The sequence below is a fragment of the Streptomyces sp. NPDC008086 genome (assembly GCF_042957325.1).
In the GTDB taxonomy this organism is placed as follows: domain Bacteria; phylum Actinomycetota; class Actinomycetes; order Streptomycetales; family Streptomycetaceae; genus Streptomyces.
In genome coordinates, this window is sequence record NZ_JBIBIA010000021.1 from 1 (window position 1) to 55,961 (window position 55,961).

General features: G+C 71.7%; 48 protein-coding genes and 6 pseudogenes (1 of these 54 running past the window's edge). 27 read left to right on the forward strand and 27 right to left on the reverse strand.

Translation table 11 applies throughout. From position 1 onward, the window contains the following. The 4 genes from ACFZBP_RS41470 to ACFZBP_RS41485 all read left to right on the forward strand — a co-directional run. On the forward strand, nt 1-963 hold a 963-nt coding region (locus ACFZBP_RS41470), incomplete at its 5' end, for a lyase family protein (RefSeq protein WP_391421043.1). A gap of 56 nt (nt 964-1,019) precedes the next feature. Then, the gene (locus ACFZBP_RS41475; protein WP_391421044.1) at nt 1,020-1,961 is read left to right on the forward strand and encodes a glutaminase; all 942 of its coding nucleotides are present in this window, start codon (nt 1,020-1,022) and stop codon (nt 1,959-1,961) included. Nucleotides 1,962-2,211: 250 nt separating this feature from the next. Continuing rightward, complete coding sequence (gene mptB / locus ACFZBP_RS41480; protein ID WP_391421045.1) at nt 2,212-3,606, forward strand: polyprenol phosphomannose-dependent alpha 1,6 mannosyltransferase MptB; 1,395 nt, start codon at nt 2,212-2,214, stop codon at nt 3,604-3,606. After that, nucleotides 3,603-4,955, forward strand: a complete 1,353-nt coding sequence (locus ACFZBP_RS41485; protein ID WP_391421046.1) for a glycosyltransferase 87 family protein — start codon at nt 3,603-3,605, stop codon at nt 4,953-4,955. The genes mptB and ACFZBP_RS41485 overlap by 4 nt, the downstream gene beginning before the upstream one ends. An 80-nt stretch (nt 4,956-5,035) precedes the next feature. Here ACFZBP_RS41485 and ACFZBP_RS41490 read toward each other — a convergent pair. From ACFZBP_RS41490 to ACFZBP_RS41505, 4 genes and pseudogenes are all read right to left on the reverse strand, one after another. Then, a pseudogene (locus tag ACFZBP_RS41490) lies at nt 5,036-5,875 on the reverse strand (D-alanyl-D-alanine carboxypeptidase family protein); the annotation flags it as partial. Nucleotides 5,876-5,968: 93 nt separating this feature from the next. Further along, nucleotides 5,969-7,105 (reverse strand): transcription termination factor Rho, encoded by a 1,137-nt coding sequence (gene rho / locus ACFZBP_RS41495; RefSeq protein ID WP_391421047.1) that lies wholly within the window; start codon nt 7,103-7,105, stop codon nt 5,969-5,971. 245 nt (nt 7,106-7,350) lie between these two features. Further along, complete coding sequence (locus ACFZBP_RS41500; protein ID WP_391421048.1) at nt 7,351-8,178, reverse strand: methyltransferase; 828 nt, start codon at nt 8,176-8,178, stop codon at nt 7,351-7,353. Nucleotides 8,179-8,257: 79 nt separating this feature from the next. Further along, nucleotides 8,258-8,656 (reverse strand): nuclear transport factor 2 family protein, encoded by a 399-nt coding sequence (locus ACFZBP_RS41505; protein ID WP_391421049.1) that lies wholly within the window; start codon nt 8,654-8,656, stop codon nt 8,258-8,260. A gap of 70 nt (nt 8,657-8,726) precedes the next feature. Here ACFZBP_RS41505 and ACFZBP_RS41510 point away from each other — a divergent pair, with 70 nt between their 5' ends. The 3 genes from ACFZBP_RS41510 (at nt 8,727) to ACFZBP_RS41520 (ending at nt 10,875) form a co-directional block, all read left to right on the forward strand. Next, nucleotides 8,727-9,284, forward strand: a complete 558-nt coding sequence (locus ACFZBP_RS41510; protein WP_391421050.1) for a helix-turn-helix transcriptional regulator — start codon at nt 8,727-8,729, stop codon at nt 9,282-9,284. 5 nt (nt 9,285-9,289) lie between these two features. Beyond that, nucleotides 9,290-10,015, forward strand: coding sequence for a methyltransferase domain-containing protein (locus ACFZBP_RS41515; protein ID WP_391421051.1), 726 nt, complete (start codon nt 9,290-9,292; stop codon nt 10,013-10,015). Between the two features lie 71 nt (nt 10,016-10,086). Beyond that, the gene (locus ACFZBP_RS41520; RefSeq protein WP_391421052.1) at nt 10,087-10,875 is read left to right on the forward strand and encodes an acyl-CoA thioesterase domain-containing protein; all 789 of its coding nucleotides are present in this window, start codon (nt 10,087-10,089) and stop codon (nt 10,873-10,875) included. Here the strand turns inward: ACFZBP_RS41520 and ACFZBP_RS41525 are convergent. The 3 genes from ACFZBP_RS41525 to ACFZBP_RS41535 form a co-directional block, all read right to left on the reverse strand. After that, entirely contained in the window at nt 10,845-11,588 is a 744-nt protein-coding gene (locus tag ACFZBP_RS41525) for a GntR family transcriptional regulator (RefSeq protein ID WP_391421053.1), read from the reverse strand. The genes ACFZBP_RS41520 and ACFZBP_RS41525 overlap by 31 nt on opposite strands. Before the next feature lie 130 nt (nt 11,589-11,718). Then, nucleotides 11,719-12,885: a serine hydrolase gene (locus ACFZBP_RS41530; protein WP_391421054.1), complete on the reverse strand. Its 1,167-nt coding sequence runs from the start codon at nt 12,883-12,885 to the stop codon at nt 11,719-11,721. Between the two features lie 156 nt (nt 12,886-13,041). Continuing rightward, nucleotides 13,042-14,010: an acetylxylan esterase gene (locus tag ACFZBP_RS41535; RefSeq protein WP_383459493.1), complete on the reverse strand. Its 969-nt coding sequence runs from the start codon at nt 14,008-14,010 to the stop codon at nt 13,042-13,044. Between the two features lie 102 nt (nt 14,011-14,112). Here ACFZBP_RS41535 and ACFZBP_RS41540 point away from each other — a divergent pair, with 102 nt between their 5' ends. Then, nucleotides 14,113-14,730, forward strand: coding sequence for an amidohydrolase family protein (locus ACFZBP_RS41540; protein WP_391421055.1), 618 nt, complete (start codon nt 14,113-14,115; stop codon nt 14,728-14,730). Between the two features lie 35 nt (nt 14,731-14,765). Here the strand turns inward: ACFZBP_RS41540 and ACFZBP_RS41545 are convergent, their stop codons facing one another. The 3 genes from ACFZBP_RS41545 to ACFZBP_RS41555 form a co-directional block, all read right to left on the reverse strand. After that, nucleotides 14,766-15,350: a hypothetical protein gene (locus ACFZBP_RS41545; protein ID WP_391421056.1), complete on the reverse strand. Its 585-nt coding sequence runs from the start codon at nt 15,348-15,350 to the stop codon at nt 14,766-14,768. A gap of 125 nt (nt 15,351-15,475) precedes the next feature. Beyond that, entirely contained in the window at nt 15,476-16,228 is a 753-nt protein-coding gene (locus ACFZBP_RS41550; protein ID WP_391421080.1) for an FAD-binding oxidoreductase, read from the reverse strand. Nucleotide 16,229: 1 nt separating this feature from the next. Further along, the gene (locus tag ACFZBP_RS41555) at nt 16,230-16,835 is read right to left on the reverse strand and encodes a molybdopterin-dependent oxidoreductase (RefSeq protein WP_391421057.1); all 606 of its coding nucleotides are present in this window, start codon (nt 16,833-16,835) and stop codon (nt 16,230-16,232) included. 278 nt (nt 16,836-17,113) lie between these two features. Between ACFZBP_RS41555 and ACFZBP_RS41560 the strand changes: the two genes are divergently transcribed. Further along, nucleotides 17,114-17,938, forward strand: a complete 825-nt coding sequence (locus tag ACFZBP_RS41560; RefSeq protein WP_391421058.1) for a putative protein N(5)-glutamine methyltransferase — start codon at nt 17,114-17,116, stop codon at nt 17,936-17,938. Nucleotides 17,939-18,045: 107 nt separating this feature from the next. On the opposite strand, the gene ACFZBP_RS41565 is transcribed toward ACFZBP_RS41560, so the two are convergent. Then, entirely contained in the window at nt 18,046-20,124 is a 2,079-nt protein-coding gene (locus ACFZBP_RS41565) for a SpoIIE family protein phosphatase (protein WP_383459477.1), read from the reverse strand. A 269-nt stretch (nt 20,125-20,393) separates the two neighbouring features. Between ACFZBP_RS41565 and ACFZBP_RS41570 the strand changes: the two genes are divergently transcribed. The 4 genes from ACFZBP_RS41570 (at nt 20,394) to ACFZBP_RS41585 (ending at nt 24,657) form a co-directional block, all read left to right on the forward strand. Further along, entirely contained in the window at nt 20,394-21,266 is an 873-nt protein-coding gene (locus ACFZBP_RS41570) for a hypothetical protein (protein ID WP_383459474.1), read from the forward strand. 113 nt (nt 21,267-21,379) lie between these two features. Beyond that, nucleotides 21,380-21,760 carry a hypothetical protein gene (locus ACFZBP_RS41575; protein ID WP_383459468.1) on the forward strand — a complete coding sequence of 127 codons (381 nt, stop codon included), beginning with the start codon at nt 21,380-21,382 and terminating at the stop codon, nt 21,758-21,760. Nucleotides 21,761-22,058: 298 nt separating this feature from the next. Beyond that, nucleotides 22,059-24,074, forward strand: a complete 2,016-nt coding sequence (locus tag ACFZBP_RS41580) for an FAD-dependent oxidoreductase (protein WP_391421059.1) — start codon at nt 22,059-22,061, stop codon at nt 24,072-24,074. Between the two features lie 31 nt (nt 24,075-24,105). Then, the gene (locus ACFZBP_RS41585; protein ID WP_391421060.1) at nt 24,106-24,657 is read left to right on the forward strand and encodes a helix-turn-helix transcriptional regulator; all 552 of its coding nucleotides are present in this window, start codon (nt 24,106-24,108) and stop codon (nt 24,655-24,657) included. A gap of 39 nt (nt 24,658-24,696) precedes the next feature. Here ACFZBP_RS41585 and ACFZBP_RS41590 read toward each other — a convergent pair whose 3' ends face one another. Then, a complete protein-coding gene (locus ACFZBP_RS41590) occupies nt 24,697-25,233 on the reverse strand; it encodes a hypothetical protein (protein WP_391421061.1) in 537 nt (178 codons plus the stop codon). Between the two features lie 167 nt (nt 25,234-25,400). Further along, nucleotides 25,401-26,378, reverse strand: a complete 978-nt coding sequence (locus tag ACFZBP_RS41595; RefSeq protein WP_383459459.1) for a fibronectin type III domain-containing protein — start codon at nt 26,376-26,378, stop codon at nt 25,401-25,403. 406 nt (nt 26,379-26,784) lie between these two features. Here ACFZBP_RS41595 and ACFZBP_RS41600 point away from each other — a divergent pair, with 406 nt between their 5' ends. After that, nucleotides 26,785-27,555: a glycoside hydrolase family 75 protein gene (locus ACFZBP_RS41600; RefSeq protein WP_383459456.1), complete on the forward strand. Its 771-nt coding sequence runs from the start codon at nt 26,785-26,787 to the stop codon at nt 27,553-27,555. 16 nt (nt 27,556-27,571) lie between these two features. On the opposite strand, the gene ACFZBP_RS41605 is transcribed toward ACFZBP_RS41600, so the two are convergent. Continuing rightward, nucleotides 27,572-28,333: a glucose 1-dehydrogenase gene (locus ACFZBP_RS41605; protein ID WP_391421062.1), complete on the reverse strand. Its 762-nt coding sequence runs from the start codon at nt 28,331-28,333 to the stop codon at nt 27,572-27,574. A gap of 152 nt (nt 28,334-28,485) precedes the next feature. On the opposite strand from ACFZBP_RS41605, the gene ACFZBP_RS41610 reads away from it, so the two are divergent. Continuing rightward, a complete protein-coding gene (locus ACFZBP_RS41610) occupies nt 28,486-29,160 on the forward strand; it encodes a TetR family transcriptional regulator (protein WP_391421063.1) in 675 nt (224 codons plus the stop codon). Nucleotides 29,161-29,269: 109 nt separating this feature from the next. Here the strand turns inward: ACFZBP_RS41610 and ACFZBP_RS41615 are convergent, their stop codons facing one another. From ACFZBP_RS41615 to ACFZBP_RS41630, 4 genes and pseudogenes are all read right to left on the reverse strand, one after another. Beyond that, on the reverse strand, nt 29,270-29,692 hold the full coding sequence (locus ACFZBP_RS41615; protein ID WP_391421064.1) for a PTS-dependent dihydroxyacetone kinase phosphotransferase subunit DhaM: 423 nt from the start codon (nt 29,690-29,692) through the stop codon (nt 29,270-29,272). Beyond that, complete coding sequence (gene dhaL, locus ACFZBP_RS41620) at nt 29,685-30,284, reverse strand: dihydroxyacetone kinase subunit DhaL (protein ID WP_383459447.1); 600 nt, start codon at nt 30,282-30,284, stop codon at nt 29,685-29,687. Before dhaL ends, ACFZBP_RS41615 begins: the two co-directional genes overlap by 8 nt. A gap of 82 nt (nt 30,285-30,366) precedes the next feature. Next, nucleotides 30,367-31,359 (reverse strand): dihydroxyacetone kinase subunit DhaK, encoded by a 993-nt coding sequence (gene dhaK / locus ACFZBP_RS41625; protein ID WP_383459444.1) that lies wholly within the window; start codon nt 31,357-31,359, stop codon nt 30,367-30,369. A gap of 183 nt (nt 31,360-31,542) precedes the next feature. After that, nucleotides 31,543-32,229, reverse strand: a pseudogene (locus ACFZBP_RS41630) (N-acetylmuramoyl-L-alanine amidase); the annotation flags it as partial. Nucleotides 32,230-32,523: 294 nt separating this feature from the next. Between ACFZBP_RS41630 and ACFZBP_RS41635 the strand changes: the two are divergent. Continuing rightward, a pseudogene (locus ACFZBP_RS41635) lies at nt 32,524-33,969 on the forward strand (M36 family metallopeptidase); the annotation flags it as partial. Between the two features lie 63 nt (nt 33,970-34,032). Here the strand turns inward: ACFZBP_RS41635 and ACFZBP_RS41640 are convergent. Next, complete coding sequence (locus ACFZBP_RS41640; RefSeq protein WP_391421081.1) at nt 34,033-35,013, reverse strand: alpha/beta fold hydrolase; 981 nt, start codon at nt 35,011-35,013, stop codon at nt 34,033-34,035. Between the two features lie 393 nt (nt 35,014-35,406). Next, on the reverse strand, nt 35,407-35,574 hold the full coding sequence (locus ACFZBP_RS41645) for a DoxX family protein (protein ID WP_391421065.1): 168 nt from the start codon (nt 35,572-35,574) through the stop codon (nt 35,407-35,409). Nucleotides 35,575-35,718: 144 nt separating this feature from the next. On the opposite strand from ACFZBP_RS41645, the gene ACFZBP_RS41650 reads away from it, so the two are divergent. After that, nucleotides 35,719-36,735: a LacI family DNA-binding transcriptional regulator gene (locus tag ACFZBP_RS41650; RefSeq protein ID WP_383459427.1), complete on the forward strand. Its 1,017-nt coding sequence runs from the start codon at nt 35,719-35,721 to the stop codon at nt 36,733-36,735. 27 nt (nt 36,736-36,762) lie between these two features. On the opposite strand, the gene ACFZBP_RS41655 is transcribed toward ACFZBP_RS41650, so the two are convergent. Continuing rightward, nucleotides 36,763-38,313: a family 43 glycosylhydrolase gene (locus ACFZBP_RS41655; protein ID WP_391421066.1), complete on the reverse strand. Its 1,551-nt coding sequence runs from the start codon at nt 38,311-38,313 to the stop codon at nt 36,763-36,765. 269 nt (nt 38,314-38,582) lie between these two features. Between ACFZBP_RS41655 and ACFZBP_RS41660 the strand changes: the two genes are divergently transcribed. The 6 genes from ACFZBP_RS41660 to ACFZBP_RS41685 all read left to right on the forward strand — a co-directional run bounded on the left by ACFZBP_RS41660 (nt 38,583) and on the right by ACFZBP_RS41685 (nt 46,168). Next, nucleotides 38,583-40,031: a GH1 family beta-glucosidase gene (locus ACFZBP_RS41660; protein ID WP_391421067.1), complete on the forward strand. Its 1,449-nt coding sequence runs from the start codon at nt 38,583-38,585 to the stop codon at nt 40,029-40,031. A 227-nt stretch (nt 40,032-40,258) separates the two neighbouring features. Then, on the forward strand, nt 40,259-40,732 hold the full coding sequence (locus ACFZBP_RS41665) for a MarR family transcriptional regulator (RefSeq protein ID WP_391421068.1): 474 nt from the start codon (nt 40,259-40,261) through the stop codon (nt 40,730-40,732). Nucleotides 40,733-41,021: 289 nt separating this feature from the next. After that, nucleotides 41,022-41,453 carry a tetratricopeptide repeat protein gene (locus ACFZBP_RS41670; RefSeq protein ID WP_391421069.1) on the forward strand — a complete coding sequence of 144 codons (432 nt, stop codon included), beginning with the start codon at nt 41,022-41,024 and terminating at the stop codon, nt 41,451-41,453. Between the two features lie 535 nt (nt 41,454-41,988). Then, nucleotides 41,989-42,789, forward strand: a complete 801-nt coding sequence (locus ACFZBP_RS41675) for a beta-phosphoglucomutase family hydrolase (RefSeq protein ID WP_391421070.1) — start codon at nt 41,989-41,991, stop codon at nt 42,787-42,789. Further along, nucleotides 42,786-45,182 carry a glycoside hydrolase family 65 protein gene (locus tag ACFZBP_RS41680; RefSeq protein WP_383459410.1) on the forward strand — a complete coding sequence of 799 codons (2,397 nt, stop codon included), beginning with the start codon at nt 42,786-42,788 and terminating at the stop codon, nt 45,180-45,182. Before ACFZBP_RS41675 ends, ACFZBP_RS41680 begins: the two co-directional genes overlap by 4 nt. 104 nt (nt 45,183-45,286) lie before the next feature. Then, nucleotides 45,287-46,168: a universal stress protein gene (locus ACFZBP_RS41685; protein ID WP_391421071.1), complete on the forward strand. Its 882-nt coding sequence runs from the start codon at nt 45,287-45,289 to the stop codon at nt 46,166-46,168. A gap of 27 nt (nt 46,169-46,195) precedes the next feature. Here the strand turns inward: ACFZBP_RS41685 and ppk2 are convergent, their stop codons facing one another. Then, nucleotides 46,196-46,999 (reverse strand): polyphosphate kinase 2, encoded by an 804-nt coding sequence (gene ppk2, locus ACFZBP_RS41690; RefSeq protein WP_391421072.1) that lies wholly within the window; start codon nt 46,997-46,999, stop codon nt 46,196-46,198. Nucleotides 47,000-47,219: 220 nt separating this feature from the next. On the opposite strand from ppk2, the pseudogene ctaD reads away from it, so the two are divergent. Both ctaD and ACFZBP_RS41700 read left to right on the forward strand, forming a co-directional pair. After that, nucleotides 47,220-49,042: pseudogene (gene ctaD, locus ACFZBP_RS41695) on the forward strand (cytochrome c oxidase subunit I). After that, a pseudogene (locus tag ACFZBP_RS41700) lies at nt 48,952-49,140 on the forward strand (cytochrome c oxidase subunit 4); the annotation flags it as partial. The pseudogenes ctaD and ACFZBP_RS41700, both read left to right, overlap by 91 nt. A 192-nt stretch (nt 49,141-49,332) precedes the next feature. Here ACFZBP_RS41700 and ACFZBP_RS41705 read toward each other — a convergent pair. Together ACFZBP_RS41705 and ACFZBP_RS41710 are read right to left on the reverse strand one after the other, a co-directional pair. Beyond that, a complete protein-coding gene (locus ACFZBP_RS41705) occupies nt 49,333-49,683 on the reverse strand; it encodes a hypothetical protein (protein WP_383459396.1) in 351 nt (116 codons plus the stop codon). Nucleotides 49,684-49,769: 86 nt separating this feature from the next. Further along, entirely contained in the window at nt 49,770-50,126 is a 357-nt protein-coding gene (locus tag ACFZBP_RS41710; protein ID WP_391421073.1) for a DUF6479 family protein, read from the reverse strand. Nucleotides 50,127-50,152: 26 nt separating this feature from the next. Between ACFZBP_RS41710 and ACFZBP_RS41715 the strand changes: the two genes are divergently transcribed. Continuing rightward, complete coding sequence (locus ACFZBP_RS41715; RefSeq protein ID WP_383459387.1) at nt 50,153-50,581, forward strand: ferredoxin; 429 nt, start codon at nt 50,153-50,155, stop codon at nt 50,579-50,581. Between the two features lie 137 nt (nt 50,582-50,718). After that, nucleotides 50,719-51,897, forward strand: coding sequence for an acyl-CoA dehydrogenase family protein (locus tag ACFZBP_RS41720; protein WP_391421082.1), 1,179 nt, complete (start codon nt 50,719-50,721; stop codon nt 51,895-51,897). Between the two features lie 81 nt (nt 51,898-51,978). On the opposite strand, the pseudogene ACFZBP_RS41725 reads toward ACFZBP_RS41720, so the two are convergent. From ACFZBP_RS41725 to ACFZBP_RS41735, 3 genes and pseudogenes are all read right to left on the reverse strand, one after another. Then, nucleotides 51,979-53,258: pseudogene (locus ACFZBP_RS41725) on the reverse strand (MFS transporter). Between the two features lie 200 nt (nt 53,259-53,458). Beyond that, entirely contained in the window at nt 53,459-54,604 is a 1,146-nt protein-coding gene (gene solA, locus ACFZBP_RS41730) for an N-methyl-L-tryptophan oxidase (protein WP_391421074.1), read from the reverse strand. A 20-nt stretch (nt 54,605-54,624) separates the two neighbouring features. After that, nucleotides 54,625-55,961, reverse strand: the 3' portion of a protein-coding gene (locus tag ACFZBP_RS41735) for an NAD(P)/FAD-dependent oxidoreductase (RefSeq protein WP_383461072.1). 67 nt of this gene lie beyond the right edge of the window; the window shows 1,337 of its 1,404 coding nt (coding positions 68-1,404); the start codon falls outside the window, past its right edge; its stop codon occupies nt 54,625-54,627.

Below are 55,961 nucleotides of genomic sequence, written 5' to 3' on the forward strand. Positions count from 1 at the left end.
GCTGTGAAGGTCGCGACGGTGTTCGCGGTGCGGGGGCTGCTGAGGGCGATGTCCGTGCTGCAGGACTCCTTCGCCCGCAAGGCCGTCGAGTTCCGTGACGTGCTGAAGATGGGCCGTACACAGTTGCAGGACGCGGTGCCGATGACGCTGGGGCAGGAGTTCTCCGCGTACGCCGTCATGATGGACGAGGACCGGTCCCGTCTTGCCGAGGCAGTCGAGTTGATCCATGAGATCAATCTGGGTGCCACGGCCATCGGTACCGGTCTCAACGCTCCCGCCGGATACGCCGAGGCCGCTCGCCGCCATCTCGCCGAGATCACCGGGCTGCCGCTGGTCACCGCCGCGAACCTGGTCGAGGCGACGCAGGACTGCGGCGCGTTCGTCCAGATGTCCGGCGTGCTCAAGCGGATCGCCGTCAAGCTCAGCAAGAGCTGCAACGATCTGCGTCTGCTGTCGTCCGGGCCACGCGCGGGCCTGGGTGAGATCAATCTGCCGCCGGTGCAGGCCGGTTCGTCGATCATGCCCGGCAAGGTCAACCCGGTGATCCCCGAGGTCGTCAACCAGGTCGCCTTCGAGGTGATCGGCAACGACGTCGCCATCACCATGGCCGCCGAGGCCGGACAGCTCCAGCTCAACGCCTTCGAGCCGGTCATCCTGCACTCCCTGTCGGAGTCGATCACCCATCTGCGGGCGGCCTGTCTGACCCTGGCCGAGCGCTGCGTGGACGGCATCACCGCCAACACCGAGGCGCTGCGCCGCAGCGTGGAGAACTCGATCGGGCTGGTGACTGCTCTGAACCCGCACATCGGGTACACGGCGGCCACCGACATCGCCAAGGAGGCTCTCGTCAGCGGCCGGGGCGTGGCCGAACTCGTCCTGGAGAAGGGCCTGTTGCCCGCCGAGACCCTCGCCGACCTGCTCCGCCCGGAAGTCGTCGCCGGCAGCGGCCAGACCCTGGCCTGACCAGCCGGAACAACCCCTCACCGCGGGATGCGCGCCGGGAGCGGCGGGAAGGCACAATGGTGATCATGGCAGCGTCGACGTCGTCACTGACCTTCCAGCCGATCCTGGAGCGCATCGCGGAGGAGATCGAGCGGACCCCCGGCCGCGGCCGCCCCGCCGACTACATCCCGGCACTCGCGGCCTGCGACCCGCGCCGCTTCGGCATGGCCGTCGCGGAACTCGACGGCACGGTGTACGGCGTGGGGGACTGGCGCGAGCCGTTCTCCACGCAGTCCATCACCAAGGTCTTCACCCTCGCGCTCGACCTGGCCCGCGAGGGCGACGCCCTCTGGGAACACGTGGGCCGCGAGCCCTCCGGCAACCCCTTCAACTCCCTGGTCCAGCTGGAGTACGAGAACGGCATCCCCCGCAACCCGTTCATCAACGCGGGCGCCCTCGTCGTCACCGACCGCCTCCAGACCCGTACCGGAGACGCGGCGGGCGAACTCCTGTCCTTCCTGCGCGCCGAGAGCGGCAACCCGGCCCTCGACTTCGACAAGGACGTCGCCGCCTCCGAGTCCACACACGGCGACCGCAACGCCGCCCTCGCCCATTTCATGGCGTCCTACGGCAACATCGACAACCCCGTACCGGTCCTGCTCGACCAGTACTTCCGCCAGTGCTCGATCAAGGCCTCCTGCGCCGACCTCGCCCTCGCCACCACCTTCCTCGCCCGCCACGGCGTCCGCGCCGACGACACCCGCCTCCTCACCCGCAGCCAGGCCAAACAGGTCAACGCGGTCATGCTGACCTGCGGCACCTACGACGCCGCAGGCGAGTTCGCCTACCGGGTCGGCCTCCCCGGCAAGAGCGGCGTCGGCGGTGGCATCATCGCGGTCGTACCGGGCCGCTGCACCCTGTGCGTCTGGAGCCCCGGCCTGGACGAGCGCGGCAATTCGGTGGCAGGAGTAGCAGCGCTCGACCGCTTCACGACGCTGACAGGCCTGTCAGTGTTCTGACAGAACTTTCTGGCTGGGGCGCGGCGATTCCCTGAGGGGCGCGGGGCTGTGTCGATCTGCGCCTCCGCCGCGTGGGCGCGACCAGCCCCAGAGCCGCCCGCACCCTGCGAACCACGTCAACCAGGCAGACGAGTAGCGGCCCGCGACGCCCCGCACCTGATCACCGGCCGGACACACTTCCGCTTCCCTCCGGAGGGCCCCGCGTCAACTCAGAGCCACCCGACGTTGACACGCTGACCGAGTGTTGGCCATGGCTTTCCCCCTCGATCTCCGCCGCTGCCAGATCCTAGGTCTGTCCGGCACCGCCTTCCTCGCCCTGGGCGGTGAGACGGCCGGCGCCCTGCCGGTCCGGGAACTCCTGGCCCCGAGCTCGGTGCACGCCGCCCTCGGCCTGGTCGGCGTGTACTTCGGCGTCGTCCTGCTGATAGTGGCCTGGCTGCTCCTCGGCCGCCTCGTGCGCAGCGCCGACCCGCCAACGCCACGCGCCCTGCTGCTGGTGCTGGCCGTATGGGCAACCCCGCTGCTGATCGCGCCGCCGCTGTTCAGCCGGGACGTGTACAGCTACCTGGCGCAAGGGGCCATGGTCGACGCGCACATCGACGTCTACGCGTACGGTCCCGCCCATCTCGGCGGCCCGCTCGCGGACGAGGTCGCCCCGCTGTGGCGGCACACGGGCGCCCCGTACGGCCCGGTGTTCCTCGGCGTCGCCTCCGCCCTGTCCGCGCTGACCCGGGGTGAACTCCCCGCCGGACTGCTCGGCATGAGGCTCATAGCACTGCTCGGCGTCGCCCTGATGGCGGCCGCCCTGCCGCGCCTCGCCCGGCACAGCGGCGCCGACCCGGCCGCCGCGCTGTGGCTGGGCGCCCTGAACCCGCTCGTGCTGCTGCACCTGGTCGCGGGCGCGCACAACGACGCGATCATGCTCGGTCTGCTCGGCGCCGGTCTGGTAGCGGCGCTCGGCCGGTGGCCGGTCCTGGGTGCCGTACTCGTCACGCTCGCCGCGCTCGTCAAGGCGCCCGCCGCGCTGGGCCTCGCCGCGGTCGTCCTGCTCCAGATGCGCTCCGGCCGCCACCCGGCGAAGGCCGTCCTGGGCACGGCGACCGCGTCCGCCGCCACCACGGTGGCCGCGACGGCCGTGGCGGGCACGGGCTACGGCTGGATAGGCGCCCTGGACACCCCTGTATCCCCGCAGAACTGGGCCCTCACCAGCCTTCTCGGCCGGGCCACCGAGTCACTGCTGACCAGGATCGGCAGCGATCTGGCACCGCTGGCCGTCCCGGTGTGGCACGTCTTCGGCCTCGTGCTCACGGCCGTCCTGGTGCTCCTCATATGGTGGCGCTGGCGTCCGCGCCCGGTGTACGCGCTCGGTCTGAGCCTGGCGGCCGTGGCCGCGTTCGGACCGGCGATCCGCCCCTGGTACGCCCTGTGGGGCCTGTTCCTCATCGCCGCGGCGGCGCCCAGCACGTCGGTACGGCACCGGGTGGCCACAGTGACGGGCGTGCTGGCGCTGGCCGTGCTGCCCAGCGGCGGTTCGGCGGACGCCGGTCAGCTGGTGCTGGCGGTCTCCGGGGGCGTACTCGCCGTGGTCGTCCTGTGGCAGGCGCATCTCGCGGCGCAGGCCCCGGCGTTGGAGCGCACCGCATGAAGCTGCCCCGCACCGAGCCTGGGCGGCTGGCTCTGGTCCTGGTCCTCGCCGCCGCCGTGACCGTCTTCACCGCGACCGTGCCGCTGCTGCGCGACTGGTTCGACCTGCGCGTCTACCACGGCACCGTCGACAGCTGGATCCACCACGGCGGCCGTATCTACGACTACCGGGTGCCCGGCACCACGTACGGCTTCACCTACCCGCCGTTCGCGGCCGTCGTCATGCTGCCCATGGCGCTGGTCGGGCTGCAGGTCGCGATCGCGGTGGCGCTGCTGCTCAACCTGGCGGCCCTGGCGTTCGCGCTGCGGGTGCTGGCGGGACGGGCCTGGCGGCGGTACGGCTGGTACGGCGGCGCGTTGGCGGTGTGCGGGCTGGCCCTGTTCGAACCGCTGCGGGACACCTTCAGCTTCGGCCAGGTGAACATCCTGCTGCTGGCCCTCGTGCTGCTCGACTGCTGGTTGCTGGCGTCGGGCCGGGAGCGCTGGGCGGGCGTGGGCATCGGCCTGGCGGCGGCGATCAAGCTGACGCCGGCCGCGTTCATCGGCCTGCTGCTGGTGGCCCGGCGCCGGCGAGCGGCGGCCGTGGCCGCCGGCGTCGCAGCCGCCGCCACGGCACTGGCGGCCTGGGTGGTCCCCGACGCGTCCCGCTTCTACTGGACGCACGCGATGTGGGACACCACCCGCGTGGGGCGTCTCGACTACGTCTCCAACCAGTCGCTGCAGGGCGTCCTGGCCCGCCTCGACGTCTCCAGCCGCGCGGTGTGGGCGGTGGTGGTCCTGCTGGTCCTGGGCGTCTGGGTGGCGCGCACGCGCCGGGCGGTCGTGGCGGGGGACTGGACGGCCGCGTTCGCGCTGACCGGGCTGACCGCGTGCCTCGTCAGCCCGATCACCTGGGTCCACCACCTGGTCTGGCTGCTGCCGTCCTTCGCCGTCCTGGTCCGCGCCGGACGCCTGCGGATCGCCGCCGCGCTGTACGCCGTGTTGTGCACCAGCGTGGTGTGGCTGTGGTTCGACGACGCGTCCGGTGTCGACGGCTTCGTCGGCAGCAACGCCTACGTCTGGATCACGCTCGGCCTGCTGGTGTGGCTGCCGGTCGGTCAGTCCGGCGTCGACGGCTCGACCCTGCCGCGCGTCACCAGCGACACGGCACCCGCCCCCATCCCGGCGGCGCCCACGATCGCGAAGGCCTCCGGCCAGCCGGCCCTGCCCTCGGGTTCCACCGCGGCGGCCACCGGCAAGGTCACCGGACCGGGCCTCGGTCTGGCTCGCAAGGCGTCCAGCGACCCCACCGGCTCGACGCGTCCCGCCGCCCCGAACCCCCAGTCGAGCAGCTCGCCCGCCTCCTCGTAGACGGCGAACCCGCCCGCCCGGGGGTTCATCACCGTGACGACGAGTGTGCGCTCACCCCGGCGGGCGGCGGCGACCAGTGTGTTGCCCGCATTGCTGGTGTAGCCGTTCTTGACGCCGATCAGGCCCGGGTACCGGTCCACGCCGTCCGCGCCGGTCAACAGCCGGTTGGTGTTGCGGATCTCGTACGACCAGCCGCCGCCCCGGCCGGGAAACCTGGCCACCGCCGTGCCGCAGTACCGCGCGAACTCCGCGTTGCGCAGCCCCGCCCGGCCGAACACCGCCAGGTCGTACGCCGACGACACCTGACCGGGTGTGTCATAGCCGTCCGGCGACACCACACGCGTGTCGAGCGCGCCCAGGGCACGGGCCTTGGTCTGCATCCGGGTGGCGGTCTCGCGCCAGCCGCCGTTCAGCGCGGCCAGCACCCGCACGGCGTCGTTGCCGGAGCTCAGGAACACGCCGCGCCACAGATCGGCGATCCGGTACGTGTGCCCCTCGGCGACCCCGACCAGACTGCTGCCCGGCCCGATCCCGGCGAGCTCCTCCTCACGTACCGTGTGCCGGATGCCGCCGGGCAGGGTCGGCAGCACGGTGAGGGCGAACAGCGTCTTGAGGGTGCTGGCCGGTGGCAGCCTGCGGTGCGCGTTGTACGCGGCGAGCACCTCGCCGGAGTCGGCGTCGGCCACCAGCCACGACAGCGCGGAGGGGCGGGGAAGCCGGGGCGCGTCGGCATGGGGCCGCACATGAGGGCCGGACCGGTACAGCAGCGCGGGCTGTGGTGTGACGGCCCGGTGCCCGCCGGGCGGGTCGGCGTCCTGCCCGGTGCGGGCGACCGCGGTGGCCGGCGCGAGCGCCAGCAGGCCGGCCGCGCACAGCGCGCAGGTGGACACGAGAGCCCGGGTAGTAAATCCGATCTTCATACCGTCAACGTAGGAAGGGTCCCGCCGTACAGCGCGCTGCCCGGGCCGGTCGGGGTGCGCCTGCACCCGTACGGGCGATCCCTCCGGGACGTGTCATCCGCCGGGCAGAGTCGGCTGGATCCGGCGGAGGAACGTGGCGTTGTCCGGTGTCTCGCGCATCCGCTCCAGGAGTGTCTCCAGGTGGGACTGGCCGTCCCGGGTCTGCAGCGCCCGGCGCAGGCCCTGTACGGCGGTCAACTCGGCCGGAGGCAGGAGGAGTTCCTCGCGGCGGGTGCCGGAGGGGTTGATGTCGACGGCGGGGAAGACGCGGCGGGAGGCGAGGTCCCGGCTCAGCCGCAGCTCCATGTTGCCCGTGCTCTTCAGCTCCTCGAAGTAGAAGTCGTCGGCCCGGGAGCCGGTCTCCACCAGAGCGGTGGCGAGGATGGTGAGCGAACCGCCCTCCTCGGCCAGGCGCGCGGCGCCGAAGAACCGCTTCGGCCCCTGCAGCGCGGCCGCGTCGACGCCGCCGCTCAGGGTGCGGCCACCGGCCGCGGCCGCGTTGTTGTGCGCCCGGCAGAGCCGGGTCAGGGAGTCGAGCAGGATGACGACGTCCTCGCCCGCCTCCACGAGCCGCTTGGCCCGTTCGATGACGAGTTCGGCGAGCGCGATGTGCTGCCTGGGTGCCCGGTCGAAGGTCGAGGCGTACACCTCGCCGCGCACCGAGCGCCGCATGTCGGTGACTTCCTCGGGGCGCTCGTCGAGGAGCACCACCATCAGCCGGCACTCCGGGTGGTTGCCGGTGACGGCCGCCGCGATCTGCTGGAGCAGCACGGTCTTGCCGGTCTTGGGTGGGGCCACGATCAGCCCGCGCTGGCCCTTGCCGACGGGCGCGATCAGATCGGCGACCCGCCCGGTCAGGCCGGACGCCGGGTGTTCGAGCCGGATCCGCTCACGCGGGTGAAGCGGCGTCAGCTCGCCGAAGCCGCGGCGGTTCCTGTCGGGGGCACGGCCGTTGACGCGGGCGACTTCGGTGAGCGCGCGCCGGTCGCCGTGCACGCCGTCGACCAGGTCGCCCTTGCGCAGGCCGTGGCGGCGGATCAGGGCGGGGGAGACGTGCGGGTCGGCGGGGGAGGGCAGCAGGTGCTCGGCGCGCAGGTGGCCCTTCCCGCTCGCGTCGATGTCGAGGACACCGGTGACGGCCCGGGCCGGGGGCTGCTGCTGGACTGGAGGGAGTTCGAGTGTGGTGGTCATGAGAGTTCGGTCCTTTCACGGACGGAAGGCATGGGACATGCAGGGGGAAGGGGAGGGTGCCGCGGACTTCGGGAAGGCGGTCAGATCGCCTTCGGGCGGCGGGAGAACAGCACCTCGGATACGGCGGGACCACTGGTCACGAGGTGGTGAGGTGATGCCGGTACGACCGGCGAACTGAAGGTGAGACAGCACCGGCGCCCAGGACCGGGCGTACACATGTGCTGTCTAGACGGTACCACGGCGGTTCAGCGCGTGGCGAGCAGTCCGTACAGCAGGGGGATGCGGGGCTCGGGAAGCCGCCACCATCCGGACGCCGTACGCACCATCTGCGGCCAGCGCGGCCAGGGCAGCTCGTCGCTCTCCGCGAGGCGCCGGATGGTGAGTCCTGCTTCCACCAACGCGTTGACGACCTCGCTTGTTCCGTGCATCCACTCGTAGCTGTCGGTGGCGCCCTCGACGGCAGGACCGTCGGTGTAGGTGTGCGTCGCGTCCCGGTGCACGGGGCCGCCGCCGCCCAGGTAGTCGTGGCGCAGCAGCAGCTCGGGCCCCTCGCCCGGACCGGGTTTCGGGCCGAGGGAGTTGAGCAGCGGATGGAACTCGACGAGGTACAACCGGCCACCGGGACGCAGGAGTTGGGCCACGACGCCGGCCCAGCGGTCCAGGTCCGGCAGGTAGCACAGCGCGCCCTTGCCGGTGTACACCACGTCGAACTGCCGCCCGCCCAGGGCCGTCACGGCGTCGTACACATTGGCCTGTACGTAGGTGACGTCGAGCCCCGCCTTCTCGGCGATCGCGTTCGCGGCGGTCACGGACGCCGCGGAGAAGTCCAGGCCGACGGCCCGCGCCCCGCGCTGCGCGAAGGCGATCGTCTCGGTGCCGAGGTGGCACTGGAGATGGAGCACATCGCGACCGGCCAGCTCACCGAGGTCGTCCCACTCGAAGGAGGCGAACCAGCGCGCGGGATCGAGATCCTGGTCGAGGCCGTAGAACCGGCTCGCGAGATGGACGGGCGTGCGGGCGTCCCAGTTCGCCTGGTTGGCCGACATCATCCGCGCGTGCTCGTCGGTGCTCATGAGGACATCCAACCGCGAACGGGTCACGCGCGGCGGCGGGAATTCCGGACACGAGCACCTTCCGGATGTGCGGGGGCCGTCACACCAAGCGCGCCTCCGCCTCCTTCGCGATCTGCTCGAACTGCGCCCCCATCGCCTCGGCCAGCGCCTGCGCGCCGGACAGCGGGCGGACCATGACCATGAAGTCGTCGATCAGCCCGTCCTCGTTCACCCGGAGGAAGTCGCAGCCGGTGATCTCCCGGTCGCCCACGCGCGCGGTGAAGACCAGCGCGTGGTCGCGGCCGCCGGGGTCGTTGATCTCCCGCACATAGCGGAAGTCCTCGAAGACCCGCACCACCCCGCGCAGGATGGCCGCCGTGATGGCCTTGCCGGGGTACGGCTTGAACACGACCGGGCTGGTGAAGACGACGTCCTCGGCCAGCAGGGCCTCCACGGCCTCGAAGTCGCCTGCCTCGACCGCCTCGCGGAACGCGTGCATCGGATCACCTCATAGTAAACTAGTTGAGTAGGTGCCGTTGAGAATAATCACCTGCTGTTACGGTGTCCACATGTCCCTCAAGTACGCCGTCCTCGCCGCCCTCCTGGAGGGCGAGGCCTCGGGCTACGAGCTGTCCAAGGCCTTCGACGTGTCGTTCGCCAACTTCTGGCCCGCGACCCCGCAGCAGCTCTACCGGGAGCTGGAACGCCTCGCGCAGGACGGCCTCGTCGAGGCCCGGTTCGTGCGGCAGGAGCGTCGGCCGAACAAGCGGATGTTCACCCTCACCGAGGCAGGCCGCGAGGACCTGCGCACCTTCGCCGCCGAGCCGCCCCGGCGGCCCACGGCCGTCCGCGACGAACTCCTGATCAAGCTCCAGGCCATGGAGGACCCCGAGGCCACCCAGGCCCTGATCGAGGAGCGCATGACGTGGGCGCGCGGCAAACTCGACCGCTACGCCCGCGTCCGCGACCGCCTCCTCGACGGACGCACCGAGGACGAGTTCCTGCGCGAGTCCGACCGCGTCGGACCGTATCTGACGCTGATGCGCGGCATTTCCTTCGAGGAGGAGAACCTGCGCTGGTGCGAGCGCGTTCTGGCCGTTCTGAAGCAACGCGTCGCCGCGGAGTGACGCGGATGTTCAGCCCCGAAGGCCCCTCCCTGAGGGAACTCGCCGTCCAGGCCCTGTCGTCCGTCGAGCGCGGCTACGACCTGCTCGCCCCCAAGTTCGACCACACCCCGTTCCGCACGCCGGAGTCGGTCCTCACCGCCGTCGCGACCGCCCTCGACCGGATCGGCCCGTACGACGACGGCCTCGACCTGTGCTGCGGGACCGGAGCCGGCGTGGAGGTACTGGCCGAGGTGTGCCGGCGCGGCGTCACCGGGGTCGACTTCAGTGCCGGAATGCTCGATGTCGCCCGGCGTCAGGTGGTTGCCGGGGGCGCGCGTGTCGCCTGGGTGCGTGCGGACGCCCGCGCCCTGCCGTTCACCTCGGCCTTCGACCTCGTGGTGAGCTTCGGGGCGTTCGGTCACTTCCTGCCCCGTGAGCTGCCGGGCCTGTTCGCCCAGGTCCACGCCGTGCTGCGACCCGGCGGAACCTTCGCCTTCCCGGTCGTGGCCCCACCCCGCCCCACGTCCCCCGCGTACTGGATGCTGCTCGGCTTCGACGCGGTGATGCGGGTGCGCAATGCCGTGTGGCGGCCGCCCTTCGTCATGTACTACCGGGCCTTCCGGCTCGGCGAGGTGAGGACCGAGCTGGAACGGGCCGGCTTTTGGGTGGAGCTCGGGGTCCTGCCGGAGTTCGGACGGCGAGCGGACGGGAGCCCGCGGGTGCGGATGGTGGTGGCACGCCGTCCTGACTAGGAGGGTTGGAATTTCCGACTCGGGGCCGGTAGTGGGTTTGCTTTTCAAACCCACGAGGTTATGGTGAGCCCGTGACCGCGACTACGACCGACACCGAGATCCGCATCGACCCCAGGTGGTGGTCCTGGGAAGGAGCGCACGGCGGGCATGTCGCCGCCCTCGCGCTGACCGCCGTGCGCGACCACTTCACCGGCGGCGCCCACCCGGTCCGCTCGCTGACCACGCACTACCTCGCGCCGGTAGCCGACAGCCCCCTCCAGTTCTCCGGTGCGGCGCCCACCGTCGGCCGCCGCACCGCGAGCTGCGTCTTCACCGGCCACCAGAACGGCGTACCGGTCATCCACGGCTCGGCGCTGTTCGGCTCGCGGCGCCCGGGGCCGTCGTACGGCGGAAGTCCGCTGCCGCGCGTGCCGGGACCCCGGGACTGCCCTCGCCTGGACCTCCCGTCCGAACTGTCGCCCTTCGCGAGTCAGTTGGAGATCCGTCCCGCCACCGACGACCTCCCGCTCGCCGGAGGCGACAAGGCCGAGCTGACGGCCTGGATCCGCTTCCTGGACGGCCGCGTCCTCGACGCCCCCGCGGCCGTCACCCTCACCGACGTCCTGCCGCCCGCCCTGTACGCCCGCTGGCGCACCCCGCGCCCGGTGCCCACCGCGGAACTCACCGTCCATCTGACCGACGCCTTCGACGAGGGCGTCCATGAGGGCTGGTCCCTGGTCCGGATCCGTACCGAGCAGGCGGGCGGCGGCTGGGCGGTGGACGACAGCGCGGTCTGGTCGGGCGACGGCCGGTTGCTGGCGCTGGCCCGGCAGGCGAGGGTCGTGCGCGCTCAGCCCGCGGCCGGCAGCGTGAACTCGTAGACCAGGGCGTCCTGTTGGGCGTCCATGACGAGGTCCGTGATCTCCAGGGGGCGGGCGTACTGATCGTGCACGCGCCGGGTCACCCGCACCGAAGGCGCGCCCGGGAGCCGGGTGATGGCGTCGCGGTGGTGCAGTGTGAGGCCCGCCCGGCGCATCCAGTCGTAGGCGCGGCGCAGCTCGGCCGACCCGGTGCCGTCGGCGCGGTCGCGACAGCGGGCCAGCTCCGCCACCTCGGCGAGCGCCACCGCCGAGAACGACGTGACGGCCGTACGCCGGCCGTGGCCGTCGGCGCCCGCGGACTCGTAGCGGTGCACCAGGGTCGGCCGGTGCGGGGCGAGCCCCAGCGCCTCGGCGTGCTCCGGCGGCGGAGTCTCCCAGGCGACCGTCGCCCGGTCCACCGCGCCCGGGGCCGTGGAGCGGGCGCCGACCGGGAAGGTGAGCGTCGAGGGGGTCTCGACCGGCGGACCGGGCAGGGTGGCATGGCTGCCCCGCCGGTCGGTGGTGACCAGACCGCTGTGGCGCAGCACCTCCAGGGCCTGCCGTACGGTCTCCCGGCTGACCCCGAAGTGCAGCGCCAACCGCCGTTCCGCCGGCAGCCGTTCACCGGGCGGGATCGTGCCGTCGCGCAGCTCGCCGAGCAGTAGGGTGGCGATCCTCCAGTACAGCGGCTGCGCTGCGGTGATGGGGCGGTCGTGCGGGGTGGTGCGGGCCATGCCGCGCCTCCTGTTGGTGACGTGTCGTAGCCGTGCGGGCTCGTTGCGCCACCAGATCCAAGCATTGGTCTAAACCAGAAGGGAAGGGCGGTCTGTCACTTCGGCCGAAACGACCCGCGTGAACCGGCGCTCACAGAGCGCCGTACACGGCGTCGATCAGCGCCATCTTCCTCGGGTCGTCCGCGATATGAGGCCCCATCCGGTTCATCGCATAGCCGAGCGACACCCCGGCCTCCGGATCCGCCAGACCGCACGAGCCGCCGAACCCGTCGTGTCCGAAAGCCCGCGGGTTGGGTCCGTACGAACCGTTCTCCCCGCTCAGCCACAGGCCGAGCCCGACCTCGGTCTCGTTCTCGAACCCGGCCCCGAGCACCAGATCACGGCAGCTGCCCTGACCCTCGCGGACCCGCTCGGCGGCCTCGGGCGACAAGACGCGGTGGCCGTCGCAGGTCCCTCGCCCCGCGAAGATCCCGTACAGCGCGGCGATCGCCCGTGCGGTGCCGTGTCCGTTCGCGGCGGGGATCTCGGCGGCCCGCCACTCCGGCGAGTTGGCCTGCGCCGCCCCCACCGCCGGGTTGGCCAGCGCGGCGAGCGCGGCGGGCGCCAACTGACTGAAGATCGCCGCCTGTTCACTGCTCGACGCGGCCGGCGGCTGCACCAGCTCGGCCGCACGCCCGGCCTCCTTCTGCGGCAACCCGATCGCGAAGTCGATCCCGAGCGGCCCGGTCACCTCCCGCTCCAGGAAGGCCCCGGGCAGCAGCCCCGACACCCGCCGCACGACCTCCCCGACCAGGAACCCGTACGTGAGCGCGTGATACCCGGACCGCGTCCCCGGCGCCCACCACGGCTCCATCGCCGCGAGCCGCTGGGTCGTCAGCTCCCAGTCGCAGAGCTGCTGGAGCGAGTGCGGCTCGCGCAGACCGGACAGACCGGCGCGGTGCGACAGCAGATGCCGTACGAGGATCTGCTCCTTGCCCGCCGCGGCGAACTCCGGCCAGTACGCGGCCACCGGCGCGTCCAGGTCGAGCAGCCCCCGGTCGGCGAGGATGTGCGCGCACAGGGCCGTCGGACCCTTGGTCGTCGACCACAGGTTGACCAGCGTGTCCCGCTGCCAAGGGCGGCTGCGCGCCGCGTCCGCCCACCCGCCCCACAGGTCCACCACGGTCTCACCGCCGACCGTGACCGCGACGGCCGCGCCCAGCTCCCCGCGCTCCCGGAAGTTCGCCTCGAACGCCGTCCGCACCGCGGCGAACCGCGGATCGCAGTGCCCGTGCACCGCTGCCTCGTGCTCCGTCATGAGCCCACCCCTCGTCCTGCGCCGGAAGCCCGGGCGGCGACAGCGCGGCCCGGGCTCCCTGAACGTACCGACTGGTCGGACTGGGTGGAAGGTGTCGAACACGCCGACCTCACCCGAGCGCGGCGCGCCCTGCGCACCCAGCGCACCGGGCGTCCCTCAGGCGTGCGCGCGCAGCCAGTCCAGCTTGGCCGCCTCGTGGAAGGGACCGCCGCCCTCGTGGTCGTTGAAGTCGTACACCTCGATGTCCTTGGAGTCGTGCGCCCAGGCGTTGAAGGCCGCGAACACGGTGGACGGCGGGCAGGTCTGGTCCTCCAGGGCCGCCGAGAACAGGGCGGGCGCCCGCCCGCGCGCCGCGAAGTGGACGCCGTCGAAGTAGGACAGGGTGCGCAGGACGTCCTCGGCGCGGCCCCGGTGCGTCTTCAGGTAGAGGCCGATCTCGCGGTACGGGTGGCGGTCCGTGAGCGTCGTCGCGCGCGGGTAGTCGCACAGGAACGGCACGTCCGGCGCGACGGCCGTCAGGTCCGGCACCAGGCCGCCCACGGCGATCGTGATGCCGCCGCCCTGGCTCGCACCGATCGCGACCGTGCGCGAGGCGTCGGTCAGCGGATGCGAGCGGGCCGCCTCGACGGCACGGACCGCGTCCGTGAACACCCGGCGGTAGTAGTAGTTCTCGGGCGCGTCGATGCCCCGCGTCATGAAGCCGGGGAACGCGGGCGCGGCCCCCACCGGGTCCGGCGTCCCGCCGCCGGCGCCCCAGGCGCTGCCCTGGCCGCGCGTGTCCATCATGAAGTGCGCCCGGCCCGAGGAGGCCCACAGCAGGTTCTCGTGCGGCAGCCCACGCCCGCCGCCGTACCCGATGAACTCCACCACCAGCGGCAACGGCTCGGTGGCCGCTGCGGGGAGCCGCAGCCAGCCCTTCACCGGGTGACCGCCGAACCCGGCGAACGTCACGTCGTACACCCGAACCGTGGACAGCCCCGTGTCGACCGGCTCGAAGCGGGCGTCCAGATCGTGTCCGCGTGCCTCCTCGAGGGTCTTGGACCAGAAGGAGTCGAAGTCCTCGGGCTCGACGGACCTGCTGCGGTACTCGCGCAGTTCGTCCAGCGGAAGGTCGAACAGGGCCATGAAGGACCGCCTTTTCGAAGAGTGACTGCGGGTGATCACACCGTACGGGCGAGGTCGGAGGACTCGCCAGGTCTCTCCCGGTCAAGCGCCCGCCATGACGCCATGACGTCTGCCGTCGAAGCTCCGGTCCAGACAGTGCTGCTGATCAGGGTCGCCGAACCGCTGGTCGTGGACGGGGAGCGGGAGATCCCGGGCGGCTGGCTGGCCGTCACCGGTGATCGGGTCACCGCCGTCGGCCCGGCCGGAAGCGAGCCCGAGCCCCGCACGACCATCTCGGCGGCCGGACGGCGCGGCACCCCAGGCCTGGTCAACACGCACCACCACATCTGCCAGAACCTCACCCGCTCCTACGCGCCCGCCGTGAACGGCTCCCTGTTCGACTGGCTGACCACCCGCTACCCGCTCCGGGCGGGCCTCGACGACGCCCTCGACATCGCCACCCGTGGCTCGGCGCGCTGCCTGGGCCGGGCCGACGAACTGGGCCATCTGCGGCCGGGCGCCTGCGCGGACCTGGTCGTCCGGAACCTGCACGAGGTCGCCCTGGCCCGCGCCGTCAGCGATCCCGTGGAGGCCTGGCTGCGCCGCGGCCCCGCCCGGGCCCGGACCACGGTGGTCGGCGGCCGGATCCTGGTCGACCGCGGCGAACCCCGGCTTCCGGGACTGGCGGACGCCGTACGGACGCACGGCGGCATCGCCCGGCACATGCAAGGGGCCGCGTAGGCCCAGCGGCCCCGGTCAGGCCATGCCATGCCAGGTCATGTCCGACGGCCCGTCCACTCCGGCTCCGTCGCGGCCCACTCCCGTTCCCATTCGGCCAGACGGCGACGCATCGCTGTGTGGCGTACGACCATGTGACCCAGGAGGATCACGCCGACCGTGCCGCCCATGGCGCAGACACCGATGGTGATGGCGTGCTGCAGGATCGCCCTGCCGTCCGGAGGCGGGGCCACGCTCCGGCCCCGGGAGTCCAGCCACACGTCGACCGTCTCGCCGCTGCGTGTGCCCGCCGGGAGGCGCGCCGTGGCCGTGCGCGCGGTGCCGTCCGGCTCCGCCCAGCGGACGGTCGTTTTCGTGGACGGCTGCCGTCCGCCATGTGCCATGGGCAGCGTGTCGGGGAGCCTGCCGACGACCTCGGCCCGGACCTGCCGGCGTTCGGCGCGCTGTTCCTGGGCCGTCGCCCGGGCGCTGTCATGGGCCCACCAGGCACTGAACACCCCGGCCAGGGGCGCCAGTACGAGGAGCAGGACGGCCACCACCCCCGACGTCCACGCCTCGACGACATCCGAGCGGCGCCGCAGCGAACTGCGTCGCCGGTGTCGGTCCCGCACCAGATATCGCATGGCGTCCAGGTACCCCGTACACAGGACATCGTTCCTGACGATCCCGGACAAAGACGCGGTCCCGCTCCGGACCGACGGACCGACGGACCGGAGGACCGGCGGACCGGCGGACCGGCGGACCGCGTTCAGCCGAAGCGTTCGATCCGGATGCGGTCCACAGGCTGACCGGCCGCCACGAGCAGCCGGGACGCGTGCTCGGCGAAGCCGTTGGAGCCGCACACATAGGCCTCCCACCCACCCGGAGGCTGCTCGGCCAGGAGGGGCGCCACATGTGCGGCGGCCATACGTCCCACGGCCACACCCTTGGGCGCACTCCGTGTGAACACGGACGTCGTCTCCGCGCCGTACTCCCGAGCGTAGATCAGCTCCTCCGGGCCGCGCGCCGACACCAGCAGCCGCAGCGGCACTTCCAGACCCCGCGCCCGGTGGTGGCGCAGCATCGACATCAGCGGTACGACACCGGAGCCGGCGCCGACCAGCAGGGCGGGCCGGTCGCCGGGCCAGGCGAAGAAGCCGCTGAGCGGGCCGCGCACCTCGACCGTGTCACCGGGCTCGGCCACCGAGTGGAACCAGCCGGACACCTCACCGCCCTCGACATGGTCCAGGGTCAGCTCGATGTGCCCGGAGTCGTCCGGCGCGGACGCGATCGAGTAGTGGCGCTGGGCCACATAGCCGTCCCGCGCGGTCAGCCGCAGCATCAGGTGCTGGCCCGGCAGATGGCCCGCCCAGTCCGGCACGGCGAGCCGGAACGTGGCGGCGCGCGGGGTCTCGCGGCGGATCTCGGTGATCGTCGCGGTCTGCCACAGCGCGGCGGCCCGGTTGCTGACGGCGATCCGCCCGGGCACGGCGAAACGGGTCGGGGGAGTGAAGGCAGTCACGTCAGTCACCGGAGTACCGCTGCTCCTCCCAGGGGTTGCCCCGGGCGTGGTAGCCGTTCTGCTCCCAGAACCCGGGCTCGTCGCGGTCGAGGATCCGCAGGCCCGCGATCCACTTGGCGCTCTTCCAGAAGTACAGGTGCGGCACCAGCAGCCGTGCCGGGCCGCCGTGCTCCGGGGCGAGCGGCTCGCCGTCGTACTCCCAGGCGATCCAGGCCCGTCCGCCGGTCAGGTCGGCGAGCGGCAGGTTGGTGGTGTACCCGGTGTGTGAATAGGCGACGGCATGTGTGGCGGACACATGGGGCCGGACCACATTAAGGAAGCTGTCCAGCGAGACGCCCCCGAACCGCACCCCGAACTTCGACCAGCTCGTCACACAGTGGATGTCGCCCTCGTACCCGGACGCCGGCAGCTCGTGGGCCTGCTCCCAGTTCCAGGTGCGCGGTTCCTCGACCAGGCCGTCGACGCGGAAGGTCCACTCGGCGGTCGTCAGCTCGGGGGTGACCTCGGCGGACAGGACGGGCCAGTCGTCGCCCGCGTCGTACTGACCGGGCGGCAGCGCGGCGTTCTGGACGCGCGGGCGTCCGGTGAAGCCTCGGGTGACGTTCATACGGGGAGTGCCTCCAGGCCGTCGTGGGCGACGGCCCGCGGGTCGAGCGTGATCAGTGTTTGTTCATTCAACCGTACGCGCATCGACCCGCCCCGAGCCGGGTCGATTGGGGTAGGGTTGCCGTCCGGTCGGGGCCGTCCCGACCGTGTTGGAGTCCAAGGAGGTGAGACCCATTACCGCTGTGTCAGGTCGGGTGCTCTCACCTCGAGTCGGCGCGGGTCACCGCCAGTAGGCGACCGCGGGAGCACCCTTCGGCTTCCGAAAGGCTCTCGGCTTCCATGCCCCCTCTCTCCTCCCCGTCTTCCTCCCCTTCCTCCTCGTCCCCCTCGCGGCTCACGCCCGACGCCGTCGTGTCCGCGCTGCGTGCCGCCGGCTGCGTCTTCGCCGAGGACGAGGCCCGGTTGATCCTGGCCGCCGCCGGCACCCCGGACGAACTCGCCTCGATGGTGGACCGGCGCGTCAGCGGACTGCCCCTCGAACTCGTCCTCGGCTGGGCCGAGTTCCGCGGGCTGCGGATCGCCGTGGAACCCGGCGTCTTCGTGCCCCGCCGCCGCACCGAGTTCCTGGTCGAGCAGGCCCTCGCCCATGCCCCGGACGCCTCCGTGGTCGTGGACCTGTGCTGCGGTTCGGGCGCGGTCGGTGCCGCACTGGCCGCCGCACTCGGCGGCGTCGAGCTGCACTCCGCCGACATCGACACCGCGGCGGTGCGCTGCGCCCGCCGCAACGTGGCCCCCTTCGGCGGCCAGGTGCACGAGGGCGACCTGTTCGAGGCGCTGCCCGGCAGCCTGCGCGGCCGCGTCGGCATCCTCGCGGCGAACGTGCCGTACGTCCCCAGCGACGAGGTCGGACTCCTGCCCGCGGAGGCCCGCGACCACGAACCGCGCGTCGCCCTCGACGGCGGCCCGGACGGGCTCGACGTGCTGCGCCGGGTCGCCGCCGAGGCTCCCCGCTGGCTGGCACCCGGCGGCTGTCTCCTGGTCGAGACGAGCGAACGCCAGGCGCCGACGGCCCTGGACGCCTTCACCCGCAGCGGCCTGGCGGCGCGTCTGATCGCCTCCGACGAGCTGTACGCGAATGTCGTGGTCGGCCTCCCCACCCCCTAGGAGGCGGCGGCACCGCTCTGCGCAGGGCTGCGAGGGACCGGAGCTGGTCCCGTCGGGTGGTGGGAAACGGCGCCGCGTTCCGAGGCGCGCCCACCGGCCCGGGCCGGTCAGCCGGAGGAAAGTACTCGGGCGATGAGCAGTGCCACGTCGTCGGCGTTCTCGGGCCGGTGCAGGGTGCGCAGCAGGAGGTCGCAGACCTCCTCCAGCGGGCGGTCGGGGCCGTCGAGAAGTTCCAGCAGCGCGGCCAGGCGTTCGTCGAGCGGGTGCTGGCGGGTCTCGACGAGTCCGTCCGTATAGAAGACGAGGCGGTCACCGGGTTCGAGGTCGATCGTCGTCGTGGAGAACGGGACTCCGCCGACGCCCAGCGGTACCCCGGTGGGCAGTTCGAGGAGTTCCGGGGGGTGGCCGGGGCGGAGACGGACGGGCGGCAGGTGTCCGGCGTTGGCGATCCGGCACTGGCGCAGCCGCGGGTCGTGGATGGCGTAGACGCAGGTGGCGATGGAGTGGTCGAGGCCCTCGGTGATCTTGTCGAGGTGCTCCAGGAGGCGGGCCGGTTCCAGGTCGAGGGAAGCCAGCGTGTGCGTCGCGGTGCGCAGCCGGCCCATGGTCGTGGCGGCGTCGATGCCGCTGCCCATCACGTCGCCGACGACGAGCGCGGTCTCGCCGCCGTCCAGCGGGATCACGTCGAACCAGTCGCCGCCGACCTCGGCGCTGGCCCCCGCGGGCTGGTAGCGGGAGGCGACCTCCAGGCCGCCGGTCACCGGCGGATGGCTGGGCAGCAGGCTGCGCTGGAGGGTGAGGGCGGTGTCGCGGGCGTTCTGGTACCAGCGGGCGTTGTCGATCTGCACCGCCGCGCGGGCCGCCAGCTCACGGGCGAGCAGCAGGTCGTCCTCGCTGAACGGCAGCGGATTGCGGGTGCGCTTGAGGTCGAGGGCGCCGAGCACCTCGCCGCGCGCGATCAGCGGCACCGCCAGATAGGAGTGCACTCCCGCGCGGCCCAGCTGGACGGCGGCCTCGGGGGAGCGGGCGATACGCGGCAGGTCCTGCTCGTCGACGTGCGTCACCATCACCGGACTGGCGGTGCGCACGCACTCGGTGACCAGGCGGTCCGGGCCGTAGCGGGCGACCTGCCCCGGCTGGTCGGCGGCGTCGAGGGCCTCCGTGTCGTGTGCCGCCCGCACGGCCAGGGCGCGGATCACCGCCGATTCCGCGGGCCCGAGACTGCTGCGTCTGCCCTCCACCACGGCTTCCAGCAGATCCACCGCCGCCACGTCGGCGAGTTCCGGCACGGCGACGTCGGCCAGCTCGCGTGCCGTGCGGTCCAGCTCCAGGGTGGTGCCGATCCGGGCGGAGGCGTCGGCGATGAGCGCAAGGCGCCGACGCGCCGTCTCGGCCTCCACGGCGGCCTGGTGCTGCTCGGTGATGTCGACGGCCATCCCGGCGACGCCGAGCACCGTGCCCGTCGTGTCCTCCAGCCGGTAGAGGGAGATGGACCAGAAGTGCTCCCGGTCCGGGTCGGCCGGGGTGCGGCCCACGACGCGCTGGTTGATGAGCGGATCCCCGGTCCGCAGCACCTCGCGCAGCGCCCCCTCGACGACGTCGGCGTCGACCTCCGGCAGCAGCTCACGCGGCGTACGGCCGAGATGGTCCTCGGCGGAGATGCCGTTGAGCTGCGTCAGCGCCTCGTTGACCGAGACGTACCGCAGCTCGGTGTCCAGTACGGCCAGGCCGATCGGCGCCTGCGCGATCGTCCGCGTCGACAGCGCCACGTCGCGCTCCACCCGGCGGACCGTCGTCTGGTCGGCGCACAGGCCCAGCGCGTACACGTCCCCCTCGTCGTCCAGCAGCCGCATGTTGCGGAACTCCACCAGCCGTGTGCTGCCGTCCTTGCGCCGGATGGGGAACGCCCCGGCCCAGCCCTCACCGGTCTCCATGACGTCGGCGAAGAGTTTGACGACCAGGTCCAGGTACTGCTCGTGGACCATGATCCGGGCCGCGTACTCGCCCAGCGCCTCCTGCGCCGAGTAGCCGAACAGCTCCTCCGCCTGGGGGCTCCACAGCACGATGCGCCCCTCGGTGTCCAGCACCACCGAGGCCACGCCCAGCACGTCGAGCAGCCCGCTCGGCCCTACCGGCCCGCGCACGGGCTCGTCGCCCTCGGCCACGGGAGGTTCGGCTGCAGACATCCCACGCACCGCCTTCGCCCAGTTTCGCGGCACGCCGTTCCCCCGTGCCGACTCCCCTTGTTCTACCGCGTTCAACCGTCTCCGGGCCCCCTCGGTCGTTCTCCTCCACCATCCCTCAACACGAGAGTGGGCGTACGGCGAAGTCATCACGTGGGCGGACGACTGTGGCCGAACAGACAGCACACGTCCCCTCGCTTGGTCTGTACATGACTACGGCGGAGCGCCAAACTGTCCGCCGACACGCCCCCACCCCCCCAAGGAGCCCTTCCATGGCCCTGCGCGCCCGGCAACGTTGTCACGCCGCTCTCACCGGCCTCGTCGCCCTCGCCTCCGCCGCCGTGCTGTCCACCGCGACGCCCGCGCAGGCCGCCGACACCTGGACGGAGGTGGGTTCTGACCGCGCCGACCCGCTGACCGAGAGCCAGGGCCTGGCCTCGGTCGAGGTCCCGGCGAACAGCCCCAACCGGTACACGGGCATCGGCACCATCCCCGTCTCGGTCAGCAGCCGCGGCTGGAACCACGTGGGTGACCCGGACGCCTCCTACGACGGCTACTACATCGAGCCGTACCAGGCGGACTCGGGTACCGCGAAGATGTTCCGGGTACAGGCGCCGGACGGGACCTGGTCGGAGTACGTCCACACGCTGGGCTCCGGGGAGGCCCTGAACAACTCCTTCGCCGCCGTCACGCCCGGCGGCCAATGGATGGTGTCGGGCGAGTGGGGCACCATGACGCGCCTGCTGGTCCACCCGACGCCGGGTGTCAACCCCACCACGTCACCCTCGGCGAACCTCCCCTGGACCTCCAGCATCCGGCTGGACCACGCCGTACGCGACGTCCAGGGCTGCGACTTCCTCGACGCGAGGACGCTGCTCTGCTCCTCCGACGACCCCGCGGGAACCCTCTTCGGCATGACGAAGCCGCTGCTCCGGATCGACCTGTCCGCCGAGCCCGGCACCTCCGACGTCACCGGCCATGTCACCGCCCTGCGTCAGCTGCCGCTGCGCAGCTCCTGCTCGGGTGAGTTCGAGACGGAGGGCATCGACTACGACCGCCGTACCGGCACGCTGCGCGTGATCGTCGTCTCGCCGGGCTTCTGCGTGCTGACGGACAGCAAGACGTACCGGTTCACGCGCGGCTGACGACTCGGCGCCGCCGGTAGTGCTCGGCGGCGGGTGGTGCTTTTCTTGGGTTGGGGTCCGGTTCCGCGGGCTACCCGTGGTACCGCGGTGCGGCCACGAGAGGAGCGATCACGATGGACCGTGAACGACTGCACGAGGAACCCGTCTCCGTCGAGATCAGCGGATGCAACAAGGAAGACGCCCGGATCGTGTTCGACGCGCTGTGCGCGTGCTTCGAGTCCGACCGGAGCCCCGAGGACGTGCCGCAGCAGCTCCACGAGACGCGCCCGATGGTGTGGCTCGGCACGTTCGAGGTCACCGACGCACAGGAGTGCCCGCCGCCCGCCCGGCTGTCGTCCTCCGTCGAGGCCGACGCGCAGGGCGGCTACTGGGCCATCGAACGGCTCCGTACGACGCTGGACTCCCTGTTCACGGTGCACGACCTGGCCTCCGCCTCGGGTGACCAGGAGCGCGAGCTGCACGTGGTGCTGGAGAGTCGCCCCGGCCCGGCGTGACGCGCCGTAGGTGGGGGTGGGGCGCGGATGCATGGCGGCCGCGGGTGCGTGGGGGCTGGTCGTGCCCACGCGGCGGAGCCGCAAATCCACACAGCCCCGCGCCCCTGAAGGGCGTGCGGGTGACGTTCCTCAGGGGCGCGGGGAACTGCGCGAGCAACCACCCCCGACCCGCGGCCGCCCGCTCGGCCGAGGCGTCAGTGGCTCGTGTCACCCTCCCTCAGTTGTGCAACTAGTTGCATAAAGGCTCTTCGGTCCTCTACAACTACGTCAGGCACGACACCGCGCACGGAGGGCCCCGATGAGCCGTTACCCGCACCTGCTGAGCCCGCTCGACCTGGGCTTCACCACGCTGCCCAACCGCGTCCTGATGGGCTCCATGCACGTGGGCCTGGAGGAGGCCGAGCGCGGCTTCGAGCGCATGGCCGCCTTCTACGCGGAGCGGGCCCGAGGCGGAGTGGGGCTCATCGTCACCGGCGGAATCGCGCCCAACGACGAGGGGCGGCCCTACGAGGGCGGTGCCAAGCTCACCACGGAGGCGGAGGCCGAGCAGCACCGGGTCATCACCGACGCCGTGCACCGCGAGGGCGGCAGGATCGCGATGCAGATCCTGCACTTCGGCCGGTACGCCTACCACCAGGACCTCGTCGCCCCGAGCCCGCTCCAGGCGCCGATCAGCCCCTTTCCGCCCCGCGAGCTCACCGACGCCGACGTCGAGCGGACCATCGACGACTACGCGCGCGCCGCCCGCCTCGCCCGGCAGGCCGGCTACGACGGCGTGGAGATCATGGGCTCCGAGGGCTACCTCATCAACGAGTTCATCGCCCAGCAGACCAACCATCGCACCGACCGCTGGGGCGGCTCGTACGAGAACCGCATGCGCTTCCCGGTCGAGATCGTGCGCCGGGTCCGCGAGGCCGTCGGCGAGGACTTCATCATCGTCTACCGCCTGTCCATGCTGGACCTCGTCCCGGGCGGCTCCACGCTCGACGAGGTGATCACGCTCGCGAAGGCCGTCGAGGAGGCCGGGGCGACGATCATCAACACCGGCATCGGCTGGCACGAGGCCCGCATCCCGACCATCGCCACCTCGGTGCCGCGCGGCGCCTACACCTGGGTCACCAAGCGGCTGATGGGCGAGGTGTCGGTCCCGCTCGTCACCACCAACCGCATCAACACCCCCGAGCTGGCCGAGGAGTTGCTGGCGGGCGGCTGCGCGGACATGGTGTCGATGGCCCGCCCGATGCTCGCCGACCCCGACTTCGTCGCCAAGGCGGCGGCCGGGAAACCGGAGGCCATCAACACCTGCATCGGCTGCAACCAGGCCTGCCTCGACCACACCTTCAGCGGCAAGATCACGTCCTGCCTGGTCAACCCGCGCGCCTGCCACGAGACCGAGCTGACGCTCTCCCCGACCCGGCGGCGCAAGCGCGTCGCCGTCGTGGGCGCCGGACCCGCGGGCCTGGCCTGTGCCGTCAGCGCCGCCGAACGTGGCCACGACGTCACACTGTTCGACGCCGCCGACGAGATCGGCGGCCAGCTGAACGTCGCCCGCAAGGTCCCCGGCAAGCAGGAGTTCGACGAGACCCTGCGCTACTTCCGCCACCAGCTCGACTGGCAGGGCGTGGACGTACGCCTGAACACCTGGGTGTCGGCCGAGGACCTCGCCGCCTACGACGAGGTCGTCGTCGCCACCGGCGTCACCCCGCGCACCCCCGACATCCCCGGCATCGACCACCCGAGCGTCGTCGGCTACCTCGACGTCCTGCGCGACGGTGCCCCCGTCGGCGACCGCGTCGCCGTCCTCGGCGCCGGCGGCATCGGCTTCGACGTCGCCGAGTTCCTCACCGACGGCGGCGACAAGGCGAGCGAGGACCCGGCGACGTACTTCCGCCAGTGGGGCGTCGACATGGACTACACCGGCCCCGGCGGCCTGGCCGCCCCCGAGCGCCCCGCCCCGCCGCGCACCGTCCACCTGCTCCAGCGCAAGACCACCAAGGTCGGCGCCGGTCTCGGCAAGACCACCGGCTGGATCCACCGCACCGAGCTGAAGCACCGGGGCGTCACCATGGTCCCGGGCGTGCGCTACGACCGGATCGACGACGCCGGACTGCACGTCACCGTCGGCGAGGAGAGCACCGTCCTGCCCGTCGACACCATCGTGCTGTGCACCGGGCAGGAACCGCGCCGCGACCTGTACGAGGCACTGCTGGCCGCGGGCCGCGGCGCGCATCTCATCGGCGGCGCGGACGTGGCCGCCGAACTGGACGCCAAGCGGGCCATCAAGCAGGGCACGGAGGTGGCGGCGAGCCTGTAGGGGCGCCCGGACGCGTCCCTAGGATGAGCCCATGTCACTCCCGCACGCGATCCTCACCGCCCTGGTCGAAAAGCCGTCCTCGGGGTTGGAGCTGACCCGCCGCTTCGACCGGTCGATCGGGTACTTCTGGTCGGCGACGCACCAGCAGATCTATCGCGAGCTGGGAAAACTGGAGGCCGAGGGCTTCATCCGCACCCTGCCGAGCGAACAGCCGGCCCGTGGGCAGAAGAAGAGCTACGAGGTCCTGCCCACGGGCCGTGCCGAACTGGCCCGCTGGACCGCCGCGTCCCAGGACCCCAAGCCCCACCGCGACACCCTGCTGCTGCGGATGCGTGCCGCGGCCGTGGTGGGGACCGAGGGCATCGAGGCCGACCTCCGCCGCCATCTCGACCTCCACCGGCGGCAGTTGGCCGAGTACGAGGAGATCGAGAAGCGCGACTTCCCGCCCGGCAAGGACAGCTCCCAGGACCGTCTGCGGCACCTGGTGCTGCGCGCCGGCATCGATCTGGAGACCTTCTGGACGCAGTGGCTCACGCGCGCCCTGGAGGAGTTCGCCGAACTGCTGGGACACGAGACGGCGTGAGCCGAGGGGCCTGCGGGGCGATACGACTCCGCAGGGCCCTCAGAGCCGGTACGGCTTCGACTTGCGGCGCAGGAACCAGGCCGTGGCCGCGACGCCCGCGCCCACCAGGACACCGCCGCCCACCAGCGTGAGCGTGCCGTAGTCCTTCGTGCCTCCACCCATGCCGCCCATGACACCGCGCGACGGCGAGGCCGTGGTGGAGATCGTGCGGGTGGGGGAGGGGCCGGAGACGATGACCGACTGAGTTCCGGCCGTCTTGCCGTCGGAGCACTGGACGATGACGGTGTACGTGGCCGCGCTCACGCCGGACCAGGCCGCCGACTGAAGGGCGTCCGTCCCCGACAGGGAGACCTGGCGGCCCTGCGAGAAGTTCGACTGGCGGCTGTTGAGCAGGGAAGCGGTGCCCCAACTGCCGTTGACGTTGCTGCACGCGCTGGTCGTCACGGAGACCGTGGAGCCGGTGGTGCTCACGGAGATCCCCGAGACCGCGGCGGCCGAACCCGCGGCTACGACGAAGGGAAGGGAGGCGGCTGCCACGGTCAGGCCCGAGCGGAGGAAGAGCGATGAATTGCGCATGGAATGCCCTCCGGCGGCACGGTTGGCGGTACGTCCGTTGCGCCGCCGAGGGTCGGGAACGCCCGTGCTGCCTCAGGGGCAGCCAACGCGCCCGGGGTCCGACCCGCATGCGGGCCGGACCCGGTCAGGTGACACGTTGCTGCATCCGGGGGACACCGGACCGCTCGTCAGCCCCGCCCTCCGGTCGTCACCGTCCGCTCCGCCGAGAAGCCGCCCCAGGTGCCGTCCGCCAGCCTGCCCCGGATCCGGACCCGGTGGCCGACCCCGGAGTCCGGGCCCAGGTAGAAGCTGTACGTGGCCCGCCCGCGCGGTGCGGTTCCGCCGTACACCAGCGAGGTCGCCGTACGGCCGTCCAGGCGGACCTCGTACTCCGTGACGACGCCGTCCGTGCGCGGCGGCACCCAGCTCAGGTCGAGGTAATAGGCCCCGTCCGCCCTGCGGGTCGTCGCCCGGAAGTCGGTCGGCGCGGTGCCACGGCCGTCGTCGGTGCCGGGCGTGGTGATGCGGACGGCCGTCGTGGCGGGGGAGACGTTGTCGGCCGCGTCCCGGGCCCGGACGGTGAACGAGTAGCGCGTGCCCGGACGGAGTCCGGTGACCACGGTCGCCGTCTGGTTGCCGCCCACACTGTGGATCTTCGTGTCGCCCTGATGGATGTCGTACGACACCACGTCCCGGTCGTCCGTGGCCTTCGACCACGACAACTGCACGGCCCGGCTGCCCACCGCGCGGCCGGTGGCCTCCCCCGGGCGCGTCGGGGCCGAGCGGTCGGCGGCCACCGCCGCCGGGGTCGTGGCGCGGACCTGCCGGCTCGGCGGCCCGAGACGCCCGTCCTTGTCACGGGCCCGCACGGTGAACACATAGGCGGTGGAGGGCTTCAGCATGGTGACATCCACCATGTGTGCGGCAGCCGGGACTTCCTTGACCTTTGTGGGGCCCCGATACACCTCGTAGCCATGGACGCCTCGGTCCGTGGCGACCGCGTTCCACATGACGTGCACGCTGGTCGCACTGCCCGCCTCGGCCGTGACACCCGTGGGCGCCCCGGGCGGTCGGCCGCCGTCCCCGTCCGGGGCGTCCCATGTGCAGGACGACAGCAGGGCGAGCGCTGTGCAGAGGGCGGAAACGAGTACGAGAACGCGTCGCACGACTCTGCCTCCCGGGGGCGGCCTCGCGGCAATGGTCCGGACCAATATGGCGTGGCTGGCGCGATCACATCAAGAGGGCGGTCGTTGGTGAGCCGTCCGGAGTGTTACGTATGCTGAAGCTCCTCACGGCTGAACTCGCCACGATTTCCGGGGGGTTCATGCCACGTGCGCGGGCCCGCTGTCGTCGCTGAACCCGCGCCGGACGCGGGTGGCCGGGGGAGTCGGGACCGGTACGGACCCAGACCCCCCGGCCCCTGGCGGAAGTTCGGGACCTCGCGTGTCGCCCGGGTGCACACCGTAGCGGCCCACTGATGGCAACATGATCGGAATGACACCAGTTTGGGCTGATTTTCGACAGCGTTCCGATCGGTGTCCGTCAGTGTCCCCGCCGAGAGGGTTCCTTGTCGTGCGTTTCCAGTCGCTGACGTTGGTCGCGGCGGGCGCCGCTCTGCTCGCCCCGACGACGCCCACCGCACCACCCCCCACACCACCCGCAGCGGACGAGGGATCCGAGGTGCGGCGCGCGGCCGAAAGTCACGTCAGCGCCGCCGACCTGCTGTCAAAGGTGCGCAACTGCACCCCGGTTTCCCGGGGGCGCTTCCGCAGCGACGGCCGAGCACCCGCGAAGATCCCGATCTGCGGGACGCGGGAAGCGGTGTTCTGGAAGGCGGACATGGACATCGACTGCGACGGGCGGCGCTCCGAGCACTGCAACGACCGTACGGATCCCTACTTCTCCCCCGTGACGGCCTATCAGCAGTCCGACGGCCGTCACTTGAACGCAGAGCGCCTTCCGTACATCGTCGTCCCCACTCCGAGCGGCATCTGGGACCACGACGCCGATGGCGTGCACGGCGGCGCGGTCGCGGCCGTCGTCCACCGGGGCCGGGTGCGGTACGCGGTCGTCGGCGACGTCGGCCCGCGCGACATCATCGGCGAGGCGTCGTACGCCACCGCCAAAGCCCTTGGCATTCCACCCGATCCACGCAACGGCGGCACGGCCTCAGGCGTCACCTACATCGTCTTCAGGGACTCGCGAGTGACGCCCATCGAGGACGCGGCGGCCGCCACGAGGGTGGGGGAGCGACTGGCCAGGGAGTTCGTGGACGGGGAGTCGTACGACAAGTCATATGAAAAGCAGTACGGCAAGCGGCACGACCAGTCGTACGGCCGGTAGAGGCCGGTAGGGGGCGTCAGATCGCCGACCACCCGTCGTCCACCGGCAGGATCACGCCGTTGATGTTGCTCGCCGCGTCCGAGGCGAGGAACACGATGGCGGCCGCCTGCTCCTCCGGCCGGGCCACCCTGCCGAGGTTGACGAAGTGCGGGCCGAGAGCGGCCGGTCCGTGCGCGTCCGGCGCGGTGTCCACGACGATGCCGGTCTGAGTGCCGCCCGGGGCAATGGCGTTCGCGCGGATGCCCCGCTTGCGGTACATCACCGCCAGGGACTTGGTCAGCCCCACCACGCCGTGCTTGGACGCCGTGTACGCGGCGCCCGCCGCGCTGCCGCGCAGTCCGGCCTCGGACGCCGTGTTCACGATGGCACCCCGGCCCGCCTGGAGCATGTGCGGCAGCACTGCCCGGGTGAGCAGGAACGGGGCCGTCAGGTTGACCCGTATGACCCGCTCCCACTCGGCGTCGGTGACGTCCGCGAGCGCTGACATGCGGTCCATGATCCCGGCATTGTTGACCAGCACGTCCACGCCGCCGAACCGCTCGACGGCGGTCCCGACCACCTGGTCCACGACGCCCTGTTCGCTCAGGTCGCCGACGACGGCCACCACGTCGCCGCCGCTCTGCCCGATCTCCTTGACGACCGCCTGCGCACCCTCCGCGTTCAGGTCCGCCGCCACCACCCGGGCGCCCGCCTCGGCGAAGGCCAGGGCTGCCGCGCGCCCGATGCCCGAGCCCGCTCCGGTGACGATGACGCCGCGTCCGTCCAGTCCGCCGCTCATGAAGTGCTCCGATCCGTGGGTGCGAGGGGCGGCGTGGCGAACGCGCCCCGGGGGCCTCACCCTACGGCTTAATGTCTCTGAGTGACATAAAGTAGCGAGGGTGATGTCGGGGAGAATTCCCGGAGAGCGATCAGCGCCGGCCGGAGGAGAACATGACCGCAGCCCGTGGACGTACGAGCCGACCTGCCAGCCGGGCCGCGAACCGGCCCACGGGACGCCCGCCCCTGACCGAGGAGCGCAAGGCCGAGATCCGCCTGGAGATCGCGCGTGCCGCAGTGGAGCTGTTCGTCACCCAGGGGGTGGCGGCCACCACGGGCGAGCAGATCGGGGCGGCCGTAGGGGTCTCGTCGCGGACCGTGTGGCGCTACTTCCCGAGCAAGGAGAGCTGCGTACGGCCGCTGTTCTCGGCGGGCATCGACCTGATCGCCGACTCACTGCGGCGCTGGGGTCCCGGGCAGCCCCTCGACGAGATCCTCGACACGGAACTCGCCGACGAGGGCCCCTTGCTCGCCGGACCCGACCGCGCGACCGTCGGCGCGCTGGTACGCCTGACCCGCACCGAACCCGGCCTGCGCGCGATCTGGCTCCAGACGTACGACGAGGCAGAACCGGCGTTCGCCCGCGCCCTCGCCGACCGGGCCGGTCTCCCCGCCGACGACCTGCGTCCCACGATCCAGGCGGCCATGTTCAACGCGGCCTTGCGCGCGGCGGTCGAGCACTATGCCTGGCACACCGCCGACCCCCACGCGGACCGCACGGCCGCGCGGACGGAGCTGACAGAGACGTTGCGGGTGGCGCTGGGGGTCGCGGCGGAGGGGGTGGGGTAGGGGACAGGCCCCCTGCGTACGGCGGCTGCCGATGGCCGATGGGCGTTGGCCGATGGGCGTTGGCCGATGGGCGTTGGCCGCCGGTCGGCTGTCGGCAGCCGCCGCCGGCTCACACCTTCCGGTACGCGTACGCCTCCGTTGCCGCGGCCTCAACGGCCGCCACGTCGGCGCCAGTTGCCGCCGTGACGACCGCGGCGACCGCTCCCTCGACGAACGGGGCGTCCACCAGGCGTGTGTTGTCCGGGAGTTCGTCGCCCTCGGCGATCAGGGCCTTGACGGTGAGGACCGCGCTGCCCAGGTCGGTGAGGACCGCGACCCCGGCGCCGCGGTCCACGGAGGCCGCCGCGGCGGCGATCAGTTCGGCGCTGGTGCCGAGCTCACCGCCCGCGGTGCCGCCCGCCGGAGCCACCGGCACCGCCGTCCCGTCGCCCGCGAGCCCTTGCGCCAGCTCGGCCACCGAAGCGGCGACCTGCGCGCTGTGCGAGACGAGCACGATTCCGACGACACGCCCACGCTCCTGCCCGTCACTCACCGTGCGCCTCCTCCAGCCCCGCGATCAGCAGTGCCGAGGATGTGGCACCGGGGTCCTGGTGCCCGATGCTGCGCTCCCCGAGATAGCTCGCCCGCCCCTTGCGGGCCTGCAACGGAGTCGTCGCCAGGGCACCCTCCTCCGCGGCGGAGCGGGCCGCGGTGAAACCGTCCCCGAGCGCGTCCACGGCCGGCACCAGCGCGTCGATCATGGTCTTGTCGCCCGGTGCCGCACCCCCGAGCGTCATGACGGCGTCCACCCCCGCGCGCAGCGCCTGGGCGAACTGGTCCTCGCTCACCTCGCCCGCTTCTCCGAGGGCCTTGCCGGTCCGGCGCAGCAGCGTCCCGTACAGCGGGCCCGACGCTCCACCGACCGTGGAGATGAGCTGCCGCCCGGCGAGCGTCAGGACCGCGCCGGGTGTCCGCGGGTCCTCCTTCTCCAGCGCCGCGGTCACGGCGCGGAAGCCGCGCTGGAGGTTGCTGCCGTGGTCGGCGTCCCCGATGGGTGAGTCGAGAGCGGTGAGCCGTTCCGCCTCACGGTCGACGGAGGAGGCGGTCGCCGTCATCCAACGGCGGAAGAAATCGGCGTCGAGCACTGGATCTCCTTGCGTGGCAGGTGCGTTGCGGGCGTCCGGTTCCGGGTGCCCTGATCACAGACCCTTGATCACAGACCCTGGATCACATACCCCACCGCAACCCCGGCGTCTTCACCGGCGCGTTCCACAGCCGCAGCAGCTCCTCGTCGACCTGGCACAGGGTGACGGAGGCGCCGGCCATGTCGAGGGAGGTGACGTAGTTGCCGACGAGGGTGTGGGCGACGGTCACACCGTGCTCGGCGAGCACCCGCTGGACCTCGGCGTTGAAGCCGTACAGCTCCAACAGCGGTGTGCCGCCCATGCCGTTGACCAGGACCAGCACGGGGTTGCGCGGGGTCATGTCCTCCAGGATGGCGCCCACGGCGAAGTCGGCGATCTCGCCCGACGTCATCATCGCGCGCCGCTCCCGGCCAGGCTCGCCGTGGATGCCGATGCCCAACTCCAGCTCGCCGGACGGCAGATCGAAGGTGGGGCTGCCCTTGGCCGGGGTGGTGCAGGCGCTGAGGGCGATGCCGAAGCTGCGGGAGTTCTCGTTGACCTGCCGTCCGATGGCCTCCACGCGCTCCAGCGGCTGCCCCTCGTCCGCCGCCGCCCCGGCGATCTTCTCCACGAACAACGTGGCGCCCGTGCCGCGCCGCCCGGCCGTGTAGAGGCTGTCGGTGACCGCCACGTCATCGTTGACCAGGACCTTCGCGACCTGGATGCCCTCGTCCTCGGCGAGTTCGGCGGCCATGTCGAAGTTGAGGACGTCACCTGTGTAGTTCTTCACGATGAACAGCACACCCGCCCCGCTGTCCACGGCCGCCGCGGCCCGCACCATCTGGTCGGGGACCGGCGACGTGAACACCTCGCCCGGACAGGCCGCCGACAACATCCCCGGACCCACGAATCCACCGTGCAGCGGCTCGTGCCCCGATCCACCACCGGAGATCAGTCCGACCTTCCCGGCCACGGGGGCGTCCCGCCGTACGATCACCCGGTTGTCCACGTCGACGACCAGCTCGGGATGGGCGGCCGCCATCCCGCGCAGCGCGTCCGCGACCACGGTTTCCGCGACATTGATCAGCATCTTCATGTCTACCTCCTACTGAGGGTAGTAGATGGTGCGACGGCCTGTGTCCCTGCTGGTGGGGTACCCCTGGGGTGGGTCGGTCAGAAGGTCCCTGTTGGCAGTATCGGCCTTGCCGATGCGAAGGTCACGCTCACGCCTCGTGTGGGCGTGACCCGGGCGCGGTACTCCTGCGGTCCGAGGACGGGGTTACTTGATGTAGACGAGGCCGTCGGTGGTGATGGTGGGGCGGCCGCTGGTGCCCACCACGACGATCTTGACGGTGTGCTTGGCACTGCTGGACCAGGTCTTGGTCCAGATGGCCTGCCGGTAGCTGGTCGTGGCCGACTTCAGGTCGACGGTCGAGACCTTGACGCCGTCGACGTACACGTACGCCTGTCCGGATCCGGAGGCACGGGAGACCACCCAGGAGGCCGAGCGGCCGGTGAACGTCCACGAGAGTGCGGCGCCCTTGGAACCGCTGGAGTAGGACTTGCCGCCGAGGTAGCTGGTGGAGGAACGGGAGGTCCAGCTTCCGGACTTGACGGCGGAGGTCTCCTGCAGGATCACCGGTGTGTAGGAGGGCGAGGAGGTGCGGTAGTTGCCGGCCAGGTCGTAGGCCCGCATCGACCAGGTGGTGGCGGTGCCGGACTTGGCGGTGCGGCTGGAGCTGGTGGTCGTCGGACCGAACGTGGCCGCGGTCGGCGACAGCAGCTTCACGGAACTCAGGGCCGCGTTGTCGGTGGCCTTCCAGCCGAGCGTGACCGGCACGGCGGTGGTGTTGACGGTGCCGGTGCGCAGGGAGAGCTTCGGGGCGGTGGTGAACGTCGGTGCCGTGGTCTCCGCGACGACGTTCAGCGCTGCGGTGGTCGTGGTCCTGCCGGACTGGTGGGCCGCCGGCATCGGCGGGCGCGCCGGGGCACAGCAGGGACCGGCCCAGGAGCGGTCCGAGCTGCCCTATCCGAACGTCGACGTCCGAGGTGACCAGCGCGTCGTGCCCACGGCCGGGCAGTTGGCGCCGCGCGCGAACTCGACGGCACGGCGGTCCGCTGGAGCCGGTTCGGTACGCCGAAGCGGCTCACCCCGCAGGGCCGCAACGCCCTCACCGGCGCCGACACCGACGACCCGCGAACCGTCGCGCTGGACCACGTACGCGACCACGCGACCCTCTACGGCCTCGCCGCCTCCGAGTTGGACGCGCTCACCGTCCTCAAGTCGTACCGCACCGAACACAACGGCGTACGGCATGTCTTCATCGGACAGACCGACCGGGGCGTGCCCGTCCACGACGCCCGCCTCTCGGTCGCCGTCGACGAGGCCGGCCGTATCCTCACCGTCACCGGCAGCCTCGTCCCGGACGCCCGCTCCACCGGTACGGTCACCCTCGACAAGGGCGAAGCGCTGGACCGGGCCGCGGCCTCCGTCGGCACCGACGCCCCGCCCACCGGCGCCACCGCCACCCGGGTCACCTTCCCGCTCGCCGACGGCACCGCCCGCCCGGCCTGGCGGACCACGCTCACCGCCGCCAACCACCACCTGTACGACACCGTCGTCGACGCTGGGGACGGCACGATCCTGCTGCGTACCGACCGCACCAGCAACGAGGGCCCCGAGGGCCGGGTCTTCACCGTCCAGAACCCCACCCTCGGCAGCGCGACTACCGTGCCCTTCAGCGGCCTCGACCGTTCCTGGGTCGGCGGGCGGGTCACCACCGGCAACAACGCCGAGGTCTCCCAGGACCCCGACGGCAACGAGTCCCTCGGGTACCAGCCGCAGACCCCGGCCGCCGGCGACCCGGCGTACCAGCACTTCGACCACACCTTCACGGACGCCTTCCGCACGAGCGGCGGCACCGATCCCACCACCGACCGGGACGCCGTCGTCACCCAGGCCTTCTACTACACCAACCGGATGCACGACCACCTCTACGGGCTCGGCTTCGACGAGGCGGCGGGCAACTTCCAGGAGGACAACCTGGGCAACGGAGGTGCCGGAGGCGACCGGGTCGACGTGTACGTCGACTTCGACGCCAACGGTGACTCCGCCTGCAACGCCAACTTCAGCACTCCCGACGACGGCCGGAACGGGACCATGCGGCTCTTCGTCGGCCGCGCCTCCTGCGGCGACCACAACATGCACCGGGCCATGAACGGCGACACCATCGCCCACGAGTACAGCCACGGCCTGTCCAGCCGCCTCGTCGGCGGCGGCGACATGGGCGGTGGCCAGCAGACCGGCGCGCTCGGCGAGGGCTGGAGCGACGCGGTGGCCACCTCGATGTGGAAAGACCCGGTGTACGGCGAGTACAACAACGGCTCGGCCACCGGCGTCCGCAGCGTCGCGTACGACGACAGCGACCTCACCTACGCCGACCTGTGCTCCGGCGGCTGCCAGGTGCACTCCGACGGCGAGATCTGGGCGACGGCCATGTGGGACATGCGCACCGCGCTCGTCGCCGCGTACGGCTACGCCACCGGAAAGCAGCGGCACGAGCAGCTGATGGTCGACGGCATGAAACTGACGCCGTCCTCGCCCGACTTCCTGGACGCCCGGGACGGCATCCTCGCCGCCGACCGGGCCGACAACGGTGGCGCCGACCAGTGCCTGCTGTGGGGAGTGTTCGCCGGACGGGGCATGGGCGCGAGCGCCACCTCACCCGCCCTGCCCGGACAGCGTGGTCCGGCCCAGCGATCGCTTGCTTCAACTGGGCAGGGCCGCCAGCCAAGCGGTGAGGATCCGGTTGACCTCGGCCGGGCGTTCCTGCTGGATCCAGTGGCCGCAGTCATCGAGGAGGTGGGAGGAGACCAGCCCGGGCAGCGTGACGGGGTAGGCGTCGATCGCGTCGGCGAGCCATGTGGTGGAGGCGTCCAGGCGGCCCCCGATGAACAGCGACGGTTGAGTGACGGGGACACCGTCGAGGGCGGCCAGGTCCTCCCAGTCACGGTCCATGTTCCGGTACCGGTTCAGCGCCCCGGTCAGACCTGTGCGTTCGAACTCCCCGGCGTACACGTCCAGGTCGTGCTCGCCCAGCCAGGCGGGCAGTCGGCCTTCGGAGAACCGGTCCCGCATCGTCTGCCCCCTGCTGACGAAGTGCGGGTCCGGGGCCTTTGGCCCGGGCATGGTGTCCCCGGACAAGGCCGCGTAGAAGCCCGCGAGCCAGCCGCGCACATCGGGCTCGATCTCGGCCTCGGCGCGGCCCGGCTGCTGGAAGTAGGAGACGTAGAACTCCTCGTCCCCGCCCATCCGCGCGAAGACCTCGCTGGGCCGGGGCCCGCCGCGTGGGGTGTACGGGACGCTGAGCAGCCCCACCGCGTGGAAGACCTCCGGCCGGAGCAGCGCCGAGTTGGCGGCGATCGTCGCGCCCCAGTCGTGGCCGACGATCACCGCCGACTTCTCGCCAAGGGCACGCACCACCTCGGCGTTGTCCGCCACCAGCTCGGTCATCCGGTACGCGGCCGGGTCGGCGGGCCGGGAGGAGCGGCCGTAGCCGCGGACGTCGACGGCGACGGCGCGATGGCCGGCCGCGGCCAGGGCCGGCAGTTGGTGACGCCACGAGTACCAGGACTCGGGGAAACCGTGCACGAGCAGCACCAGCGGCCCGGTTCCCTGTTCCACGAGGTGGATCCGGCCCGTCGAGGTGGAGACCAGGCGGTGCGTGACGTCCGTGGTGTGCGGTGGCATGAGTCCTCCGAATCCGGTCGGTCTGGGTGAGCCACGACCGCCGACGGTCCGCCGTGCCCGCGGCTCGCTGCCGATCCTGCTGCGTGCGGCGTCCGAGGGCCGAGCCTCGTTGCCGTTTCAGCAAAGCGTCTCTGGGCGGACCCACCGAGGCCGACCTGTGCGAGGCGAACCTGCGCAAGGAGGACGCGGGCGGCGCCGTCTTCCACCGTGCCGACCTGCGTCTGGCCGAAGGACCCCGGCCCCGAGCCCCCGCCCCTGCTCCAGCCCCGGGGATCACGCCCCGGCATCCGTCGCTGCGCTCCCCGCTGTGACCGACGTCCGCCGACGCTCCGTCCGCCACGCCCGTCGACGACGGACGCACCTTGCGGGCGTCGTCCACCGCGACAGCGGCGTTCAGAAGGCGTGCGGGCCGAAGCGGCCCCAGGCCACGCAGACGGTCAGGGCGAGCAGGACCACGTTCGCCACGACGGATTGGGTCTCGCCGCGTCGGCCGTGGGTGATCGCCGCGCCGAACATGGTCAGCGCCAGACCGGACGCGGCGGGCCCGGGACGGGCGGGCACGCCGAGATGCTTGATGCGTCATCAAAATTGGCCAGCGGGTGGATGACGCGTCAACCGAAGGATGCCGGTGCGGCTGCGAGGCCTGTGACAGTATCGGCGTTGGACGCAGGGCCGTGCTGGGGTCGAGGGCAGAGGACGAGTGGGATGAACCGGCCACCAGGAATGATGGACGTGGCGCGGGAGGCCGGCGTCTCGCACATCACCGTCTCCAGGGTCGTCAACGGCCACCCGTCGGTCAGGCCGGAGACCCGGGCCCGGGTCGAGGCCGCCATCCAGAAGCTCGGCTACCGCCGCAACAGCGTGGCGAGGGCCCTCAAGAGCCGACACTCCTCGACGATCGGCGTGGTGATCGTCGGTTCGGAGCTCTTCGAGCTGCCCCGCATCCTCCTGGGCGTGGAGACGGCCGCCAAAAGGGCCGGCTACTGGGTGAGTCTGGCGAGCCGGCAGGGCGAGAGCACCACCGGTGACCTCGTGGAGACACTGCGGCGGCTCACCGATCAGTCGGTCGAGGCAATCGCTGTCGTCGCCGACCACCCCCTCGCCGTCGAGGCGCTGTCCGGCCTGGTCCTCGAAGTGCCGGTGGCCGTGGTGATGTCCGGTAGCGTGCCCAACCCCGCTCTCGGCTTCGTCGAGGTCGACCAGGAACTCGGCGCCCGGCTCGCGGTCCGCCACCTCCTCGACCTCGGGCACCGGCACATCGCCCATCTGACCGGCGCCCTGCGCACCTTCGACGCCCGCGCCCGCGTCGACGGCTGGCAGGCCGAACTCGCCGCAGCGGGAGCCGAAGGGGCCCTGCTGGAAGGTGACTTCAGCGCGGAGAGCGGGTTCCGCCTGGCCCACGAGCTCTGCGACGCCGACACCGGACTGCCCACCGCCGTCTTCGCCGGCAACGACCAGATGGCGATGGGCGTACTGGCGGCCTTCGCCGAGCGAGGCGTGAAGGTGCCGCAGGACGTGTCCCTAGTCGGGTTCGACGACATGAAGGGCTCGGCCTACCTCGTGCCCGCCCTGACCACCGTCCGCCAGGACTTCGCCCACCTGGGCGGCAGCGCCATCGAGCTGCTGGTGCGGATGCTGGGCGGGGACCCCGCTGAACGCCAGAAGATCACACCGGAGCTGGTCGTACGACGCAGTACCGCCGCGCCGCGCCTCGATTCCTGAGGGGCGGCGCCGGGTCGAAAGCAGAGGTCAGCAGGTGGGGCCGTACTCGAACCAGTGCACGTGTGCCTCGCCCGCTCCGGGGTCGCCGATGCCGTACAGGCCGACGTAGACACCGACGAACCCGCCTGCCTGTTCCGTGCTGAAGAAGGGGCGGTCGATGCTGCCGAGGGTCGTCGTGCCGGTGCCGTCCTCGACGTGGAAGGTGTAGCCGGACTCGTCGCTGTCGGCCGAGAGGACGAGGTCGTCGCTCGACACGGGCACCGCCGCGAGGCGGGTCTCGGAGCCTCTCTGGCGGGCCGTGAGGACGACGTGCGGGGTGCCGGAGGCGTCGGTGGTCAGGGCGAGGGTGGCGTGGTGGTGGTCCTGGACCACGGCCAGCCCCGCTTCGTGCGTGGGTGTGGCGGCGGTGAAGCGGATGCGGGTGCGTGCGCGCATACGGAGATGCTGCTGACGGCGGCCCACGAACGCCGGCGTGCCCGTCGAGGTCAGGGGCTCGGGGGAGAGCCGGATGGCCAGGCCTCCCTCGCCGGGGCGCGGTGAGACGAGGTGGTCGACCGGCCCGCGCAGGCTGTTCCACTCCAGGCCCGGCGCGGTGCCGCTGAAGTCGTCCCGCACCGGTCCGGAGGGGTGCGGAACGGTGGCCGGCGGCGTCGTCCCCGCAGGCAGTCGCTCCGCCAGCCGTACCCGACCGGTGTCCGGTGCGAAGACGGGGCCCCGGGCGGTCCACTCCACCGGCACGAGAAACACCTCGCGGCCCAGGGTGTGGGTACCGTCGACCGGCCGCACGCCCAGCGCCACGGCCCAGGTCTCCCCGGCGGGGGTGTCGACCAGGTCGACATGGCCGACGTTGTGGATCGGCTCCGCCGCCCCACGGTGGCGGTGGGTGAGCAGCGGGCTCCTGGGGTCCGTGAGGTAGGGGCCGGTCACGGTGTCGGCGCGAGCCGCGGTGACGGCGTGGTGGTGCTCGGTGCCGCCCTCGGCGGCGATCAGGTGGTACACCCCGTCGCGCTTGTACACGTGCGGCGCCTCCACCCAGGCACCGCGCAGCGCGCCGTACCAGAGGGCGTGGGTCGGACCGGTCAACGCCCGGGTCTCGAGGTCGAGTTCGCGCATCCACAGCTCCCCGGGGCCCGTCACCTCCGGCTCGGCGGCGTCGCGGCAGGCGGTGAACCAGCAGCGGCCGTCGTCGTCGAAGAACAGCGACGGGTCGATGCCCTCCGCGTCCAGGACGGTCGGGTCCGACCAGGGGCCGGCCGGGTCGGAGGCCGTGAAGAGGAGCGTGGTGCTGCCCCGGCGGCCGCGCGCGAGGGTCACGACCACGTAGAAGGTGCCCTCGTGATGGCGGATGGTGGCGGCCCAGAGCCCGTCCGAGACGTCCAGCCCGCTCAACGACACCTGCGACGGCCGGTGCACCACATGCCCCAACGGCCGCCAGTTCACCAGGTCGCGGCTGTGGAAGACCGGGAGCCCGGGGTAGTACGCGAACGACGACGTGACCAGGTAGAAGTCCTCTCCCGCCCGGCAGATCGACGGATCCGGATGGCTACCGGCGAGGACGGGGTTGGCGAAGGTCGGCACGGCGCACTCCGGAGCGGGGAGGAAGGGGCGGAAGGGGTCGAAGGGGTGGAGACGGAGGAGGAACGGGCACGGGGGAGAGAGGCGAGAGGAGGGGGCCGTGGTGAAGTGATTAGGGGGGCGGAGACCTTGACAGTTGTTAACGTTAACATCACCGTGGTTCCGGGTGGGTGGGACCGATGACCGGCAAGGGCCGGGCGACGGTCCCGGGCCACCGACACGCCTGGTCCGTCGGGACCCGGCCCCGAGTCGAGACCTCCAGAGAGATCCGCATGCCGACATCCCCGAACGACCCCGCCCAGCCCCTCTCGTTCCCCGCCGACTTCGTCCTCGGCTCCGCGACCGCGGCCTACCAGATCGAGGGCGCCGCCACCGAGGACGGACGCGGCCCGTCGATCTGGGACACCTTCTCCCGCACCCCCGGCAAGACGTGGAACGGCGACACCGGCGACGTCGCCGCCGACCACTACCACCGGCTCGAGGGCGACCTCGATCTCATGGCGTCCCTGGGGCTGCGGGCCTACCGCTTCTCCATCTCCTGGCCGCGCATCCAGCCGACCGGCCGGGGGCCGGCCAACCCCAAGGGGCTGGACTTCTACAACCGTCTGGTCGACGGCCTGCTCGACCGGGGGATCGCGCCGGTCGCGACCCTCTACCACTGGGACCTGCCCCAGGCCCTCGAGGACTCCGGCGGCTGGACGAACCGAGCCACCGCCCACGCCTTCGCCGAGTACGCCCGTATCGTCGGTGAGGCCCTCGGCGACCGCGTCGCGATCTGGACGACCCTGAACGAACCGTGGTGCTCCGCCTACCTGGGCTACGGATCCGGGGCGCACGCCCCTGGCCGCACCGACGGCGCAGCCGCGCTGAGGGCGGTCCACCACCTGAACCTCGCCCACGGTCTCGCGGTGGAGCGGCTGCGGGCGGTGACCACCAACGATCCGCAGTACTCCATCACCCTCAACTTCCATGTCCTGCGGGGCCGGGGTGACGGCGGGAAGGAGGCCGTGCGCCGCATCGACGCGCTGGCCAACCGCTCCTTCACCGACCCCCTGCTGCGTGGCCACTACCCGGCGGACCTGATCGAGGACACGGCCGAGGTCACCGACTGGGCGTTCGTCCAGGACGGCGACCTCGCCCGGATCCACCAGCCCCTGGACCTGCTCGGCGTCAACTACTACGCCACCACCGCCGTCCGCCTCTGGGACGGTGTGACGCCACGTCAGAACCACGACGGCCACAAGGACATGGGCGGCTCGCCCTGGCCCGGCTCGCCCCAGGTCGAGTTCGTCGAGCAGCCCGGCCCGCACACCGCCATGGGCTGGAACATCGACCCCGACGGCCTCGAGGAACTCCTGCTTGACCTGCACACCCGGTTCCCGGGCCAGCCGCTGGTCATCACCGAGAACGGAGCCGCCTTCGACGACCGCGTCACCGCCCGCGCCGACGGCACCTACGCCGTCCACGACCCCGAGCGCATCGACTACCTCCGCCGCCACCTCACGGCCGCCCACCGTGCGCTGACCTCCGGCGTCGATCTGCGCGGGTACTTCGTGTGGTCGCTGATGGACAACTTCGAGTGGGGCTACGGGTACTCGAAGCGCTTCGGCATCGTCCACGTCGACTACGAGACCCAGCGCCGCACGTTGAAGGACAGCGCCCTGTGGTACCGGGAGCTGGCCACGACGAGCAGCATCCCGCTCCTGCCGGCCGAGGGGTAGACCGTAGAGGTTGCCATGCCGGCGACCTTGTGATTCAGTTGACGTGTCAACGGATGGGGTTTCACCCGGGACGGGAGAAGCTGTCGTGGGTGACCAGAAGCCCGGCGCTGAAGAGCTTCGACGCCTGGCTCGCCGAGAACGCCGCCGACATCCAGGTGGGCTGACGCGGCACCGCTGGCCACTCTCGGGCCGTTTGGTGAACTGTCAACTACGCTTACACTTTCTCCATGGCAGAGCAAGGGACAGCGCGATGGCTGACGGCGGACGAGCAGCGCGCGTGGCGAGGCTTCGTCCGGCTGCATGAGCGGCTCGGCGGACGTCTGGGCCGCATGCTCCAGTCGGAGTCGAACGTGTCCCCCGCTGACTTCGCGGTGCTGGTCCATCTCACGGACACCCCCGACGGGCGGCAGCGGTACCAGGATCTGGCGCGGGCGCTGGAGTGGGAGAAGAGCCGGATGTCCCACCACATCGCCCGCATGGCCGGCCGGGGCATGGTGGTGCGCGAGGAGTGCCCCGAGGACGGACGCGGCGCGTTCGTGGTGATCACGGACGCGGGGCGGGCCGCCATCGAGGCGGCCGCCCCGCGTCATGTCGAAGCGGTGCGCGAACTGTTCATGGACCATGTCACGCCGGCCGAACTCCGGGTCCTGACCGAGATCTCCGAGCGCGTCATCGGCAAGCTGGACGAGACCCAGTCCTGACCGACCCGGCTCGTCAGGCACTGCCATCGGTCGAGGAGGGTGCCGAGGAGGCGGGAGTGAACACGTCGGCGTCCCTCCAGGCCGGCAGAACCCCCAGCTGCTCCGGCGACACCGGAAGCGGTACGCGCCCCGCGCGAACCGAGCTTCGCCCGGCTCGCGCGGGGGCACCCCCATCGGGCACGGCACAGCCGAGCAGGCCATCGTCGGGCTGGGCGGGAAGAGCGGATGTGTTCATGCGGCCTGCCGACCGGACCTGTGGCGTAGCACCCGAGAGAGGAGCCGAAAGACGATGACCGACAACTTCAACGCGTACGCGGCGACGGACGGAGTGGCGCCCGACCGCTGGGCCGGCGCCCTGCACCTGTTCGACGGCGGGGCCGGAGTGCCGCACGAGGAGAGCACCCTCGAGCGCTGGGAGCGGGCCCGGCTGCTGTTCGACGCCAAGGACTACACCGCAGCGGCGAAGCTGCTCGCGGCCGTGGTCGAGGAGGTGCCGGAGCAGACGGGTCCCCGTCTGCTGTTGGCCCGCGCCTACTACCACTCCGCTCAGTTGGGACGCGCGGAGCAACAGCTGCGCCAGATCGTCGAGCGCGATCCGGTGGAGCACTACGCCCACCTGATGCTCGGACGCACCCTGCAACGCCAGGGACGCGGGGACGAGGCGGAACCCTGGCTGCGCATGGCCGGCGCGTTCGCGGGTGAGTTCCCGGACGACGCGTGAGCGGCACGGGCAGCGCGTGGGGGCGCCGGGGGCCGGCCGTATGCCGGGGAAGAAGGTCTCGTACTGCTCGAGGCTCTCCGTGAAGATCCTCGGGCTGACGCATTGGCGCGCTGCGGGGCGATCTCGCAGGGCGGGTACGAGCGAAGACAGGGCGGGAAGGGCCCTATCCACTTCTCGCGGATCCTGATTGCGCGGTGCGCGGCCGTCATCCGCTTCCCCGCGCCGTTCCGGGTCCTTCCCGTCACCTCCAGCACACCATGCCCGCGGCTGACGCGCCAGGGCCGGCCGGCCCTCACCGGGCACGGAGGACCAAGACGCGGCGGCTCACGGGACGGGACGGAGGTGACAAGGCGGGCCTGGCGGGTACCCATGAGCGGATCCCGCCGGACGCGGGCGGGCCGTCGAGCGGAGGTGAGAGGACCGTGCGCTTCACGTTCCCTGCTGCCGACCCGCACCGGCATCCCCTGGATGCCGTACCCGCGGGGCACTGCCGCGCGCACTGCCCGAGCGCCGTCCCGCCGCGGCGGCCTTGACCATGCGCCCGCCCGACACGCCCAACGCGTCCGGCACGCCCGATACCCCTGACCGGCCCGGAGACGCGCTCGCCCCCGTCCTGCGTGACGTGCGCGCCGTCGTCTTCGACACCGACGGGGTGATCACCGACTCGGCCAAGGTGCACGCCGCCGCCTGGAAGGTGGCCTTCGACGGCTTCCTGCGCGCCCACCCGCCCGAGGACCCCGACCAGCGCCGCCCCTTCGACGCGCGGGAGGACTACCTGCGCCACGTGGACGGCAAGTCGCGCCTCGACGGAGCCGCGGCCTTCCTCGCCGCCCGCGGCATCGGCGCGTCGGACGAGACGGTCCGGTCCGTCGCCGAGGACAAGGAGCGCCTCTTCACCCGGCGGCTGCGCGAGGACGGTGTCGACGCCTACCCGGGGACCGTACGGCTGGTGAAGGCCCTGCGCGCGGCAGGAGTGCCCCGCGCGGCGGCGTCCGCGTCCCGGCACGCCGGTGAGCTGCTGAGCCGGGCCGGGGTGCTCGACCTGTTCGACGCCCTCGTGGACGGCGGCGAGTCGGCCCGGCTGGGACTCGCGGGCAAACCGGAGCCGGACCTCTTCCTGGAGGCGGCCCGCCGGCTCGGCGTCCCCGCCGACCGGGCCGCCGTCGTCGAGGACGCCCTGGCAGGAGTGGAGGCGGGGCGGCGCGGCGGGTTCGCCCTGGTGGTCGGCGTGGACCGGGCCGCCGGCGCGGACACCGGGGCACGGCTGCTGCGGCACGGCGCCGACCTCGTCGTACACGACCTCGGAGAACTCTGCGCGGGAGGAGCGCCGACGTGACGGACCGGAGCCTGGAGGCCGAGGAGACGGGCTGGAGCTGGGAGTACGAGGGCTACAAGCCCGCCGACGAACGCCTCCGGGAGTCGCTGTGCACGCTCGGCAACGGCTACTTCGCCACCCGGGGCGCGCTGCCCGAGTGCGCCGCCGACGACGTCCACTACCCGGGGACGTATGTGGCCGGCATCTACAACCGGCTCACCTCCGAGGTGGCCGGCCGCCGTGTGGAGAACGAGGACATGGTCAACGTTCCCAACTGGTTGCCCCTGCGGTTCCGGCTCCCCGGCGGCGACTGGATCACGCCGGACGCCACCCATGTCCTCGGCCACCGGCAGATGCTGCACCTGGCCGCGGGACTGCTGGAGCGCCGGACGCGGTACGACCTGGGCGACGACCGCGTCCTGACCGTGCGCCAGCATCGGATGGCGCACATGGCCGATCCCCATCTCGCCGCCCTGCGCACCGAGTTCACCGCCGAAGGGTTCTCCGGCCCGCTGGAGGTGGAGGCGGCCCTGGACGGTGGCGTCACCAACTCCGGCGTGGCGCGCTACCGGGACCTCGACGGCCGCCATCTGACCCACGTCCACACCGGCACCGCCGCCCCGGACACGGTCTGGCTGCGCTGCCGCACCCGTACCTCCGACATCCGGATCGGCATCGCCTCCCGGCTGACCACCGACGCAACCGTCACGGCACGCCATGAACGGCCGTACGCCCTCCAGAAGCTGACCCTCGACCTGGCTCCCGGCCGGACCGCCACCGTCGACAAGACCGTGGCCCTGCACACCTCCCGCGACCCGGCCATCAGCGACCCGCTGCACGCCGCCGTCGACCGGGTGGGCCGGGCCCCCGGCTTCGACGCGCTGGTCGCGTCGCACCTGACGGCCTGGGACCAGCTCTGGCGCCGCGCCGCACTCGACGTGCCCGGCGAGTCGGGCCGCATCCTGCGGCTGCACCTCTTCCACGTCCTGCAGACCCTCTCCCCGCACACCGCCGACCTGGACGTCGGTGTACCGGCCCGGGGACTGCACGGCGAGGCCTACCGCGGACATGTCTTCTGGGACGAGCTGTTCGTCCTGCCGTACCTGAACCTGCACTTCCCGGAGGTCTCCCGCGCCCTGCTGCGCCACCGCCACCGACGCCTCGAACAGGCCTGCACCTCGGCCCGGGCGGCGGGCCACCGGGGCGCGATGTACCCCTGGCAGAGCGGCAGCGACGGACGCGAGGAGACCCAGCAGCTCCATCTCAACCCGCGTTCGGGACGCTGGCTGCCCGACCACTCCCGTCTCCAGCACCACGTCGGCTCGGCGATCGCGTACAACGTGTGGCAGTACTGCGAGGCGAGCGGCGACATGGAGTTCCTGCACACCAGGGGCGCCGAGATGCTGTTGCAGATCGCCCGCTTCTGGGCCGACAAGGCCGTCCACGACGGGAGCCTCGGCCGGTACCGCATCAAGGGCGTGGTGGGACCGGACGAGTACCACGAGGCGTACCCGGACGCGGCGGCGCCCGGCCTGGACGACAACGCCTACACCAACGTGACCGCGGCCTGGGTGCTGGCCCGCACATTGGAGCTGCTCGACACACTGCCCGAGCCCCGCCGCCGCGAACTCGCCGAGCGCACGGGCCTAGACGTGGGCGAACTCGAACTGTGGGAGGACGTGTCGCGCCACCTCCACGTGCCCTTCCACGACGACGTCATCAGCCAGTTCGCGGGCTACGGCGACCTCGCCGAGCTCGACTGGCACGGCTACCGCGAGAGTTACGGCGACATCCGGCGGCTGGACCGGATCCTGGAGGCGGAGGGCGACACCGTCAACCGCTACAAGGCGTCCAAACAGGCCGACGTCCTGATGCTCGGCTACCTCTTCGCCCCGGCCGAACTCGGGAGCCTGTTCCACCGGTTGGGAGTGCGGCTGGACGAGGACACCTGGCGGCGCACCCTCGAGTACTACATGCACCGCACCAGCCACGGCTCCACCCTCAGCGGCCTGGTCCACGGCTGGGTGCTCGCCCGCTGCCGGCGCAGCGAGGCGTGGAAGTTCTGCCAGGAGGCCCTCCAGGGCGACATCGCCGACGTCCAGGGCGGCACCACCGGCGAGGGCATCCACCTGGGCGCCATGGCCGGCACCCTCGACCTCGTCCAACGCGGCCTGACCGGCCTGGAGACCCGGGGCGGTGCCCTCTGGCTGGACCCCGTACCCCTGCCCGAGCTGTCCTCCTACGGCTTCCCCCTGCGCTACCAGGGCCACTGGGGGGTACGGCTGCGCCTGGAGCGCGGCCTGCTGGAGATCGAGGTCCCGTCCTCCGACGCATCCCCCATCGACGTACGACTGCCCGGCCGTGGCGTGACCCTGGAACCGGGCCAGACGGGCCGCCTGGTCCTTCGCGACTGACGGCCCGGCCGGTGCGGAATGCCGCCGGCGGGGAGAGGCTGGGAGGGCAACGGCCGCCGACCCGGCGCGCGGGCCCGCGGCCGCCGCCCGGAAAGGGGAGCGTGATGAACGGCCCGGTTGTCGTGGGGGTGGACGGTTCGGCGTCCAGCCTGGAGGCGGTGGAGCTCGCGGCGCGGGAGGCGGGACTGCACGGTGTGGGGCTGCGGTTGGTGCATGCCTTCGGGTGGCCGGCCGCGCACATTCCGCACGGCGGTCGGCCCTGGGAGCCCAGTGGTGCCGGGATGCGCGAGCTGATCGACGGGACGCTGGCCAAGGCCGAACGGCGGGCCCACGAGGCGGCGCCCGGCATCGAGGTCATGCGCGAGATCGTCGTCGGCGAACCGGTGACGGTCCTGGAGATCGAGTCGCGCACCGCGTCCCTGGTCGTGGTCGGCAGCCGGGGCCTGAGCCGGTTCGGTGCCCTGCTGCTCGGCTCCACCGCGGGGCATCTGGCCGCGCATGCCGCCTGCCCGGTGCTGGTGGTGCGCGGCAGGCCGAATCCGGCCGGTCCCGTCCTCCTGGCCGTCGACGGCTCGCCGGCCGCCCGGGGAGCCGTCGAGTTCGCCTTCTCCCGGGCCTCCCTGCACGGCACGGACCTGGTGGCGCTGCACGCCTGGAGCACCCGGACCGAGCGCGCCTACGACAGCCCCGCCGACCCGCCCTTCGTGACGTACGACGAGGGGCGGCTGCACGACGAGGAGGAACGCGTGCTCGCCGAGGCGCTGGGCGGGCTGCGGGACCGCTATCCCGACGTCGCCGTGGACCGCAGGCTGGTGCGCGGCCGGGTCCGGCACACCCTGATCGAGGCCAGCGCCGACGCCGGACTGGTGGTGGTCGGGGCGCGCGGGCGGGGCGGATTCTCCGGGATGCTCCTGGGGTCGGTCAGTCAGGCCCTGCTCCACCACGCCCACTGCCCGGTCGCCGTCGTGCGGTCGGGGCAGGAGTGAACGGGCCGGGCGGGAGGCGCGTCCGGCTCAGAGGTTCGCCGCGTGGTCCGGGACGTACTTCTGAAGGTCGCGCGGCGGCCGCTGGTAGCCGCTCGACTCCGGCCGTTCGGGCAGGTCCAGCACGGGCGGGGGGACGTCCTGGTACGGCACCGAGTCCAGCAGATGGGCGATCATGTTCACCCGGGCGCGGCGCTTGTCGTCGCTCTCGACGACGTGCCAGGGCGCCTCGGCGATGTCGGTGTGCACCATCATCGCGTCCTTGGCCTGGGAGTACGCCTCCCAGCGGGTGATCGACTCCAGGTCCATCGGGGAGAGCTTCCAGCGGCGCAGGGGGTCCTCCAGACGGCGCCTGAAGCGGTCCTGCTGCTCCTCGTCGCTCACCGAGAACCAGTACTTGCGCAGCAGGATCCCGTCCTCCACCAGCATCCGTTCGAAGATCGGGCACTGATGCAGGAAGCGCTGGTACTCCTCCTGGGTGCAGAACCCCATGACGTGCTCGACACCGGCCCGGTTGTACCAGCTGCGGTCGAACAGCACGATCTCACCGGCGGCGGGCAGATGCTGGATGTACCGCTGGAAGTACCACTGGCCGCGCTCACGTTCGGTGGGCCTCGGCAGCGCCGCGATCCGCGCGATCCGCGGGTTGAGATGTTCGGTGACCCGTTTGATGGTGCCGCCCTTGCCCGCCGCGTCCCGCCCCTCGAAGACCACGACCAGCCGGGCACCCTCCGTCCGCACCCACTCCTGAAGCTTCGCCAGCTCCATCTGCAGGCGCAGCAGTTCCCTCTCGTACTGCTTGCGCGGCAGCTTCTCCGCCCTGTCGCCGGCCATGCGGCCTCCCACAGCCGAACTCGAACACCAGAACAGCACCGTACTGACCGCCGCCGCGCCGCGCACCCCGTACGCCCCCTCGCACCCCGTGGACGTACGCGCACCCGGTACGGGCAGGACGGGCGCAGTCGCCGACGCAGGCCGAGGGCGTCCGAGGCGCACGGGTGAATGCCGGGCGCAGCAGGACTGACGTCCGCATCGCCCGGGTACCCAGCGGCGCATGGCGGTGGACAGCAGGACCGACCCGGCGCGTGGGACACCGTCCCGGCCGCGTGGGCGCTTCGGACGGGCGTTGCTGCGGTGGACCACGACGACCGACCACAAGGTGATCGGCAACCTGTATCTGACGACCTCCTTCGCCTTCTTCCTCCTCGGCGGTGTCCTCGCACTGCTGATGCGGGCCGAACTCGCCCGTCCCGGGCTCCAGTTGTTCAACAACGACCAGTACAACCAGCTGTTCACCGTGCACGGCACGATCATGATGCTGCTGTTCGCGACCCCCCTGTTCGCCGGGTTCGCCAACGCGATCATGCCGCTGCAGATCGGCTCCCCGGACGTGGCGTTCCCCCGGCTGAACGCCCTGTCGTACTGGCTGTACCTGGGCGGCGGCCTGATGGTCGTCGGCGGCTTCCTCGTGCCCGGGGGAGCGGCGAGCTTCGGCTGGTTCGCCTACGCACCCCTCAACAGCGCGGTCCGCAGCCCCGGCTCCGGCGGCGACCTGTGGACCATGGGCCTGGTGGTGACCGGCGTGTCCACCACGCTCGGCGCGGTCAACTTCATCACCACCATCCTGTGCCTGCGCGCCCCTGGCATGACGATGTTCCGGATGCCGATCTTCACCTGGAACGTGCTGTTCACGTCGATCCTGATCCTGCCCGCGTTCCCGGTGCTCACCGCCGCCCTGTTCGCCCTGGGGGCGGACCGCAGGTTCGGGGCGCACATCTACGACGCGGCGAGCGGCGGGGCACTGCTGTGGCAGCACCTGTTCTGGTTCTTCGGCCACCCCGAGGTCTATATCGTCGCGCTGCCGTTCTTCGGCATCGTCTCCGAGATCATCCCGGTCTTCAGCCGCAAACCGATCTTCGGCTACGTCAGCCTCATCGGCGCCACCATCGCCATCACCATGTTGTCCGCGGTGGTGTGGGCCCACCACATGTTCGCCACCGGGGCCGTGTTGCTGCCGTTCTTCTCCCTGATGTCGTTCCTCATCGCGGTGCCGACGGGGGTGAAGTTCTTCAACTGGATCGGCACGATGATCAAGGGTTCCCTGTCGTTCGAGACCCCCATGCTGTGGGCGTGCGGCTTCCTGGTGACGTTCCTGCTGGGCGGCATGAGCGGTGTCCTCATCGCCTCCCCGCCGCTGGACTTCCACCTCACCGACTCGTACTTCATCGTCGCCCATCTGCATTACGTGCTGTTCGGCACGGTCGTCTTCGCGATGTTCGGCGGCTTCTACTTCTGGTGGCCGAAGCTCACCGGCAGGATGCTCGACGAACGTCTGGGCCGGATCCACTTCTGGACCCTCTTCGTCGGCTTCCAGACCACCTTCCTGGTCCAGCACTGGCTCGGCGAGCGGGGCATGCCCCGCCGAGCACTGGCTCGGCGAGCAGGGCATGCCCCGCCGCTACGCCGACTACCTCGCCACGGACGGCTTCACGCTGCTGAAACACCGTCAGCTCCGTCGGCGCGTTCCTGCTCGACCTGTCCACCCTGCCGTTCCTCTACAACGTCTGGCGCACCACCCACCACGGCGCCCCGGCCACCCGCGACGACCCCTGGGGATACGGCCGCTCCCTGGAGTGGGCCACCACCTGCCCGCCCCCGCGCCACAACTTCACGGCGCTGCCCCGGATCCGCTCCGAGTCCCCGGCGTTCGACCTGCACCACCCCGACCTGGCCCGCCTCGACCAAAGGCAGGAGCAGCGAAAACCGAATCCCGTCTGTTCATGGGCGTGGCGGGGTTCTTCCTCGTCACGGCTGTCGGCTACGGCTGGCGATCCAAGGAACCCGCCGGCACCGCCGTGCTGCTCGTGGCGTTCCTGATGGCCGCTCTCGTCGCGTTCTTCCTGCACATGCGGCACCGCAGGCGCGGCCCGAGGGCCCAGGACCGCGCCGACGCCGAGGTCATCGACACCGCGGGCCCGCTCGCCTTCTTCTCCCCGCACAGCCCCTGGCCGATCACGACCGCCCTGGGCTCCGTCCTGGAAGCCACTCGTCGGCGTGGTCCGCGGCGCGTGCGGTCGCACGACGGGCCCGCGCGGCGGCGCGGGCCCTGCTCCTCCTCCACAGCACGGATCACGAGTGCCCCCGCGTCCGCACCCGGAAACGGACCGTTACGTACGATCACCCTTCGGCTTCCCCCGCTGGTCGGGGGAGCCGTGCGGCGGCGGGCTGAACGGCGGCGACGCAGTCGCGGGCGACACCGCCGAGCCCGCGCGGCGGCCGCCGCTCTCGGGGCGCAGGGCGCCCGGGTTCCCGGATGTCGGCTCGGCGCCGGAGTGGAGCTGCTCCAGACGGGTGGCGAGCAACTCGGTCACCGGCAGCCGGTCGGCGTGCGACCGCTCGTACGCCAGCAGGTCCTCGACATCCTCGGAGGTCAGCGACCGTACGCGGCTCTCCAGCCCGCCGATCGGCAGGTGGTCGTAGTCGGGCAGAGGCAGGTTGTCGCGGGCGTGGTCGGCCATGTTCTCACTTCCTCGGTACGACTGGGCGACGCGTCCTCGGTACGACTGGGCGACGCGCAGGGACGCCTCGGGCGGGGCCGGTGGCGTCACGTACCGCCGCTGCCGAACGATCCGCTGCCGCCCTCGGTCCAGCGGGGCCGCTTCTTCGACGGGCTCGGCCGGGACGGGATGTTGCCGTGGGCCGGCATGTCGTGCGGAGTGAGCCGAGTCTCGCTCTTGGGCACCTCGGCCGGCTCCCTGTTCTCCCGGACCTCGTGGACCGGGCCGTCGGCGGGCAGCCTCGGCTGCTCGTCGGGGCGCGGCGGACGCGGTTCCCGGCGCCTGACGCGGACGCCCACGACGAAGGCGCCGATCAGCAGCGCGACGACGACCACACCCGCGACGAGCAGTCCGGCGGCGAGTGCGCCGTTCGCTGCGGCGATGTCCATCCAAGTCGTGTCCATGGCTCGCGAGTACCCCCGGACCTCTCATGAACACGGGGTTTGGTGCCTCCGGCTCCGGCTACCCGCCCTGTGTGACATCGACAACGTCCCAGCAAGAGCTCGTCCAGTTCCTGGAGGACCGCTTCGCCTGTGCGCAGGCCTGCACCGAGTGCGCCCGCGCCTGTGCCCTGCGCGCCAGCCTCGTGGACCCGGACGGGACGACGGAACAGGACCTGGTGCGCCGCAAGGGCATCCTGTGCGCCGAGGTGTGCGACGCGACCTGCCGTGTGCTGTCCGAGCAGGGCCGCATGGACGAGAGCGCCGAGAGTGCCCTGCGTATGCAGCTGGAGTGGACCCGCACGGTCTGTCTGGAAGGCGCCCACGTCTTCGACAAGTACCCGGGCGCCGAGGACACGGCGCGGGCGTGCCGCGACTGCGCACGGGCCTGCACGGACTTCATGGCCACGCTCGACTGAGAGCTCGGCCGAGAGCTCGGACCGAGAGCTGGGTCCGGATCGCGGCGGTACCGGCCCGCTCCTCGCCATTCCCAATTTCTGGAACACGTTCTACGGTGTGCGCCGTCAGGACCGGCATTGGGGAGCCTGGAGGCGCCGTGCACCTCGAATACACGCCCGAGCAGCAACGGCTGCGCGGTGAACTGCGCGACTACTTCGCCGAGTTGGTGCCGGACCTCGCCGGCACCCGGTTCACCGACCCGACCGCCCAGAAGCGCCACTACCGCACCGTCATCCGGCGCCTCGGCGCAGACGGCTGGCTCGGCGTGGGCTGGCCCAAGGAGTACGGCGGCCGGGGCCTGACCGCGATCGAGCAGTTCATCTTCTTCGACGAGGCCGCCCAGGCCGGCGTACCGCTGCCCCTGATGGCGCTCAACACCGTCGGCCCGACGATCATGCAGTACGGCACGGACGAGCAGAAGGCCTACTTCCTGCCGAGGATCCTCTCCGGCGAGATCGACTTCGCGATCGGCTACAGCGAGCCCGACGCCGGCACGGACCTGGCCTCCCTCAAGACGCGCGCGGTCCGGGACGGCGATGACTACGTCGTCAACGGGCAGAAGATCTGGACGACCAACGGCGACACGGCCGACTGGGTCTGGCTGGCCACCCGCACGGACCCCGAGGCCCCGCCGCACAAGGGCATCACCATGCTCCTCGTCCCGACCACCGACCCCGGCTACTCCTGCACCCTCATCAACACCCTCGCCTCGCACGACACCACGGCCAGCTACTACGAGAACGTCCGCGTCCCCGTCTCCCGCCGCGTCGGCGCCGAGAACCAGGGCTGGCGGCTGATCACCAACCAGCTCAACCACGAACGCGTCACCCTCGCCGCCCACGGCACCATGGCCATCCGCGCCCTGCACGACGTCCAGCGCTGGGCCATGGAGACCAAGCTCGCCGACGGCCGCCGGGTGATCGACCTGCCCTGGGTCCGCCGCCGCCTCGCCCAGACCCACACCAGGCTCGACGCCCTCAAGCTCCTGAACTGGAAGATGGTCAGCGCCGTCCAGGACGGCACCCTCACCCCGCAGGACGCCTCCGCCGTCAAGGTCTACGGCTCCGAGGCGCGCCGCGACGCCTACGCCTGGCTGATGGAGATCGTCGCCGCCCCGGGCGCGCTGAAGGAGGGCTCGGCGGGGGCGGTGCTGCGCGGCGAACTGGAGCGCGGCTACCGCTCCGCCGTCATCTTCACCTTCGGCGGCGGCAACAACGAGATCCAGCGGGAGATCATCTCGTGGATCGGCCTGGGGATGCCCAGGGTCCGGCGTTAGCCGGTTGTGACCACCGCCGCCAGTTGTCACATACCGAGGATGTCCGGGAGCTTGCTCCGCTTTGACACGTCGGTGGGGTGGTCAGGTTGCCGAGGCAGCCGGGTCCGCACCGGGGGCGCTCTCGGTCTTCTTCGGGTGGTGGGGCAGCAGTGCCACCGCCAGGGCGGGGACGGCGGCGAGGATGAGCCATGGGACGGCGGCCGGGAGGTCGAGATCGAGGAGGGAGCCGGTGACGGAGCTGCCGATGAGGACGATCAGGCCGGAGACGGAGGACAGCGCGCCGGTGTAGAGGCCGATGCGGCCGTCCTCGGCGAGGTCGGGCACCCAGGCGTGGGCGGCGGGGACGACCAGCATCTGGCCGAGGGTGAGCAGCACGACGTACCCGGCGGCGGGCAGCAACCCCGCCACACCCGTCCAGCCGGCGGGCAGGGCGGCGGCCACGACCCCGAAACCGGCCGCGATGAGCAGCAGCCCGGCGATCATTGAGCGGCGCAGGCCGAGCCGGTCGCCTGCCCAGTGCGTGAGGGGCAGTTGGGCGCAGACGACCAGCAGGGAGGACAGGGCGAACAGCCAGGACAGGGCCGCCTGGGAGCCGGTCGCGCGCCGCACCTCGTCCGGCAGGGCGAGGTAGAGCTGGTTGTAGGCGAGCAGGTAGGTGCCGTAAGCACAGCACAGGGCGAGGAAGCTGCGGTTGCGCAGCAGTGCGCGTGTGCCGCCCCGCCGTCGGGCGCGCACTCGGCCGGGGATGTGCTGCGGCATCAGCCATACGTGCCCGGCCAGGACGAGGACGAAAACAGCGGCTCCGGCGAGGCAGGTGGTGCGGAAGTCCACGGCGAGCAGCAGGGCGCCGAGCAGCGGGCCGATGAAGGCACCGGCCTGTCCGGCCGCGCTCAGCATCGGACTCCACCGCCGGTGAGAACAGCGCGGCGGCGAAGCCGATGAGGAGCACCGCGCCGATCACCGTCCAGGTCTGCTCCGCGTACCCCAGCCAGACGAATCCGGCGACCCGCAGCACGCAGCCGGCCAGCACGATCGGGCGTACGCCGATGGGGGTCCCTCCCGCTCGAGCGAAGCCGAGAGTGAGGGAGGTCGACGAGTGCGCCGCCGACTACGAAGAGGCCCTGCTGGCTGAAGGTGCGCAGACCCAGGACGAAGCCGACCATCCATCCCGCCATGCCGAGCGCGGTGCCGAGGTGCTCGGCGAGGAACGGCAGAACGGCGAAGAAGCCGATACCAGAGGTGAGTTGGGTAAGGATCAGCAGCCGCAGCAGCGGTGACAGATGCTTCCAGGTCCGCTCGCGTGAAGGCTTGGTCGTCCGGACGGTTCGGCGGGTCAGGGTGCGGGAGATGAGATCGGGCATGGTGGTGTCCGTCTGTTCCTGAGTCGTACGAGTACGGGCGTACGCGGTCGTTCCGACACCGTCTGCGCCGTCCCGCTGGGATGGTCCGTGTGCGCTCCGAGCAGGGCACCGTTGCGGGACATCAAGAGTTGAGTCCTGCAACGACCGTCAGCCGGATGGCGATACCCAGGCCACTGCGCCGAGGCGCCAGGAGTGGGCGGTTACCTGGTCCTGAACCGGTCCGGACGCACGAAGTCCAGGCCTTCGACGGTCTGCTTGCCGAGCGCCTCGTGTGCGGCGATGTGGCCGTAGCCGGTCGCCATTTTGAAGCCCTTGCCGGAGAATCCGGTGGCGCAATAGATGCTGCTGTTCTGATCCAGCCACCCGAGGAGGGGATGCCTGTCCTGGGTGAACAGGTCGGGGAAGGCGTCGGCGCGCGCGATGGTGGGGATCAGGCCGGGGAAGAATTCGGTGACGATCTCGGTGACCTTTTCGACTTCTTCCCTGGTGAGTTCTCTTGGCACGGCGTCCGGGTCGGGGGTTGCCCTTGCGCGCCCGGCCACCGGTCCGTCCACCGATGCCTTGACCGTCACGCCGTCGACGGCGGGTGCGCCATACATGGAGCGATCCTCGTACCACCGGCTGAAGGCGGGGAATTTCTCCGGCGAGAACTGCGTGCCGTCCTGGGCGATGAACCAGGTCAGGACGATCCGATGGGTTTCCGTGACGGCCTTGAGGTGGTCGGGCATGAGCCTTCGGGACCAGCCGCCAGAGGCGACGATGACCTTCTCGAACGTCCAGGTTCTGTCGCCCGAGGTGACGACCACGCCGTGGTCGGTTTCGGTGATGCTGTCCACGGGTGTGTTCTGCAGGACGGTGGCGCCGCCTGCCTGGGCCGCCGCGACGGCGGCGCTGACGGCGCGGTCGGTGCGCAGAACGCCGCCGCGGGGGTCATAGACGGCGCAGTCGTCGGGGCGGAGGTTGTGCTGCGGGTAGCGTTCGGCCAACTCCTCCCGGCTGAGCACGTAGTGTTCGGCTCCGGTGATGCGCGTTGCCTCGAGGAGGCTGTTGATGTAGCTGCCGTTCGCCGTTCCGATGGACAGGCCCCCGGTAGGCGTGAGGATGTCCTGCCCGGTTTCCGCTTCGAGCTCGGCCCAGAGGCCACGGGAGCGTTCGATGATGGGGTAGTAGTCGGGCCTGCCGAGGTAGATCATGCGGAACAGGCGAGTGTCCCCGCCCACGGCACTGCGGCCGTGGGCCGGGGTGGCGGCCTCGAAGCCCACCACTGAGTCGGACAGCCGGGAGGCCTGCCACAGGGCCATGCTCCCGATGCTGCCCAGGCCGATGACTGCGAGTTGTGCGTCCATGAGAGCGGTTTCCTTTTCGTCTACTCGTGAAGTCCGGCGAGGCGGCTGCCGAATCGGGCCAGGAGTGAGGTCTTGCTGGAGCCCCTGCGCTCTTCCCACTGGTCGGCAATTCCGAAGAGCCGGTACATGGCGTGAACGCCAAGCCAGCGGATGGGCTCCGGTTCCCACTTCGGCGCCCGGTAGCCGACCCAGGGAAGGGTGGTCCGTTCGGTTTCCTTCTCGAAGGCGAGCTCCACGAGAGTCCTGCCGCCGACGTAGGCCGCCGTGACACCGTGTCCCGCGTAGCCGGTGGACGATCCGATCCCGGATGCCGGGTCCCAGTGGACGCCGCCGTTCCAGTCCCGCGTGACGCCCAGGACTCCCGACCACGCGTGATCCACCTCGAAGGGGATGCCCGGGAAGAAGGTGCTGAGCTTGTGCGAGATCAGGTCGATGGTGGACTGGGCGGTCGCACCGGCTCCCCCGGTGCCGGACCCGAAGCGGTAGGGGACACCACGGCCCCCCATGGCGATACGGCCGTCCGACGTCCGCTGGGAGTAGATGAACGTGTGAGCGGAGTCGTTGAGGCACTGGGGCCCGTCCCAGCCGATCTGCTGCCACGCCTCCTCCGGCAGCGGCTTGGTCACGATCATCGAGGAATTGACCGGGATCAGGCTCCGGCGGCCCAGCAGCTGCCCCGAGTAGCCTTCGGTGCAGATGAACGTCTTCGCCGCGGTGACACGCCCCTCGGCCAGGGTGAGGGTCTTGCCCTCGACACGGTCCACGCGGCTGCTCTCGTAGATCCTGACGCCCATGGAGGTCAGGGTGTCGGCGAGGCCGTAGACGAGTTTCGCGGGGTGGATCCGCGCGCAGTGCTTGTAGAAGAGCCCGCCGTGGACGGTGGAGATGTTGATCCGGGACTGGAACTCGTCCCGGTCGAGCAGGTGGACTTCGTCGTCGGTCAGCCCGTACTTCAGTTCGGCATCACGCCGGGTGACAAGCCGGCCAAGCCCCGCCCGCGTGTGGGCGGCGACGAGCGCGCCACCCTTGTGCTGATCGGCATCGATGCCCTCGGCCTCAAGGATGTCCAGGACGGCGTCGACGCCGGCGGCGAACTCCTGCTGCAGTGCCCGGCTCGCCTCCAGCCCTCCCCCGGCGCGGGCGAAGGTGGCACGGTTTCCCGGAGGCATCGCCGAGAGCCAGCCACCGTTGCGTCCTGATGCGCCGTAGCCCACCTGCTCGGCCTCGAAGACGGCCACCGAGAGCGACGGTTCGAGCTTCTTGGCGAAGTACGCCGCCCACAAGCCGGTGTAGCCGCCGCCGACAATGGCCACGTCGACGGAGTCCTGGCCGGTGAAGTGGGGGAACGAGGGCTTCT

Bases quoted from the DNA above. Each gene is read 5' to 3' on its own strand.
- ACFZBP_RS41555 (WP_391421057.1), bottom strand. From the start codon at position 16,835: ATGAACGTCACCCGAGGCTTCACCGGACGCCCGCGCGTCCAGAACGCC.
- ACFZBP_RS41565 (WP_383459477.1), bottom strand. From the start codon at position 20,124: ATGTCTGCAGCCGAACCTCCCGTGGCCGAGGGCGACGAGCCCGTGCGC.
- ACFZBP_RS41640 (WP_391421081.1), bottom strand. From the start codon at position 35,013: ATGCCACCGCACACCACGGACGTCACGCACCGCCTGGTCTCCACCTCG.
- ACFZBP_RS41485 (WP_391421046.1), top strand. From the start codon at position 3,603: ATGAAGCTGCCCCGCACCGAGCCTGGGCGGCTGGCTCTGGTCCTGGTC.
- ACFZBP_RS41580 (WP_391421059.1), top strand. From the start codon at position 22,059: ATGAGCCGTTACCCGCACCTGCTGAGCCCGCTCGACCTGGGCTTCACC.
- ACFZBP_RS41650 (WP_383459427.1), top strand. From the start codon at position 35,719: ATGAACCGGCCACCAGGAATGATGGACGTGGCGCGGGAGGCCGGCGTC.
- ACFZBP_RS41590 (WP_391421061.1), bottom strand. From the start codon at position 25,233: ATGCGCAATTCATCGCTCTTCCTCCGCTCGGGCCTGACCGTGGCAGCC.
- ACFZBP_RS41670 (WP_391421069.1), top strand. From the start codon at position 41,022: ATGACCGACAACTTCAACGCGTACGCGGCGACGGACGGAGTGGCGCCC.
- ACFZBP_RS41510 (WP_391421050.1), top strand. From the start codon at position 8,727: ATGTCCCTCAAGTACGCCGTCCTCGCCGCCCTCCTGGAGGGCGAGGCC.
- ACFZBP_RS41675 (WP_391421070.1), top strand. From the start codon at position 41,989: ATGCGCCCGCCCGACACGCCCAACGCGTCCGGCACGCCCGATACCCCT.
- ACFZBP_RS41710 (WP_391421073.1), bottom strand. From the start codon at position 50,126: ATGGACACGACTTGGATGGACATCGCCGCAGCGAACGGCGCACTCGCC.
- mptB (WP_391421045.1), top strand. From the start codon at position 2,212: ATGGCTTTCCCCCTCGATCTCCGCCGCTGCCAGATCCTAGGTCTGTCC.
- ACFZBP_RS41525 (WP_391421053.1), bottom strand. From the start codon at position 11,588: ATGGCCCGCACCACCCCGCACGACCGCCCCATCACCGCAGCGCAGCCG.
- solA (WP_391421074.1), bottom strand. From the start codon at position 54,604: ATGGACGCACAACTCGCAGTCATCGGCCTGGGCAGCATCGGGAGCATG.
- ACFZBP_RS41665 (WP_391421068.1), top strand. From the start codon at position 40,259: ATGGCAGAGCAAGGGACAGCGCGATGGCTGACGGCGGACGAGCAGCGC.
- ACFZBP_RS41685 (WP_391421071.1), top strand. From the start codon at position 45,287: ATGAACGGCCCGGTTGTCGTGGGGGTGGACGGTTCGGCGTCCAGCCTG.
- ACFZBP_RS41585 (WP_391421060.1), top strand. From the start codon at position 24,106: ATGTCACTCCCGCACGCGATCCTCACCGCCCTGGTCGAAAAGCCGTCC.
- ppk2 (WP_391421072.1), bottom strand. From the start codon at position 46,999: ATGGCCGGCGACAGGGCGGAGAAGCTGCCGCGCAAGCAGTACGAGAGG.
- ACFZBP_RS41705 (WP_383459396.1), bottom strand. From the start codon at position 49,683: ATGGCCGACCACGCCCGCGACAACCTGCCTCTGCCCGACTACGACCAC.
- ACFZBP_RS41715 (WP_383459387.1), top strand. From the start codon at position 50,153: ATGAACACGGGGTTTGGTGCCTCCGGCTCCGGCTACCCGCCCTGTGTG.
- ACFZBP_RS41605 (WP_391421062.1), bottom strand. From the start codon at position 28,333: ATGAGCGGCGGACTGGACGGACGCGGCGTCATCGTCACCGGAGCGGGC.
- ACFZBP_RS41570 (WP_383459474.1), top strand. From the start codon at position 20,394: ATGGCCCTGCGCGCCCGGCAACGTTGTCACGCCGCTCTCACCGGCCTC.
- ACFZBP_RS41500 (WP_391421048.1), bottom strand. From the start codon at position 8,178: ATGAGCACCGACGAGCACGCGCGGATGATGTCGGCCAACCAGGCGAAC.
- ACFZBP_RS41515 (WP_391421051.1), top strand. From the start codon at position 9,290: ATGTTCAGCCCCGAAGGCCCCTCCCTGAGGGAACTCGCCGTCCAGGCC.
- ACFZBP_RS41535 (WP_383459493.1), bottom strand. From the start codon at position 14,010: ATGGCCCTGTTCGACCTTCCGCTGGACGAACTGCGCGAGTACCGCAGC.
- ACFZBP_RS41560 (WP_391421058.1), top strand. From the start codon at position 17,114: ATGCCCCCTCTCTCCTCCCCGTCTTCCTCCCCTTCCTCCTCGTCCCCC.
- ACFZBP_RS41475 (WP_391421044.1), top strand. From the start codon at position 1,020: ATGGTGATCATGGCAGCGTCGACGTCGTCACTGACCTTCCAGCCGATC.
- ACFZBP_RS41575 (WP_383459468.1), top strand. From the start codon at position 21,380: ATGGACCGTGAACGACTGCACGAGGAACCCGTCTCCGTCGAGATCAGC.
- ACFZBP_RS41505 (WP_391421049.1), bottom strand. From the start codon at position 8,656: ATGCACGCGTTCCGCGAGGCGGTCGAGGCAGGCGACTTCGAGGCCGTG.
- ACFZBP_RS41530 (WP_391421054.1), bottom strand. From the start codon at position 12,885: ATGACGGAGCACGAGGCAGCGGTGCACGGGCACTGCGATCCGCGGTTC.
- ACFZBP_RS41540 (WP_391421055.1), top strand. From the start codon at position 14,113: ATGACGTCTGCCGTCGAAGCTCCGGTCCAGACAGTGCTGCTGATCAGG.
- ACFZBP_RS41545 (WP_391421056.1), bottom strand. From the start codon at position 15,350: ATGCGATATCTGGTGCGGGACCGACACCGGCGACGCAGTTCGCTGCGG.
- rho (WP_391421047.1), bottom strand. From the start codon at position 7,105: ATGACCACCACACTCGAACTCCCTCCAGTCCAGCAGCAGCCCCCGGCC.
- ACFZBP_RS41660 (WP_391421067.1), top strand. From the start codon at position 38,583: ATGCCGACATCCCCGAACGACCCCGCCCAGCCCCTCTCGTTCCCCGCC.
- dhaK (WP_383459444.1), bottom strand. From the start codon at position 31,359: ATGAAGATGCTGATCAATGTCGCGGAAACCGTGGTCGCGGACGCGCTG.
- ACFZBP_RS41610 (WP_391421063.1), top strand. From the start codon at position 28,486: ATGACCGCAGCCCGTGGACGTACGAGCCGACCTGCCAGCCGGGCCGCG.